This is a genomic window from Sphingopyxis sp. GC21, assembly GCF_025727575.1.
In the GTDB taxonomy this organism is placed as follows: Bacteria; Pseudomonadota; Alphaproteobacteria; order Sphingomonadales; family Sphingomonadaceae; genus Sphingopyxis; species Sphingopyxis terrae_A.
Map to the genome: position 1 here is coordinate 2,496,884 of NZ_CP095845.1, position 56,527 is coordinate 2,553,410.

Consider the following 56,527-nt stretch of genomic DNA (forward strand, 5'->3'; position numbering starts at 1 on the left):
AAAGCATCCTTTTCCTCTTTCGCAACCGCGCCGACCCGCCTAAATCCTGATTCATGTCAAAGACGCGCCCCGGCGGGACCGGCATGGCGCGCCACAGCACCAACAAATGGACACACCCCTTATGACCGCAGCCGTTCCCGTTATTTCCATGTCGCTGCCCGACGATCGCTTCGCCCAGGATTTCGGCGGATCGTTCGAACGCTTCGGGTTCGCGATGATTACCGACCACGGCATCGACCCGGCGCTGATCGACGATGCCTGGGCGAAGGCGAAGGAATTTTTCGCGCTGCCCGAGGCGGTGAAGCGGGCCTATCATATCGCGGGCGGCGGCGGCGCGCGCGGCTACACCCCCTTCGGCACCGAAATCGCGAAGGGTGCGAAGGAAGTCGACCTCAAGGAATTCTGGCACGTGGGCCGCGACCTGCCCGCCGGCCACCCGCTCGCCGCGCAACAGCCGAACAATGTCTGGCCGGCCGAAGTCGCGGGCTTTCGCGAAACCTATGACCGGCTGTTCGCCGAATTCGACCGCATCGGCGGCAAGCTGCTCTCCGGGATCGCGCGCTACCTTGGCCTCGCACCCGATTTCTTCGACGACACGGTGAAGGACGGCAACAGCGTGATGCGCCTGCTGCATTACCCGCCCGTCGAAGGCCCGGCGAAGGGCATCCGCGCCGAGGCGCACGAAGATATCAATACGATTACCCTGCTGCTCGGTGCCGAAGAAGCGGGCCTCGAAATCCTCGACAAGGATGGGAGTTGGCTTCCGGTATCGCCGCCTGCGGGCGCCATGGCGGTCAATGTCGGCGACATGTTGCAACGGCTGACCAACAACCGCCTGCCCTCGACCACGCACCGCGTGCGCAATCCCGACTCCGGCCGCGCCAGCGTTGCGCGCTATTCGATGCCCTTCTTCCTGCACTTCCGTTCGGACTATCCGATCGTGACGCTGGATAATTGCATCGATGCCGAGCATCCGAACCTGTATCCGACGCCGATCACCGCCGACGAATATCTGCAGGAACGGCTCCGCGAAATCGGGCTCAAGAAATAGAACCGGGCCGCGGCCGCCCCGTCGGGCCGGCCGCGCGTCCCGCTATTTTCCGGCCTTGTCGCTGATCGCCCGGATCACCAGCGCCTTGTCGTCGACAAGATAGCGCTTGGCGAGCGCTTCAAGCTCGGCCGGCGTCGCAGCCTCGACTGCCGCGATGCCGTTGCGGCTGCGGTCGAGCCGGTCGGCGCGGCTCGTCGCCTCGGCGACATAGGCCAGCCAATAGGCATTTTCGCGCCGCGCCTTGGTCATCGCCTCGACCAGCGGCTTGCGCGCGCGGTCGAGCGTGTCGGCATCGACGGGTTTGTCGCGCAATTCCTTGGCGATCGCGAAGATCGCGGCGCGCGTCGTCGCCAAATCCTTGTAGTCGACATTGCTTGCGGCGACGAGCCAGCCATAGCCCGGATATTCGTCCGACAGGCTGGCTCCCGCCGACGGGCTGTAGGTTTCGCCCAGCTTTTCGCGCAGTTCGTCGGTGAGCATGAGCTGCATCACGCGCGACAGCAGGTTGAGGCGCATCGCCTCGGTCAGGTCGCTGTCGTCGCGCGCCGGCCAATAGACGCGCAGTTCGGCCTGGTCGGCCGGCCCCTTGTGGATCAGCGTGCGCTCGCTGTGGTCGACCGGATAGTCGCGCTTGCGCGCGTCGCTGTGCGGATCGAACGCCGCGCGGCGTTCGGGCAGAGCGCCGAAGGTTGCCGCGATCGCGTCGATCGCCGCCTGTTCGTCGATATCGCCGACGACGCCGATCTCGATCGCGCCATGCTCGAAACTGTCGGCGACCGCCGCTTTCAATTTGCTCCAGTCGAGTGCCATCATCGTCGCAAGCGGCGGCGTTTCCTCGCGCGGGTCACCGTTGGCAAGGATGCCGCCGCTGTCGCGCGCCATCACCGCGCCCGGCGTCGCATCGTTGGCGGCATATTGCTGCGGCAGATAGCGACGGATCAGCGCGAGCCCGTCGGCGCGGTAGCCGGGGTGCGTCAGATAAGCCGCCATCAGTTCGGCCTGCGCCGCGAAATCGTCGGGCGAGGTGACCGCTTTGCCCCCAAAGGCATCGGTATCGACGCCGAAGCTGGGGCTGACCGTCTTGCCCGCAAAAATGGTGCGCAGATCGTCGAGGCTATGCGCCTCGAGCCCGCCGAGGCTGATCGATCCCGCAAGCGCGACCTTGGTCGGGTCGTCGCGCGTCGCGAGCAGCGTCCCCCCGTCGACGCGCACCGACAGATAGACCTTGTCCTTCTGGAAATCGGTCTTCTTGATGTTGAGCATCACATTGTTGGCGAAGCGGATGCGCCGGATGCCGAGGTCGTCGATGCGATCATCGCTGACGACCGTGCCGGGCGTGCCGAAATTGTCATAGGCAAAGGCCGCGCTCCGTGCCTGCGCCGGGGGCGTCACCGCGACCGCGCGCGCCGTGTCGAGCGCGGCAAGGATCGCCTTGTCGCCGCCCTCGACGGGCGTCTTGGCAGTGACGCGCGCGAGCGGCGGGCTGAAGCCCTCCATCCGATTGCGGAAGGCCGCACTCACCGCATCGGCCGACAGCTGCGGCGCGACGGCATCGAACAGCGCCTGCGAGGTTTCGGGACGCACGACGACATAATCGCCGTCGGACGCGTCGACCAGCACATCGGCGAGCGCGTCGCTCCGCCGGGTCGTCACGCCGGCGACGGCATTCTTGAGCGCGGTGCGCCGATTGGCGATCTGTTCGTTGACCTCGGCCTGGGTGAAGCCGAACTGGACGGCGCGGCGCAGCTCGCGCTCGATCAGGCCGAGTGCCTCCGTCCACGCCCCTTCCTTGGCGATCGCCCCGACCGTAACCTGATCGAAGACCTTCCACCCGTCGGCTTCACTGAAATAGCCCGCGAGGATCGGAGAATTCTCGTCGAGCGCAATCTTGGCTAGCCGGCGGCTCAGGATCGCTTCGCCGATATCTTCGGCTAGCTTGCGCGCGCGCTTCGCCTTGGTGTCGGCTTGCTGCACCCAGGGTTTGAAGCTGGCGATCGTCACCGAATCCTGGATCGCCGGATCGACGAAAGATTCGGCGGCGGCGGGGCGCTTGAAATCGAGCGTGCCGATGTCGGGATCGGCACCAGCCGGTCCGCGGCCCTGCCAATCGGCGAAGCGCGCCTTGATCTTCGCCTCGACCGCGGCGGGATCGAAATCGCCGACCATCACCAGCGTCGCCCGTTCGGGCCGGTAATAGCGATCGTAAAGGTCGCGCAGGCGCGATGCGGGGGCGGTACGGATCACCTCTTCGGTACCGATCGGCATCCGGTTCGCGACCGTCATCCCCTTCATCTGGAAACCGAGCTGATCGACGATGTTGCGCAGCTGATAGGTATCCCGCGCGCGGCGCTCCGACAGGATGACACCGCGTTCGCGGTCGACCGCGGCGGGGTCGATCGTCAGTTCGCTCGCGGTTTCCCGCATCAGCATCAGCCCGGTGTCGATCAGATCGTCCGACGCGTTGGGCAGATCGAGCTGGTAGACCGTCTGATCGAAGCCGGTCGAGGCGTTGGTATCGGCCCCAAAGGCCAGCCCCTTCCTTTCGAGCAGCTTGATCATCTCACCCTCGGGCACATGGGTCGAGCCGTTGAACGCCATATGCTCGATGAAATGCGCCAGCCCGCGCTGATCCTCGGCTTCGGCAAAGCTGCCGACGTCGAAACGCATGCGCAGGACGACGCTGTCCTTCGGGGTGCTGTTCTTCAACAGCGCATATTTCATCCCGTTGGGAAGAACGCCGAAGACGATATTTGAATCGACGGGCACATCGCTGGCCGCGAAATTCCAGGCCTTGGCCGCGGCGGTCTGCGGATTGACCGGAACGACCTGCGCTGCGGCGGGGGCGGCGGCGGGTTTCGCGAGAACCGGCGATATGCTGACGGCGATAAGGGCAAGGGGCGAGAGCGCGGTCGAGATGCGCCAGAAAATGGTCCGCTTCATGGCGACCGGTCTGACCGCCCCATATGGGGCGGTCAAGCCCGCATCAGCTTGCGATGCCGATGCTTTCGACCGGCGACATGTCGGGTCGACCAGCCGCCTTTGCTGCATAGAGGGCGCGGTCGGCGGTGTCGAAAAGCCGGCGCGCGCTGCCACCGTCGCCGGGCCAGTTGGCGACGCCGACGCTCGCGCCGACGCGCAATGGCTGGCCGCCAATGCGGTAGGGCGCGACGAGCGCGGCGAGCAGATGATCGGCAAGCGCGGTGGCAAGCAGCGGTGAACGGCGCGGCACCAGAATGGCGAATTCGTCACCCCCCTGCCGCGCGACCAGCGCATGATCGCCGCACGCCCGGCGCAGCCGCGCCGCGACTTCGCACAGCAATTGATCGCCGGCGGCATGGCCGTGCCGGTCGTTCACCGGCTTGAAGCCGTCGAGATCGAGCAGCGCGATCGCGAATATCTCGCCATCCGCCGCGCGCGCGATTTCTTCCTCCAGCCTCAGGTCGAACGCACGCCGGTTGGGCAGCCCGGTCAGCGCGTCGCTATGCGCCAGATCGCGCATCTGCCGCTGCAATTCCAGCAGGTCGACAAGCTGGCCATGCTGCTGAAGGATCATGCGCACCAGGAACATCGTCGCGACGACCAGGCTGGTGCCCGCCGCAATCTCGGGCGCGTGGCCGGAGGTCAGCATCAGATAGGCGATCGGCACCATCCCGATGCCCAGATTGAGCAGCGCTGCAAAGCGCGTCGATGACAGGCAATAGGCGGTCGCCAGCGACCCCATCGCCATGATCATCGCATAATAGCTGTGATTTTCGGGCGGCGCGGCGAGCCAGTTGACCACCGTCCAGCTGCTGCACATCGCGCCCATCGTGCCCGACACCCACGCTGCCTCGACGATCACCCGCCGCGCGCGCCGCGGGCTCATGCGCCGGCCACGATAATGCATCTGCGCAGCGAAGCCGAGCAGGCACACCGCCGCCAGAACGACCGGAAAGCCGATCCGGATGATCGGATGGACGCTCGGCATGCCGCCATAGATGGCGGTCGGCGTCGTCGCCGCGAGCATCAGAAAAAGCATCGGGGTCAGCGTCTCGATACGATTGGCGCGCAGAATCGCGACATCGTCCCGGATCGCGTCCGGCAATGGCGGAAAAAAGCGCCGCCGCATCCATGCTATAACCCCCGTCATTCCGGCTGGGTATCAAGCGGGAGTAAAGCATGCGTTAAACAAAGGAAGGATTGTTTTTCATCGCCCTAACCGGGCCGCCCCCTCCCTGCGGCATGCCAAAAATTAACCATGTTCTGCGATCCCTCGCGCCGCGTTCATGTCGCAGGAGCTTTCGCATGTCCTTCCCTTCGCCCGATTTCACCGCCCCCAGCCAGATCGACGGCGCAATCCTTCCGCCCGCCGCACCCAGTCTGCCGCAGCAGGACACGCCGGCGGAGCAGGCCGCGCGCGCCGCGCAACTCGCTGCGACGCGGCAGGTCTATATGTGGACGACCGACGAGCCGTCGCTTCCCGGCGTTCCGCTCGCGACCGATGTGCCCAAACAGGATATGCCGACGATCGCCTGGTTCGCGATCCTGATCGGCGTCGGGCTGGCGATCGTGCGCAATGCACTCGCGGGGAAGCTGGACGGCGTCGACAAGGGCGAACTCGATACGCCGCGCAGCACCTATGAAGCCGCGCTGGCCGAATGCGACGCGATCGAGCTGTCGACCGCGCGCATCGCGGCGGGCCATGCGATGAAGGATGGCACGTCGCTCCTCGGCCATTTCGTCGACGAGGTCGAACATGTCGTGGCCGCGGTCGAGGCCGACACGCAGCTTGCGAAGCTGGAGGCGCATCGCCAGCGGATCGAAGCGCTGATCAAAGTCAGCGCGGCCGAAGTGGCGGGCCTCGGCAGCAGCGCGCCGCGCAGCCTCGACGCTTATCGCGCCCTGTTCCGGACGCTGCCCGTTCCCGGTGTCGCCTATGATTTTCAGGACGATGCCTGTTTCGCGCGGCTGCGCGTTCAGGGACCGAACAATATGCTGATCGCCGCGGCGGGCGACGCGCTCCCGACCAATTTCCCGCTCAGCCCCGCGCGCTATGCCGCGGTGGTCAATGGCGACACGCTGGACGCCGCGCTTGCCGAGCGCCGGCTGTTCCTGCTCGACTATGCCGAACTCGCAGTGCTGACGCCGGGCACCTACGGCAGCCTTGCCAAATATGTCTGGCAGCCGATTGCGCTGTTCGCGGTGCCGCCGGGCGGATCGGCACTCGTTCCGGTCGCGATCCAGTGCGGGCAGGATCCCGCGCTGCATCCGATCTTCACGCCCTCGGCCGCCGCCGATGCGCAATGGGGCTGGGAGATGGCGAAGCTGGTCGTTCAGGTCGCCGACGGCAATTATCACGAACTCTTCACGCATCTGGCGCGCACTCATCTGGTGATCGAGGCTTTCGCGGTCGCCACGCACCGCCATCTGGCCCAGGCGCATCCGCTATGGGCGCTGCTCGTTCCGCATTTCGAAGGGACGCTGTTCATCAACGATCAGGCCGCGACCTCGCTGATCGCCGCGAACGGGCCGATCGACCATATTTTCGCAGGCACCATCGCATCGAGCCAGGCCGCGGCGGCCGACGACCGACTGGCCTTCGACTTTTACGGCAAGATGCTGCCAGCCGATCTGGCCGCACGCGGCGTCGGGACCGGATCGACGCTCGCCGACTATCCTTATCGCGACGACGCGCTGCTGGTGTGGAATGCGATCCGCGAATGGGCGCGCCAATATGTCTGGCTCTATTATACCGACGATAACGCGGTTGTCGGCGACACCGAACTCGCCGCCTGGGCCGACAGCCTGGCCGGCGAAGCGCGGATCAGCGGCTTCGGCCCGATCGCAACGCGCGACCAGCTTGCCGATGTCTGCACGATGGTGATGTTCACCGCGAGCGCGCAGCATGCCGCGGTGAATTTCCCGCAAAAGGACATCATGGCCTTTGCGCCCGCCGTCACCGGTGCGGCGTGGCAGGCGGCACCCGACCGCGAGCGCGGACTGGACAAGCCGGGCTGGCTCGCGATGATGCCACCGATGGCGCTGGCGCTCGAACAGCTCAACGTGCTCGAACTCCTGGGTTCGGTGCATTACCGCCCGCTCGGCGACTATCGCAGCAACAGCTTCCCCTACCCGCCCTGGTTCCAGGACCCGCGCGTCACCGCGCCCGAGGGGCCGCTCGCGTGGTTCAAGGGGGCGCTGGCCAATGTCGAAACCGCGATCGCCGCGCGGAACGCGCAGCGGCGGCAGCCCTATCCCTATCTGCAACCCAGCCTAATTCCGACGAGCATCAATATCTGAGGCAGCGTCAACGACAAAACTTCGTCATGGCGAGCCCGGCAAGGCCGGGTGAAGCAATCCAGAGCGGTTTACGCGCGCTCTGGATTGCCGCGTCGCCCTCGGCTTTTCGCTATGGTGCCGCTGTAAACGCTCAGGCGCGCGCGGAGTCGGGGCGGCCTTAGCTGCCCTTCTTCTTGCGGTGCGTTTCGAGGTCGAGCACCGCATTGTCGCCGCCTTCGGGCATCAGGCCAAGGCGCCGCGCAACTTCCTGATAGGCTTCGACTTCGCCGCCGAGGTCGCGGCGGAAGCGATCCTTGTCGAGCTTTTCATTGGTGTTCATGTCCCACAGGCGGCAGCCGTCGGGGCTGATTTCGTCGGCCAGGATGATGCGGCTGTAATCGCCGTCGTAGAGCCGTCCGAATTCGAGCTTGAAGTCGACGAGGCGGATGCCGACCGCCGCGAACATGCCGCTCATGAAATCATTGATGCGGATCGCCATGTCCTGAATGTCGTGCAGTTCGTCCTGGCTGCACCAGTTGAAGCAGGCGATATGTTCTTCGGCGACCAGCGGATCGCCAAGCGCATCGTCCTTGTAGCAATATTCGATCAGCGTGCGCGGCAGCGGTGTTCCTTCCTCCAGCCCGAGGCGCTTCGACAGCGTGCCCGCCGCGACATTGCGCACGATCACCTCGATCGGGACGATCTCGACTTGACGGATCAGTTGTTCGCGCATGTTGAGGCGGCGGATGAAGTGCGTCGGCACGCCGATATTGCCGAGCAGCGTGAAGACATGCTCCGAAATCCGGTTGTTGAGCACGCCCTTGCCGTTGATCGTGCCGCGCTTTTGCGCGTTGAACGCGGTCGCATCATCCTTGAAATACTGGATCAGCGTGCCCGGTTCGGGGCCTTCGTAAAGGATTTTCGCTTTGCCTTCGTAGATCTGGCGGCGACGGGCCATGGCGCAAACACTTTCTGCCGGAACCAAAAGAATGACCCCGGCGAAAGCGACTCAGACAGAGCCGCGGCGCCGGGGCGATGGCGGCCCTATAGCGGCAAAGTGACGGCGCGTCACCCGTCCGTGTCGCGGGCCGGCCAAGCCTAAAACCGCATCTTTACGCTTACGTCCACGTAAACTTATGCTTGCACTCGCACGCCGCGCTTGCGACGCTGGGGCGAAGCAAGGGAGAGAGCCATGGGTTTCGAACAGATTCGTCTCGACAAGCATGAGGGTATCGCGCTGCTGACCCTCTATCGCCCCGACCGCATGAACGCCTTCACCGGCGAGATGATGCAGGAAATCATTACCGCGCTCGACGAATGCGATGCCGATGATGGCGTCCGCGCGGTGATCTTCACCGGTCACGGCGAAAAGGCCTATTGCGCAGGCGCCGATCTGGGCGCGGGCGCCGCGACCTTCGATTATGACAAGCGCGCCGACAAGCAGGCGCTGCTGCCCGACGGCACCCCGGCCAGCCCGATCGGCGAAGACGGCACGATCAACTGGTCGCACCCGCTGATCCGAGATGGCGGCGGCCGCGTGTCGATGCGCATATTCGAAGCGAAAAAGCCCGTCCTCGGCGCCATCAATGGCGCCGCAGTCGGCATCGGCGCGACGATGACGCTGTCGATGGATGCCCGGCTGGCGAGCGACAATGCCCGCTACGGCTTCGTCTTCGCGCGCCGCGGCATCGTCCCCGAAGCGGCATCGAGCTGGTTCCTGCCGCGCCTCGTCGGCATCCAGACCGCGCTCGACTGGTGCTATTCGGGCCGGCTGATCCCCGCCGCCGAAGCGCATGAAAAGGGGCTGGTCCAGTCGGTCCATACGCAAGGCGAGCTGGTCGACGCTGCGATCGCCAAGGCGCGCGAGCTGACCGGCGACAGCGCTCCGGTATCGGTCGCGCTGACGCGGCACATGATGTGGCGGATGCTCGGCGCCCCGCACCCGATGAGCGCCCACCGCTGGGACAGCCGCGTGATCTTCGCCCGCGGCCGCAGCCCCGATGCAGCGGAAGGCGTGACCAGCTTCCTCGAAAAGCGCGCGCCCAACTTCACCGCCAGCGTCTCCAATGACTATCCAGCGTTCGGGGAGTTCGAGGACGCACCGCCCTATAGCTGAGGCGACAGGCACGTCGTGTCAGGGCCGTTCGGGCTCTGACCCCGGCGTTCCGGCGCTAGCCCCAGCACGCGTACCATCGCCATTTGATGCCGCCGACCGGCTGCAGAATGTCGGTGAGATTCATGCAAATTCTCCCACCGCGGCGCGGGATCGAACTCAGCCGATGGGGGTTGGTATAGCAGCGCGGGCACCGAGGGGGAGCGGTTCATTCTCCTGTCATCCACCCGCCGCATAAATGAGTCTGGCGCGCTTCGTCCGAAGCGCCGGACCAAAGTGGGAGCATGAACATGAGCATTTTCAGCAAGATAAAAGACGCGATCTTCGGAAAGAAGGCCGAAGTCGCTACCCCCGCTCCAGCGACACCGGCAGCCCCCGCCGAGGTACCCGCTGGCCCGGCCGCGGCCGCGGCGCCCACTGCCCCGATCAGCGAAGTCGATGTCGAGGCGATCCTCGCCACCGAAGCCGCCAAAGTGGCACAGCCGCTCAACTGGCGCACTTCGATCGTCGACCTGATGAAGCTGCTCGACATCGATTCGAGCCTCGCCAATCGCAAGGAGCTGGCGCAGGAACTGGGCTATACCGGCGAACTCAACGGCAGCGCCGAAATGAATATCTGGTTGCACAAGGCCGTGATGCGCGAACTTGCGGCGAACGGCGGCAAGGTTCCAGCCGACCTGACCGACTGACAAAGCGCCGATAATTTTCGACCGGGGCCGGGCGCACGGGGTGCGTTTCCGGCCCCTTTCGATTGACCCGGGGCCGCAGCGGCTCCAAATGATTTCTTCAGAAACGAGAATATCCAGGGGAGCCGCCGAATGCCCGAAGCCTTTGCCACGCCCGTCAGCCGCCGTCAGACGATTGCTACCCTAGGCGCCGGGGCCGCGGGGCTGGCCTTGGCTGCTCCGGCCCGCGCCTTCGCGTCCGCGGTCAGCGGCGATGGCGCGGCGGGCGCCGACGCACTGCTGACCTCGATCGCCGACAATCTCCTCGCCCATTCGCCCGAAGGTGCTACCTCGCTCGGCATCGATACCGGCGCGCGCGCCGCGATGCGGGCGCAGCTCGGCGATCGATCGGCGGCGGGGCAGCAGGCTCTGGCGGCGACGCTGAAGGCCGATCTGGCGCGCGTTCGCGCCTTCGACACGGCAGGGCTCGACCATGCGACACGGACCAGCCTTGCGGTCGTCGACAGCGCCTATGACGTCGCGCTCGCCGGCTTCGCGCAGCCCTATGGCGATGTCGCGGTGGGCGGTTGGCGCAACACGCCCTATGTCGTCATCCAGAATGTCGGCGCCTATCTCGACGTGCCGAAATTTCTCGACAGCGACCATCCGGTCAAGACCAGCGCCGACGCCGAGGCCTATCTTGCCCGCCTCGCCGCCTATCCCGCCGCGCTCGACGGCGAAACCGAACGGCTCAAGGCTGCCGCCGCCCAAGGCCTCATCGCCCCGGTCTTCCTGATCGACAAGGCGGTCAAGCAGTTGGAGGCGAGCCTTGCCGACGCCCGCGAAGGCGGCGGGCTGGTCGAGAGCCTCGCGTCCCGGACGCGCGAACAGAATATTGCGGGGAACTGGGGTCCGCGCGCCGAGACGATCACGCGCGAGACGGTGGTACCGGCGCTCGAACGCCAGCTTGCCGAACTCAAGGCGCAGCAGCCAAAGGCGACGATGGACGCGGGCATGTGGGCGCGTCCGCACGGCGACGAATTCTATGCCTGGGCGCTGCGCGCATCGACCACGACGCGGATGACCCCCGATGAGGTTCACAAAATGGGTCTGGAGCAGCTCGAAGAGCTGCACGGGCGGATGGACCCGATCCTTCAGAAGCTCGGTTATACGCAAGGGTCCGTCGGCGACCGGATGAACGCTCTGGCGAAAGACCCGCGCTTCAAATTCCCCGACAATGACCAGGGCCGGGCCGAGATCGTCGCCTATATCCAGAGCTGGCTGAACAAGATTCGCGCCCAGCTGCCGCGCGCCTTCCGCACGATGATGAAGGGCAATGTCGAGGTGAAGCGCCTGCCGCTCGCCGAAGAACCTGGCGCGCCCGCGGCCTATGGCGGTGCCGGATCGATCGACGGATCGATCCCCGGCCGCTTCTGGATCAACCTGCGCACGACCGATCTGCACAGCAAATATTCGCTCCCCGACCTCGCGATGCACGAGGCGATCCCGGGCCATGCCTGGCAGGGCGAATATGCCAACAAGATGCCGCTGATCCGCTCGATGCTCGCCTTCAACGCCTATTCCGAGGGCTGGGCGCTCTATGCCGAGCAGCTTGCCGACGAGCTGGGGCTTTACGACGATTTCGAGGTCGGACGGCTCGGCTATCTTCAGTCGATCGCCTTTCGCGCCTGCCGCCTCGTCGTCGATACGGGGATCCACGCGAAGCGCTGGACGCGCGAGGAGGGCGTGCGCTTCTTCGTCGAACGCAATGGATCGAACCCGCTGGAGGTCGCGAGCGAAGTCGATCGCTATTGCAGCTGGGTCGGGCAGGCCTGCGGCTACAAAGTCGGCCACAGCGAAATCGTCCGCCAGCGCGGCCGCGCACAGACCGCGCTCGGTGCGAAGTATGACCTGCGCGATTTCGACGACACCGTCGTGCTCGGCGGTAATGTGCCGCTCGACGTTCTCGCGAAAAATGTCGACGAATATATCGCGGAAACGAAGGGATAGTGCCCGGAAAAAGGCAAGGCGATCCTTCGCTGACGCTATCGCCGACGGTAGGCGGACCTGACGGGTTCGCCTATTTCTTCCCGAACAGCGAGCCTGCGATGCCGCCCAGGTCGTTGAGCGGGTTGCCGTCGCGATCGCGGTCGAGCGCACCGAGAATGCCGGCGCCGCCGTCCTGCTGGACCATCTGCGCAAAGCGACCGAGCGAGCCTTCTCCGCCAATCTGGCCGATGATCTCCTGCAACTTGTCGAGCGGCAGGCCGGTGGTCGCGGCAGCGCCTTCGGCGGTGTCACCCTGCATCGGGTGATGCTTGGCGAGCGCGGCAATCGCCGTTTCGACATGCTCGGGCGACAGACCGACCTTGGCGGCAAGGTTGGCCACCGTGTCGTTTCCGGAAATCTGTCCGAGAATATTGTCCAAGATGCTCATGGCTGCGCTCCTTCGCTTCGAGTCGGAACCGACGCTATCACGGCGCAGGCAGCGGCGCGAGGTCCGGCGGGACGAACCCGCGCCGCGCCGGCACCGAAAAGAGCAGGTCGCGGCTGTAGAAGCGCAGCGGCCAGTCGCGCGCGCCCATGGGCGATCGCAGCAACGCATTGACGCGGCTGGTCAGGCCCGTCTCCGCCGTTTCAGCGAGGAACAGCCGCACCCCCGCGACATAGGCGCGGGTGATGCTGTCGTGATAGCCCTGCGTGTCGTCGTTCACGCCGCCCACGCTTTCGTTGAAGCGGCGGATGATCGGCGCAATTTCGGCATCGACGTCGATGTCGGGGCGCTCGCTCAGCAACCAGAGGCACGCCGCCAGATGCGCCTCGTGCGTCCACGCCTCGCGCGGCAGGGTGCAGGCGAGCAGGCCTGCACCGATCGCGCGAATATCGGCATCGCGCTCGAACAGGCGCGGGGTAAAGTCGGTGGCCATGGGTCCAGTCCTTCCGGGTGAATGAGCACCCGGAAGTTTCCGGGTCAATCAGGCCGCGACGGCGGCCTGCGGTGCGGCGTTACGGACGCCCTCGTCGACATGGTCCGCAAATTGCGCGAAATTGTCGATGAATTGCTGCACCAGCGTTTGCGCCGTGCGGTCATAAGCCGCCTTGTCGGCCCAGGCTTCGCGCGGATCGAGCAGGCCCGAATCGACGCCGGGCACCGCAACCGGAACCATGAAGCCGAAATTCGGATCCTTGCGGAATTCCGCATTGTTCAGGCTGCCGTCGAGCGCCGCGTTGAGCAGTGCGCGGGTCGCCTTGATCGGCATGCGGCTGATCCCGTCCATCGTCGCCATGCCGCCGGTCCAGCCGGTGTTGACGAGCCAGCATTCGACGCCGCCCTTGGCGATGCGCTCCTTGAGGAGATTGCCGTAGACCGACGGATGACGCGGCATGAAGGGCGCGCCGAAGCAGGTCGAGAAGGTCGCCTCGGGCTCGGTCACGCCGATTTCGGTGCCCGCAACGCGCGCGGTATAGCCCGACAGGAAGTGATACATCGCCTGATCGGGGGTAAGCTTCGCGATCGGCGGCAGCACGCCATAGGCATCTGCGGTGAGCATGATGATATTCTTGGGCACCGGGCCCATATTCTTTTCCGACGCATTCGGGATGAAGTCGATCGGATAGGAGCCGCGGCTGTTTTCGGCGAGGCTGTTGTCGTCGAGGTCGAGTTCGCGCGTCGCGGGGTCGATCACCACATTTTCGAGCACCGTGCCGAAACGCTTCGTCGTCGCGTAGATTTCGGGTTCGGCCTCCGCCGACAGGCGGATCATCTTGGCGTAGCAGCCGCCTTCGAAGTTGAAGACCGCGGTGTCCGACCAGCCATGTTCATCGTCGCCGATCAGCGTGCGCGAGGCGTCGGCCGACAGCGTCGTCTTGCCGGTGCCCGACAGGCCGAAGAAAACCGCCGTATCGCCGTCGGCGCCGATGTTCGCCGAGCAATGCATCGGCATCACACCCTGCACCGGGAGGAGATAGTTGAGGATGCCGAACACCGACTTCTTCATCTCGCCGGCATATTGCGTGCCGCCGATCAGGATCAGCTTTTCGGAGAAATTGACCGCGATCACCGTTTCAGTGCGCGAACCATGCTTCGCCGGATCGGCGCGGAAGCTCGGCAGGTCGATGATAGTGTATTCGGTCGCGAAGGACGCCAACTCCTCGGCCGTCGGACGGCAGAGCAGCGTGCGGATAAACTGGCTGTGCCAGGCGAATTCGGTGATGACCTGCACCCCGACGCGATATTCGGGCTGCGAGCCGCCGAACAGCTGCTGGCGATAGACGCGGTCGCGCGACGCGAGATGGGCAAAGAAATCGGCCTTGAGGGCAGCGAAATGATCGGGCGTCATCGGCACATTGGTCTTGCCCCACCAAATGGTGTCTGCCGTTTCGGCGTCCTGGACGATGAACTTGTCCTTGGCGCTGCGCCCGGTGTGCTTGCCGGTTGCGACGACGAGCGGGCCGTCCTTGGCGAGCAGGCCCTCGCCATTGCGTACGGCATCCTCGACGAGCTGCGCGGTGCCCCAGTTTTCGGCCACATTCGCTTTGGTTTCGACGGTGTCGGTGCCGATCACAACCTTGGTCATTTGCTTCGCCTTTCCTCTGCGCCGCGCGCACCTTTGCATAGGTATGCAGGACATGCCATGCGAAAGCGATGGGCCCGCATGAACATGGGGTGCCGACGTCACGCCGATTCCGAAATCCCGGCCGCGTTAGCGATAGCCGAGGCCGAGGTCAAAAGATTAAAAGGTGAATCGTGGGCGGGACGTGCGCAGTTGTCGCTGGCCGGCAGATCGGCTAGTCCGGCGCCGGGTCCGCCCAATGGAAAGAGCATGACGGCAACCATCGCGCTGGTCGACGACGACCGCAACATCCTGCAATCCTTGTCGATCGCGCTTCAGGCCGAAGGCTTCGTCACGCGCGTCTATTCGGACGGCGAAGCCGCGCTGAAGCCGCTCATCGACAATCCGCCCGATCTGGCCGTCTTCGACGTCAAGATGCCGCGCATGGACGGGCTCGAGCTCCTGCGCCGCCTGCGCGAGAAAAGCCAGCTTCCGGTGATCTTCCTGACCAGCAAGGACGACGAGATCGACGAGGCGCTGGGGCTCGCGATGGGTGCCGACGACTATATCTCCAAACCCTTTTCGCAGCGGCTGCTGATCGCCCGCATCCGCGCGATCCTGCGCCGCGTCGACCTCAACCGCAATGCGGCGGCGGCGGACGACGAGCCTGCGGCCGAACCGATCGTGCGGGGCCGGCTCGCGATGGACCCGGCCCGGCACAAGGTGAGCTGGGGCGGCAAGGATGTGACGCTGACCGTCACCGAATTCCTGATTCTGGAGACGCTCGCCAGCCGCCCGGGCATCGTGCGCAGCCGCAACCAGCTTCTCGACGCGGCCTATCAGGATGATGTCTATATCGACGATCGCACCATCGACAGCCACATCAAGCGCCTGCGCCGCAAGTTCCGCGAGGTCGATTCGGACTTCGACGCGATCGAGACGCTCTATGGCGCGGGGTATCGCTTCTCCGATGATGGCTGACGCGTCGATTGCCGAACAGGAAGAAGCGCCGCTCGTCTGGTCGGCGCGCTGGTCGCTCACGACGCGCATCCTGGCCGTCAACATCCTAGCGATCGCGCTGCTGGCGGGCGGATTCTTCTATCTCGATACCTATCGCACCCGTCTCGTCGATACGCGCATTTCCGAAATGCAGGACCAGCTCGGCCTGCTCGACAGCGCGCTCGAGGCGGCGCGCCCCGACCAGCGTGCGCGGCTGATCGGCGAATTTACGCGCACAACCGAATCGCGGCTGCGCTTCTATGCTGCCGATGGCCGCAAGCTGTCCGACAGTTTCGATCATGGGCCGCCGACCTATACGCTGCGCGATCCCGATTTGCAGGCGTGGCAGCGCGATGCGGCGCGCGCGATGGACCGCGGCATCGACTGGATCGTCGGCGCGCCGAGCTACCCCGAATATACCGAACCGGCGCACGACACGCTCGCTGCCTGGCCCGAGGCCGAAGCGACATTGCGCAGCGGCGAAGCGCAGGCGCGATTCCGCTATGCCCCCGAACGCACCCCGCTGCTCAGTGCCACCCGCGTCGTCGATCTGGAGACGCCCGAGGTGATGCTGATGACGCTCAACGCGCGCGACATCACACGCACGGTGCGAGCCGAGCGCTTCCGCCTCGCGATCGTCATCGCGATGGTCGTGATCGCATCGGTCCTACTGTCGCTGTTTCTGGCGCGCACGATCGTCCGCCCGCTGCGCCGGCTGGCACGCGCGGCCGTTCGCGTCCGGCTGGGCCGCGCGCGCGAGGTGGTCGTCCCCCGCCTTCCGAGCCGCCGCGACGAGATCGGCACGCTGGCGCGCGCGCTGAGCGACATGACGCAGGCGCTGCGCGAGCGCATCGACGCGGGGGAACATTTCGCCGCCGATGTGACGCACGAGCTCAAAAATCCCATCGCATCGGTGCGATCAGCGATCGAAGGGCTGGGGCGCGTCACGTCCGACGCGCAGCGCACTCAGTTGCTCGCCATCGCGGACGAGGATGTCCGCCGGCTCGACCGCCTCGTCACCGACATCAGCGACGCAAGCCGGATCGACGCGCAATTGTCGCGCGCGTCTTTTGAACCCGTCGATGTCGGGCTGATGATCGAATCGATGCTCGCCGCGCGCTGCGCCCGCAACAGCCAAAGCGAAGATCGACCTCGCATCGCCTTTGCGCGGCCGCGCAAGGGGACGACTGCGGTGATGGGCGACGGCCATCGGATCGAGCGGGCGATCGACAATGTCATCGACAATGCGATCAGCTTCTCGCCCGCTGGCGGCCTCGTCTGTATCGCCGCCACCCGCCTGGGCGACGAGGTCCATGTGCGGGTCGATGACGACGGGCCGGGGATCGAACCGTCGCAGCGTGAAGCAATTTTCCGCCGTTTCCACAGCGAACGGCCGTCGGGGGAAGCGTTCGGCAAGCATAGCGGGCTGGGCCTCGCCATCGCGCGAACGATCATCGAGGGGCATGGCGGCACCATCTCGGCGCGCGACCGCGACGACGGCCGGCCCGGCGCCAGCCTGCTGATCACCCTGCCCGCGCGCGAAGGCTCCGATCCCACGGGCTGAATTTGCCGCGGGCGCCTATCGCCTTGCAGCCCCGCTTCGTCGCCGGTAAGCCTGCACCCATGTTCCCGAGCAGGACCAGGGCCGAGATCCACAATATCCATGCGAGCTGCGTGGCAGCAGGCAATGGCGGCGTCCTGATTCTCGGCAATTCGGGCCAAGGCAAGTCGGACCTTGCACTCCGCCTGCTCGACCGGGGCGCGCGGCTTGTCGCCGACGACCGCTGCGACATCTGGTACGAGCGCGGACGCCTGTGGTGCCGCCCGCCCGAAAATCTGGCTGGAAAGCTGGAAGTGCGCGGCATCGGCATCATCGAGCGACCGTGGACCGCTCCGGTGCCGCTGGCTCTCGCGGTCCGGCTTACAGACCATTATGATCGCATGCCCGCGGTGAATCAGGTCGAAATGGTCGTCGGCCATCCCCTGCCCGCGCTGCTGCTTTCGGCCTTCGAAGTATCGGCCCCGATCAAGATATTGCTCGCGCTCGAACGACTGGCGCCGGCTGCATGAGCGATCCCGCCGCGCCGCGTCTGCTGCTCGTCACCGGCCTTTCGGGCGCCGGCAAGTCGACCGTGCTCAAGGTGCTGGAAGATCTGGGGTGGGAGGTTGTCGACAATCTGCCGCTCGCGCTGCTCGACGCACTGATCGACGCGCCGGTGCAGCGCAGCGCGGCGAACCGGCCGATCGCGGTGGGCATCGACAGTCGCAGCCGTGGTTTCAAGCCGGCGCTGCTCGTCAAACGCATGAAGGAACTGCGCGAAGCGGGCGGGCGCGACATGCAGACGCTGTTTCTCGATTGCGCAGGCGCCGAACTCGAACGGCGCTTTTCGGAGACGCGCCGCCGCCACCCGATGGCGGAGGACCGCCCCGCCGCGGACGGCATCGCGCGCGAACGCGAGATGATGGAGCCGCTCCGCCGCTGGGCCGAGCATGTCATCGACACGACCAACTATACGAGCAACGATCTGCAGCAGGAGGTGCGCCAGCGCTTCGGCGGCGGCGGCGACGATGCACCGGTGCTCAACATATTGAGCTTCGGCTTCGCGCGCGGGTTGCCGCGCCACGCCGATCTGGTGTTCGACATGCGCTATCTGCGCAATCCGCACTGGGACGCGGCGCTGCGCCCGCACACCGGGCTCGACCCCGACGTCGCCGCCTATATTCGCACCGATCCCGCTTATGAAGCGACGGTGACGCAGATCGAAACCCTGCTCCTCACCCTGCTGCCGCGCTACCGCGCCGAAGGGAAAAGCTATGTCACCATCGCCTTCGGCTGCACCGGCGGACGCCACCGTTCGGTCCATGTCGCCGATCGGGTTGCCCGAACGCTACGCGCCGCGGGCCATGAGCCCACGGTGACCCACCGCAACCTTGACTCGGCCCCGCAAGATGGGCTTGAGGGCAAGCCCCCGCCCGCATCTCCCGCACCCGGCGGACAAACATAAGGGTCTCGCTTTTCATGCCCACCGATAAAGCCCTGCCGCTGCTCGGAATGGTTCTCGTCACGCACGGCCGCCTCGCCGAGGAAATGGTGACGGCGATGGAACATGTGGTGGGACCGCAGCGCGCGGTGGCGACTGTGTGCATCGGCCCCAATGACAATATGGAAGTGCGCCGCGGCGAAATTGCCGAGGCGATCCAGCGCGTCGACGAAGGGCGCGGGGTCGTCATGCTGACCGACCTGTTCGGCGGCACGCCGTCGAACCTTGCCATCAGCCTGCTGGAAAGCGGACGAACCGAAGTCATTGCCGGCGTCAACCTGCCGATGCTCATCCGGCTGGAAAGCGCGCGCAAGACGATGGACCTGCGTGCCGCGGTGATCGCGGCCAAGGAAGCAGGCCAGAAATATATTTCCGTCGCATCGGAAATGTTGGGGGTGGGGCCATGAACCAGATCAGCGAAACCGTAGAAATCACCAACCAGCGCGGCCTGCACGCCCGCGCCAGCGCCAAGTTCGTTACCTTCGTCAGCCGCCTGCCCGAAACCGTGTCGGTCGAGGTCGAAAAGGGCGGGTCGCGCGTTTCGGGATCGTCGATCATGGGATTGATGATGCTGGGCGCGGCGAAGGGCGACAGCATCACCATCCACACCAGCGGCGACGGCGCCGAAGCCGCGATGCTCAAGCTCGTCGGGCTGGTCAAGGACAGCTTCGGCGAGGATTGATCCGATGGCCCCGACCGGCCAGCAAAACGCCCGCCGTTCCCGAATCGAAAGCCTGTCGAACCCGCTCGTAAAGCGGATGCGGCTGTTGCGCGAAAAGCGGCATCGCCGCGCCGAAGGGCTGTTCCTGGCCGAAGGGCTGCGCATCGCGACCGAAGCGCGCGAGGCGGGCATATTGCCGCGCTGGCTGTTTCTGGCCGACGAGGGCGCCGCGCATCCGCTCGCGCGGACGCTGATCGACGCGACGCTGGCGAGCGGCGGAGAGGTGATCGACACGACGCCGGCAATCCTCTCCAAATTGTCGGGCAAGGACAATCCGCAGACGATCGTCGGCATCTATGCCGAGCCGCGGACCGCGCTATCCGACCTCGACCGCGACGCGGCGCCGATCTGGCTGGTTGCCGAACGGCTGCGCGATCCCGGCAATCTGGGCACCATGCTGCGCACCGGCGACGCGGTCGGCGCCGGCGGGTTGATCCTGCTCGGCGAATCGACCGATCCCTATGGTGTCGAAGCCGTGCGCGCGAGCATGGGGGCGATCTTCACCCAGCGGCTGGTGCAGGCCGAATGGGACGAGTTTCTGCCCTGGCTGCGCAGCGGGCGCGGCGAACTGGTCGCAACCTGGCTCGGCGACGACACCAAGGATTATCAGGCGGTGCGTTATGCCGCCCCCACCTTCATCCTGATCGGCAATGAATCGCAGGGCCTGCCGCAAGCCTATGCCGAAGCCGCCGACGTGCGCGTAAAAATGCCGATGATGGGCAAGGCCGACAGCCTGAACGCGGCCGTTGCGGCCGCGGTCATGGCCTATGAAGTGCTGAACCAGCAGCGAAGCTGAACGCCGGCCATGCAACCTGTTCAGCGGCCGGCCATTGGACCCGAGGTAACCGCCGCCGCGAAAGGATTTGTCATGAAGATGCTGCTTGTCCCCGCCCTCGCCGCCGCAGCGACGCTTGTCGGCTGCGCTGCCACCGGCACCGGACCCGCGACGCCCGCTCCGCCGGCCGAGGCCTATATGGCACTAGGGACCGAGCCGGGCTGGACGCTGGAAATCACGCCCGCGCGCCTTGCCTATAATGGCGATTATGGCGCGACGCGCATCGCGGTCGCCAACCCCGGCGCGCGGCCGAGTTTCAACGGCGAGCGCTATGTGACCGGCCGGCTGACCGTCGATGTGACGCACAGCGCGTGCAGCGACGGGATGAGCGACCGCCGGTATCGCGACACGGTGACCGTCACCGCCGACGGCAAGACGGTGAATGGCTGCGGCGGCGCGATCTTGCCGCCCGCCGACCTTACCGGCACCAGCTGGACCTTCGTGTCGATTGGTGGCACGCCGGTCGCCGCCGATCGCCCCACCGAGCTGTTCTTTGAGGGAGGACGGATGAGCGGCAGCGCGGGCTGCAATCGCTTCGGGGGCAGCTATGCCGTCAAGGACGGCATGCTGACCGCAGGACAGCTTGCGGCGACGCTGATGGCCTGCCCCGGCGCCGGCATGGCGCAGGAACGCGCCTTCTTCGACCTGATGAAAACGCCGGTGCGGCTGAGCTTCCCGTCCGACGGCACGATGGTGCTGACCGGCGAAAGCGGCCAGACGGCGGTGCTGAAGCGCGTAATCTGACGCGCCATATCGCTTCCGCCCGCGCGGGGGCGACAGGTCATTCGCTCGCGTCGTTTACCGCAGCCGGTGCCGCCGCAAGCTTCGCCAGCGGCCGCGCCGCCTGTTCGGCAACGGGCAGCACGGGAATTTCCTTGCCGCCCGTCTCGACGTCGAGCGCCTCGAAACGCTTCGCCTGCGTCAGCACCTGGCTTTCGAAGCTGCCCACAAAGGCGTTGTAGGCGCCGGTCGCCTGATCCAGATTCTTGCCGACGCGGGCGATATGCCCGCCCATCGTCGCCATGCGCGCATAAAGCTCCTTGCCGAGCGCGGCGATCTCGCGCGCCTGCCCCGCCAGCTTTTCCTGCCGCCAGACCGCCGCGACGGTGCGCGCAATCGCGATCAGGTTGGTCGGCGTGGCGAGCAGCACCTTGCGGTCGAAGGCATAATCCCAAAGCTCGGCGTCATGATCGAGCGCGGCGGCGAGGAAATGTTCGCCGGGAACGAACATCACCACATAGTCGGGCGTGTCGTCGAACTGGTTCCAATAGGCTTTGGCGCTCAGCGTGTTGACGTGCGCCTTCATCGCCGCGGCATGTGCGGCGAGATGCGCGGTCTTTTCGGCTTCGTCGACCGCGCCGAACGCGTCCTGATAGGCGTTGAGCGACACTTTGGCGTCGATGACCAGGCTTTGCCCGCCCGGCACCTTGACCACGACGTCGGGACGCAGCCGCCCGCCTTCGCCATCGGCGACGCTTACTTCGGTCTGGAAATCGGCATGTTCGGACAGGCCGCAGCTTTCGAGCACATTGCGCAGCTGTTGCTCGCCCCAGCGGCCGCGCGCCTTGGGCGCGTTGCGCAGCGCGTTGACCAGCTTCGCCGCCTCGCTCGACACGCGCTCGGTCCCTTCGCGCATGGCGGCGATCTGGCCGTGCAGCAGCCCGAAGGCGTCGCGACGTTCGGCCTCGACCTTGCCGACCGCCTCTTCATATTTGGCCAGCCGTTCGTGAACCGGCTGGAGCAGCGCCTTCAGATTCTGCCCCGCGCTTTCCTCACTCTGGCGGAACCGCTGATCGGCACGTTCGAGGAAGTTTTTCTGCGCCTCGCCCAGCATCGCCTGTCCGACCTCGCGGAATTGCGCGGTGAGCGCCGCCTGTGCCTCCTTGAGCTGCGCGATCTGCGCGTCGTGGGCCGCGTCGCGCGCCTTTTGTTCGGCGAGCAGCGACGCGAGCTGGATATCGGCGGCCTTGCGTGCCTCCGCTTCGGCGGCGAGATCGGTGACGGCGACCCTGAACCGTTCGGCGAGCCCGTCGCGTTCGGCCTTGAGCCCGCCCGCCTGCCGTCCAGCGAACAGCCAGCCGATCACGGCACCGACGACAAGGGCGGCAACGACGGCTAGGAGCAGGGGCAAGGTCATCTGCGGAACATAGGACGAACGCAGCGCGCTTGGCTAGCCGCTAATTTAGCGACCCGATCTGCCGGAGGCTCCCTCGCCCGGCGCGTCAGCCCTTGTCATAGGCATTGCGGCCGCGCGTCGCGGTCATCCGGTGCGACGAGGCGAGCGCGAGGTCGTGGCTGCGCACCGAGCTGACGAAATGCCAGTCGGCAGTGACACGCTCGGGCGTCAGCGCCACCGTCGCATAGCCGCGATCGCGCGTGTTCGCCCAGCGCAGCTGCGGCGACGTGGCGCGCAGGGCGGCGACCCGTATGTCGTCGGGGATGGCCGGCGTGTAGCTTTCGAACCCCGGCGAGGTAACGCTGTGTCCGCCGACCTCGATCCCCGCCGGTCGGCCGCCATGCGTCAGGTCGAAGGCCCAGGCATTGTGGCTGTCGCCCGACAGGGTGACGAGATTGGCGCCGGCGCGCTGCGCCGCGGCGAGCAGGCGGTCGCGCGCGGCGGGATAGCCGTCCCAACTGTCCATATTGAGCGGCAGCCCGGCCTTGGCGGCGAGCTGACCGATCTCGACCCGGCGCTGCACATAGTCGGGCAGGTTGGCGCCGAACCAGTTTTTCGATTCGGGCGGCGTGAACAGGCTGCCCATGACAATCTGCTGCGCGCAGACCTGCCAACGCGTGCCAGATTTCGCCGATGCCGCGAAGCCGTCGAACAGCCATTTTTCCTGCTCACTGCCCAGCAACTGCCGCGCTGGGTCGCGATAACCGGTTTCGGCAAATTGCTTGAGCGCGGCGGCCGCGTCGCCCTTGTCGGCAAGGATGTCGCCGATCTCGAACTGCTTGTCGCGCGCGGTGATGCGCGTTTCGGGCAGGAAGATCGTCGCCAGATCGCCGACCTGATAGCTGCGCCAGCGCGCGCCGCCGACCGGCATCCATTCGTCATAGGCGCGCATGGCGGCGGCTTCGCGCGCGCTCCAGTCGCCCTCGTCGGGTTGGTGGTTTTCGGCCCCGCCCTTCCAGGTGTCATTGGCAAATTCATGATCGTCCCACTGCGCGACGATCGGGAACAGCTGGTGAAGGCGCTGCAAATCGGCGTCGCTGCGATAGGCGGCATAGCGCAGCCGGTAATCGGCGAGCGCGATCAGCTCGTTCGAAGGCTGGATCAGGCGGCCGGGCACCGCCTCTTTCGCCGACGGATAGGTGCCGACCTTATATTCGTAGAGATAATCGCCGACGTGAACGACCAGATCGATGTCCGAACGGGCGGCCGCATGGCCATAGGCGTTGAACCAGCCGAAGGGCAGATTCGCGCAGGAGAACAGCGCCAGGGTGAAGGCGCCCGCTGCCCCTTCCGGCAAGGTGCGCGTACGCCCCGTCACCGACATCGTGCCGTCGGGCGCGACAAAGCGATAGAAATACCAGCGGCCGGGCTCGAGACCGTCGACGCGCAGCTTGGCGGTGTGATCCGCGTCGCCGGCGGCGGTGACGCTGCCGCCACCGACGATGCGCACGAAGTCGGCCGTGTCCGACACCTCGGCCGTCAGCGCGGTGTCGGCCGCAGCGGCATAGCGCGTCCATAGCAGCACCGACCGCGGACCGGGCTCGCCACTCGCGACCCCGTGGGTGAAGCCCTGTGCCGCCATCGCCTGCGCCGCGCCAGGCAAGGCCATGGCGGCAAGCCCTGCCGTGCCGAGCTTCATCAGCAGGCGGCGATCCATTTCGGCCCAAAGCTGGTGCATCGATTTTCCTCCCGTCTCGCCGGGTCTGTGCCCGGCTTTCATGACAATTATGCGCTCACCCGCTCATACCGAGCGCGAGCAACAGCAGCATGAAAGCGATGACCGCGAACAGGCTGAAGAAAAGCAGCAGGGTCGTCCGTGCAAGCGCACCGACGCGCGACGAGCGATAGGCGCCGCGAAGCTGGCGATACATGTGGAACGGAACATAGAGCATCGCGAAGAAGGTCGCGAGATCGCCCAGCAACGTCAGATTGAGCAGCCGCACCACGACGAAGAGTAGCAGCATGAAGCTGATCGAATAGGTGACGAAGACGAAATGGTCATAGGTGTGGAAACGCCGGCTGAACGGATAGAGCAGCCACATGAAGGGCAGCGACAACGGGATCAGCGCCCAGGCGAATTTATAGGCGTTGGCCTGCAATTTGTAGAGAATCAGCGCCGGGTTCGCGAACGCCTTTTGCAGACCATGGTCGATGAAGGGCACCCCCGTATCGACCTTGTTGCGCGTGACGAAATCGGCGCTGGTCTTCACCTGATCGACGGGGTTTTCGAGAACCGGCGGCCCCGCGGCGCGGTCGGCCGTGCGCTCATCCTTGCTGCGGCTGCGCGAAATGCCTAGATAGTCGGCACTTTTCTGAAGAGTGGCGCGCTCGTCCTGCAATTCCTGGCGCTGCGCCGCGGGGAGATCCTTTTTCGCAAGTTCGGTATCGATACGGTCGACCTCGACCTGCATGCTGTCCTTGATCGCGGCCGATCGCGTCTGTTCGGCCGCGGCCTTGTTCAGTTCCTCCCCGACACCGCCGCCCGCGCCGACCATCGCCAGCACCGCATAGGTCAGGAACACCGCAAACAGGAACAGCGCCAGCGGCGAAATGAAGCTCGCCCGCTCGCCGTGAATGTAGCGGCGCGTCAGATCGCCAGGCCGCCATGTCAGGAGCGGCAGCGTGTTCCACAGCTTGCCCTCGAAATGAAAGATGGCGTGAACCAGATCATGTCCGATCGCGCCGAAGCTGCGATGGACATCGGCCTTCTGCCCGCAGCGGTGGCAGTGCGACCCGCGCAACACCGTCCCGCAATTGAGGCAGCGGGCGCCCGCGTGCGCGCTGCCTTCGCCATGCCCCGGCTCGATCGCGCGGCCTGCAAGCCCTGCCGTGATCGCCGCCCCGAATGCTTCGATGTCCCCGCTCATGCGCCCTGACTAGTGGGCCGAATGACCTCGTGCAACGGGGCTTTCGGGAATCACGCCAAAAGTGATATTGGCCCGTCGCATGAACGCTGAAACCTCCACAGCCCTCGGCGCCGCGCTGCACCATAACGACGCGGATACGCTGATCGCCGACATGGGCGCACGCGCACGCTTGGCAGCGAAGGCGCTCGCGGTGGCGACGACAGCCGAAAAGGCCAAGGCGCTGCGCACGGCTGCGGCCGAGCTGCGCGCGCGCGCCGCGACGATCCTGGATGCCAATGCGCGCGATATGGAGGCGGGGCGCGAAGGCGGCCTGTCGTCGGCGATGATCGACCGGCTGCGCCTCGACGAGAATCGGCTCGCCGCGATTGCCGACGCGGTCGAGGGTATTGCCGGCCTGCCCGACCCGGTCGGCGCCGAAATCGACCGGACCGAGCGCCCCAACGGCATGACGCTGGCCCGCGTGCGCGTTCCGCTGGGCGTCGTCGGCATCATCTATGAAAGCCGCCCGAACGTCACCGCCGATGCTGCGGCGCTGGGGCTGATGTCGGGCAATGCGGTAATCCTGCGCGGCGGCAGCGAGGCGGTTCACTCGAACCGAGCGATCCACGCCGCACTCGCCGCGGGTCTCGCCCAGACCGGCCTCCCCACCGATGCCGTGCAACTGGTGCCGACGCAGGACCGCGCCGCGGTGGGAGCGCTGCTCCGCGCGCAGGGCCTGATCGACATCATCATCCCGCGCGGCGGCAAGGGGCTGGTCGCCCGCGTGCAAGACGAGGCGCGCGTACCCGTGCTCGCCCATCTCGACGGGATCAATCATCTCTATATCGACGGCGCCGCCGATCCCGCCAAGGCGGTGGATCTTGCGGTCAACGCCAAGATGCGCCGCACCGGCGTCTGCGGCGCGACCGAAACGATCCTGATCGACCGGGCCTATCCCGCGCCGCTTGCCATCGTCGACGCGCTGATCGCCGCGAGCTGCGAAGTGCGCGGCGATGCCGCCATCGCGGCGCTCAGCTCCCATGTCACGCGCGCGAGCGCGACTGATTGGGACTGCGAATATCTCGACGCGATCGTCTCGATCGCCGCGGTCGACGGGATCGAGGGCGCGCTGTCGCATATCGACGCCCACTCCAGCCACCACACCGACGCGATCGTCACCGAGGATGTCGCGACCGCCGAGCGGTTCCTGTCCGAAGTCGACAGTGCGATCGTCATGCACAACGCCTCGACGCAATTCGCCGACGGCGGCGAGTTCGGCCTTGGCGCCGAGATCGGAATCGCGACGGGACGCCTCCACGCACGCGGCCCCGTCGCACTCGAAGGGCTCACCACCTATAAATGGCTGGTGCGCGGGAGCGGGCAGGTTCGACCCTGACCCGTCCGCTTACCACCGGCCTCCTCGGCGGCAGCTTTAATCCCGCGCATAGCGGGCACCGCGCGATCAGTCTTGACGCGATCGATGCGCTGAGGCTCGACGAGCTGTGGTGGCTCGTTTCGCCCGGCAATCCGCTCAAGGCGCAGGCGGGCATGGCGCCGCTTGCCGCCCGGTTGGCCTCGGCACAGCGCATGGCGCGGCGCTCGCCGATCCGCGCCACCGCGATCGAGGCCGAGCTGGGTACGCGCTATACGGTCGACACGCTGCGCGCGCTCATCCATCGCTATCCGAATCGGCGCTTCATCTGGATCATGGGCGCCGACAATCTGGTTCAATTGCCCCGCTGGCGCGACTGGCGGGAGATTGCGCGATTGATGCCGATTGCGGTTATCGCGCGTCCGGGCTATAATGGCCGCACCCATGCTGCAGAGGCGATGGGTTGGCTGCGGCGCTTTGTCCGGCCCGCGGACCAGAAACGTCTTTGGACAGACTGGAGACCGCCTGCCCTCGTGTTCCTGCGTTTTTCGCCCGATGTGCGATCCGCAACTGCAATACGGCAGGCCAACCCCCGCTGGTTCGAAAGCTATGCAGGCCGCGCGCTGCGCGACCCTGTCACGCATTCGCGGCTGGCCATGGATGAAAGGAATGAAACCGCTTGATAGCCGCCAGTAAGGATGCCGCGCCCGGCGCCGCGTCCGCACCCAAGTCTTCGGACGCCAGCGTGGAAAGCCTCCACGCGCTGATCCTTCACCAGCTGGACGAGGATCAGGCCCAGGAAACCATTTCCATCCCGCTTGCCGGCAAGAGCAGCATCGCCGACCATATGGTGATCGCGAGCGGTCGGTCGACGCGCCATGTGTCGGCAATCGCCGACAAGCTGGCGCAGCGGATCAAGCAGGAAACGGGCCGGCCGGTCCGCGTCGAGGGGCTGCCCAATGCTGATTGGGTGCTGATCGACGCCGGCGACGTGATCGTCCACTTGTTCCGTCCGGAAGTTCGCAGCTTCTATAATCTCGAACGCATGTGGTCGTTCGGCGATGCACCGCCGGTTGCCGCGGTAAATTGACGCCTTTGCCTCGCTAACGTAGGCGAGGCGTCATGTTGCTGCACATCATCGCGCGCGGGCGCATCGGGCGCGGGCCCGAGGCCGAACTGGTCGAGCGCTATATGAAGCGCGTGACCTGGGCGCAGAAGATTTCGGAGCTTCCCGACACCGGCGGCCGCGTGCCCGCCGCACCCGTCGGCAGTCGCACCGTGCTGCTCGACGAAGGCGGCGAACAGATGTCGTCGCTCGAATTCGCCAAACTGCTGGAAAAATGGCGCGACGGCGGCGTACGCGAGGCACGATTCTGTCTTGGTGCCGCCGACGGCTTCACCCCCGACGAGCGCGAAGGGGCCGACAAGGTCATCGCCTTCGGCCGCGCGACCTGGCCGCATCTGATGGCGCGCGCGATGCTCGCCGAGCAATTGTGGCGCGCCACCAGCATCGTTGCGGGCCACCCCTATCACCGCGAAGGCCGCCAATGAGGGCCGCCTTGCTTGTCGTCGCCGCCTTTGCGGCGATCGCCGGCGGCGCGCTGGCGTTGGCGCAGAGCGACGTTTTCGATCCCGCCGCGATTGCGGCGCGCGAGCGCCAGCAGCTGCTCACCGCCAAGGCCCAGTCGGCCGCGGCAATGCGGCGCAGCGCGGTGCTTGAAGCGCAGGCAGGTGCCGCGCGCGACGAGGCCGACAGGCTGAAGAAACGCAGCGCCGCCCTCGCCGCGCGGATCCAGTCGGCCGAGGCCGACATCGACGCGGCGGAGGCGCGCGTCGCACTGGTCAGCCGCCGCCTTGCCGATCAACAGACGCGGCTCGCCGAACAACAGCAGCCCCTGCTCGCGCTCACCGCATCGCTCCAGCAATTGAGCCGCCGCCCGCCGGTGAGCGTGCTCGCGCAGCCGGGCTCGCTGCGCGACATGGTCCACGCGCGCGCCGTACTCGACGCGGTGATGCCGGTGATTCAAGAGCGCACCGCGGGAGTCCGGCAGGAACTCGCGCGGCTGCGCACTACGCAGCAGCAGCAACGCGTCGCGCTGCAGGCGCTTTCGGCAAGCAAGGCACAGCTTGCCGAGCGGCGCGACGCGCTGACGCGGCTCGAGAATGAAGGCCGGCTGCGCTCGCGCGACCTGATGAGCAGCGCGCAGCTCGAGGCCGACCGCGCGCTTGGTCTCGGCGAAAAGGCGCGCGACATCGTCGATCTGATGGACGCGCTGGAGGCCGACGCAGCGGTGCGCGGCGAACTCGCCGATCTGTCCGGGCCGCTTCCGCGCCCCGCCGACCCCGCCAGCGCGGCCCCGCAGGCCGCGCCCGTCGCGCCGGCCGCAAGCCGCGGCGCGGACCTCGGCGCGGGCGCCTATCGCCTGCCGGTCGTCGGGCGCATCGTTGCGGGGCTCGGCGAAGTGAATGACAGCGGCGTCCGCTCGCGCGGCATCACCGTCGCGACGCAGCCCGGCGGTCAGGTGGTCGCCCCCGCCGCGGGCCGCGTGAGCTTTGCCGGCGATTATCGCGGCTATGGCAAGATCGTCATCATAGACCATGGCGGCGGCTGGACATCGCTGATCACGGGAATGATCGCGCTGTCGGTTTCGGTCGGCGACACGCTGGACGCCGGGGCGCCGGTGGGCCGCGCGGGGTCGGACGACAGCCGCATCACGGTCGAACTGCGCCGCGCCGGGCGCCCCGTCGATCTGGTCGCGATGCTTGGCTGACGCCGCCGCCGTTAACGCGCCGTTCGGGCGACCTTTGCTAGGGCAATCGCGCGCTTGACGCCGATGCAAAGGCATTGGACGATGGCTTGCCGGGGATTATAGTGCGGCCTGTTCCGCGTGACTGAAAGACATCCATGACCGAATCGACCAAGACTCCCACCTCCCCGAAGCGCCGCTTCGCCTTCTGGCAGGGGGCTGCCGCGCTCAGCACGCTCGCGCTCGTGCCGCTCGCAACCGGCGCGATGGCGACGGTCGATTCGAAGACCACCGAGGAAATCCAGCGCTTCATGGACGTGTTCCTGGAAGTGAAGGCCAATTATGTCGAACCGGTCAGCGACGACAAGCTGATCGAAGGCGCGATCAACGGCATGCTCGCCAGCCTCGATCCCCATTCGGGCTATCTCGACGCGCGCGACTATTCGACGCTGCGGACGCAGACCGATGGCGAATATGGCGGCCTGGGCCTGTCGGTGACGATGGAGGACGGCGTGGTCAAGGTGATCGCGCCGACCGCCGACACACCGGCCGACCGCGCGGGCATCAAGGCCGGCGACTATATCACCCATATCAACAAGCAGCTCATCTTCGGCATGACGCTCGACGAAGCGGTCGAACAGATGCGGGGCCGCCCCGGCACCGAGGTCGAGATTACGGTCGTGCGCGAGGGCCAGGACAAGCCGATGGAGCTGACCCTGAAGCGCGAGATCATCGACGTGAAGCCAGTGAAGTGGGAGGTCAAGGACGATGTCGGCGTGCTGACCATCGCCAGCTTCTCCGCCGACGCGGGCCGCGACCTGCGCGCCGCGATGGTCGCGGTCGAAAAGTCGCTCGGCCACAAGCCGCGCGGCTGGATCGTCGACCTGCGCTCGAACCCCGGCGGCCTGCTCGATGAGGCAGTGAGCGTCAGCGACGTCTTCCTCGACCGCGGCGAAATCGTCTCGCAGCGCGGGCGCCGCAAGAATGATATCGAACGCTTCTTCGCCGAACCCGGCGACCTTGCGCAAGGCGCGCCGCTGATCGTGCTGATCGACGCCGGATCGGCTTCGGCGTCCGAAATCGTCGCCGGCGCGCTGCAGGACCAGCACCGGGCGCTGATCATGGGCGAACGCAGTTTCGGCAAGGGATCGGTGCAGACCGTGCTGCCGCTGACCGATACCACGGCGCTGCGGCTGACGACGGCGCGCTATTACACCCCGTCGGGTCGCAGCGTGCAGGAAGGCGGGATCGAGCCCGATATCCGCGTGCCGCAGCTGTCCGACCCCGACTATAAGGACCGTCCGCGCTTTCGCGAAAGCGACCTGCGCCGCCATCTGATCAACGAGAAAAAGGTCGACAACAGCCTGCTCGAAAAGGACGAGAAGGACGATCCGCGCTTCACCGCCACCGCCGAGGAGCTGAAGGCCAAGGGCATCGAGGATTATCAGCTCTATTATGCGCTGCAGACGATCGGTCGCATCGGCCCGTCGACTTCGCGTATGGCGCAGGCGACCAAGCCCGCCGCCAAGCCGACGACGCGCAACTAAGAGGGGCTGACCGACGATGCGAACTTCGCGTTACGCCGCGCCGCTTGCCGCGCTTGCCATCCCGCTGGCGCTCTATGGCGGTGCGCTGGTGTCGCAATTCGGCTTCGGACTCCACCCGTGCGAGATGTGCTACTGGCAGCGCTGGCCGCATCAGGCGGCGATCGTGCTGGCGGCGCTGGCACTGCTGCTCTCCCGCAATACGGCGGCGATGCGCGGGCTGACTCTGCTCGCCGCAATCGCCATCGCGATCAGCGGCGTCATCGGCGTCTTTCACGCCGGGGTCGAATATGGCTTCTGGGAAGGGCTGACGACGTGCAGCACCGGCGTCAGCGGACCGGTATCGCTCAGCGACATCATGGCGGCGCCCATCACCCGCTGCGACGTCCCGCAATGGACGCTGCTCGGTGTTTCGCTCGCCGGTTTCAACGCTATCTTCTCGCTCGCCGGCGCGGCGTTCGTCTTGACCTTGCTGCGCCGCCGTCCCACATCGGCGGCACGATGACAGCTGACCGCAAAACGGCCTCGATGATCCGCGTCGATCAGGCGGGCGAATATGGCGCGACGCGCATTTATGCGGGTCAGCTCGCGGTGATGGGCGACCGCCATCCGATGGCGCGCGAGATCGCGCATATGGCCGAACAGGAAGAGCGGCACCGCAAATTTTTCGACGCGATGGTCGCGCGCCGCGGCGTGCGCCCCACCGCGCTTCAGCCGTTCTGGAACGTCGCGGGCTTCGCGCTCGGCGCCGTCACCGCCGCGATGGGGCCGCGCGCCGCCATGGCCTGCACCGCCGCCGTCGAGACCGAGATCGATCGCCACTATCGCGAACAGCTCGATACGCTGGGCGACAGCGACCCCGAACTGAGCGCAGCGGTTGCCGATTTCCGCGCCGAAGAGCTGGAGCATAAGGAAGCGGCGATTGCCGCGGGGGCCGAAAGCGCGCCCGCCTATCCGCTGCTCAGCCTCGCGATCCGCGCGGGCTGCCGCGCAGCCATCGCGCTGTCAAAGCGTATCTGATAGGGTTCCACGGGGAAAGCCTGACCGTTCAGCGCGGATGCAGGCAGCGGGTGGCAAGCCGCCCGAAACGAAAAGGAAATGACGATGACCCGCCTGCCGCTTGCCATGCTGATCCTCGCCGGGGCAGCGATCGCCCAGCCCGCCGCCGCGCAAGATACGGGGCCGGTGGGCCCCGCGAATGAGAAGATCAATCAGGTCATCGTCTATGGCAACGACAAATGCCCCGAGGCGAATGGCGATGAAATTCTGGTCTGCGCCGTGTTGCCCGAAGGCGACCGTTACCGCGTCCCGCAGATTTTCCGTGGCGGCGACCCGCTCGACCCGCGCAACGAAGCCTGGGTGAACCGGGTCGTATCGCTCCAGCGCGTCGGCCGCTTCGGCACCGACAGCTGTTCGCCGGTCGGACTCGGCGGCTTCACGGGCTGCACCCAGCAATTGCTCGCCGGCGCCAAGGCCGAACGGCAGGCCGCCGACAAGACCGACTGGCAGGCGATGATTGCTGACGAGCGCGCCAAGCGCCTCGCCGGGATCGATGCGGCCGCCGACACGGTCGAAGCAGCCGTCGTCGCCGAGGAAAAGGCGCTGGCCGACCGGCAGAAGCAGGCCGAAGAGACCGCGCCCGCAACCGACGCACCGGCAACCGACAATCCCGACGCCGAACCGCTGCCGGTCCCCCCGCCGCGCTGATTTGCGGCACGGCGCGCGGCGCGCGCCCCTCTCTACCGCTATTTTCGACTCGGGCAGAGTTCGGCCTCGCGACCGGGGCTGATGGCGCGCGCCTTCGCGCCCGGCTCCCGGTGAAACAACCGAATCTGCCGCAATATCAGCCGTCGGACCCGATTTTGTTGCGATTCTGCGGTGAATCGAACCCGAAAATTAACGAATCGCTGGCAACCTGTCTTGACTTGGGAATTTTCGGCTGAAAACTTCGCATTTATGGGAATCGCCAGCCGGGGAGGCTGAAAAACAACATGGCATCGACCTTCGAACCGCGCCTTTGGCGCCGCGCTACCGCCAGCGTTCCACCGGCACGCAGTCTAGGTCGTCGCATGACCTGGCACGCCGCCGCCGCGCTGATCGTTTTTGCGGCCCTCCAGGTCTGGCTGGTCATGAGCGCGGTTTCCGCCGGCGCCCCGTCGATGCTGGCGGTCGTGTCGCTGATCGTCGTCCTTGCGCTCGCGCTTCCCGTCGCGCGCTCGACCGAGCGGCGCTGGTATCATCTGAGCCGCCAGGCGCTGGCAAGTTGGGGGCTGCACGCCCGCTTCCGCCGCGATGTGCGCCGCCTGTGGGTTGCCGCGATCACCCTGCCCTTCCTGTGGGTCAGCGGTGCGATGGCGGCCACCGATGCCATCGCCGCCATCGCGCGCTGAAGCGCACGTCATCCGACTTTGATTTTGACGCCCCGCCGCGCGCCGTATAGGGCGCGGCCATGCTGAGTGTTTCCGAAGCCCTCGACCGCGCGCAAATGCTTTGCGCCGCCGCGACCAAGGCGGGCGCCGACGCCGCCGACGCGCTTTACTATTGCAATGCCGCGACCTCGGTCTCGATGCGGCTGGGCGCGCTCGAGGATGTCGAGCGGTCCGAGGGGCAGGATATCAGCCTGCGCGTTTTCGTCGGGCAGCGCAGCGCCAGCGTCTCGACCGCCGACATGGATGCCGCCGAACTGGCGAAGCTCGTCGAGCGCTGCGTTGCCATGGCACGCGAGGCGCCCGAAGATCCCTATGCGGGCCTCGCCCCCGCCGACCGCCTGTTCACCGGCCCGGTCCCCGATTTCGATCTCGACGACGGCAGCGAAGCCGATCCCCAGGCGCTGCGCGAGGCCGCGCTGGCGGTCGAGGAGGCTGCGCGCGCCGTCGCCGGCGTCACCAACAGCGAAGGCGGCAGCGCGAGCCACAGCCGCACGCGCTTCGCGCTCGCGACGAGCCATGGCTTCGCCGGCGGCTATGGGTCGAGCGGGCACAGCCTGTCGGCGAGCGTCATCGCCGGCGAAGGCGCGGCGATGCAGCGCGATTATGGCTGGCACAGCGCGCATCATCTGTCCGACCTCGAAAGCGCCGCCGAAATCGGCGCGCGCGCCGGAACCCGCGCCGTCGCGCGGCTGAACCCCGGCAAGGCGCCCGTCGGCAAGGTGCCGGTCGTCCTCGATCCGCGCATCGGCAGCAGTATCGTCGGCCATCTGCTCGGCGCGATCGCCGGCCCCGCGATCGCCCGCGGCACCAGCTTCCTGCTCGGCAAGGAAGAGCGGGCGCTGTTCGACAGCGCAATCGTCGTGCGCGACGAACCGCATCGTCCGCGCGGGCTGCGCAGCCGGGCCTTCGACGGAGAGGGCCTGCCGACCGCCGCGCGCGATATCGTCGCCGATGGCCGCATTACGGGGTGGCTGCTCGACACCGCGTCGGCGAAGCAGCTCGGGCTCGAACCGACCGGCCATGCGAGCCGCGGCGGCGGCGCGTCGGGGGTCTCTGCCAGCAATCTGCATCTCGCGGCCGGGTCGATTGCGCCCGACGCGCTGATCGCCGACATCGACCGCGGCGTCTATATCACCGAACTGATCGGCCAAGGCGTCAACCCCGTGACCGGCGATTATAGCCGCGGCGCATCGGGTTTCCTGATCGAGGGCGGGCGGATCGCCGGCCCGATCGCCGAATTCACGATCGCGGGCAATCTGATCGACATGTTCGCCGCGCTGGTCCCCGCCGACGATCTGGTCTTCCGCCACGGCACCAACGTGCCGACGCTGCGCATCGACGGCATGACCGTCGCCAGCAGCTAGGCCGGCCGCCCGATGCCCGCGCGCAACCTGGAAGCCGTGATCGCCGCGACGCGCGAGGTCGGCGACATGGCGATGGCGCGCTGGCGCGGCGAGGGCAAGGCAGTCAATGTCTGGCACAAGTCGGAAAATAATCCGGTCAGCGACGTCGATCTGGCGGTCGATGCCCGGTTGAAGGCGGTTCTCGGCGCGATGGTGCCGGAGGCCGGATGGCTTTCGGAGGAAACCGCGGACAACAGCGACCGGCTGTCGCGCCGTTTCATGTGGTGCGTCGACCCCATCGACGGCACCCGCGACTTCATCCGCGGCCGTCCGGGCTGGGCGGTGTCGGTCGCGCTGGTCGTCGACGGCGCCCCCGAAATCGGCGTGCTCTACGCGCCCGCGCTCGACGAACTGTGGGTCGCCCGCAAGGGTCAGGGTGCGACGCTCAACGGCGAAACGCTGCGCGCCAGCCGCCGGATGATCTTCAACGGATCGCGCGTTCCCGCCGACAGCCTGCCCAAGATCGACCGCGACCTCATCATGGTGACAAAGCCCAACAGCATCGCGCTGCGCATGGCGCTGGTCGCCGACGATCGCGCCGATCTGGTCGCGACGCTGCGCTGGGGTTTCGAATGGGACGTCGCCGCCGCGGCGCTGATCGCGACCGAGGCCGGCGCGACCGTCACCGACGCCTTTGGTGAGCCGCTCGTCTTCAACACGCCGCGCGCGCAGGCCTTCGGTGTCATCGCGAGCGCGCCGGGCATTCATGGCGCGGTCGTCAACCGGCTGCACGACCGGGCGGTGGCGCTGACCGCCGATGATTGAGGCGCGCCCCGGCAGGCTGCAAAAGCCGCCGCTTCGCTTGACAATTCGCCCGACTCACCTTAATTGCGCATCCATTCCAACACCCTGACCGGACGGCGAAACGCTCAGCGCGTCTTCGTGGTCCGTTTTTTGCGTTGGAAAACAGACGCTTTGAGATAGGGCTCGTTTGCCAGCGAACCCTGTGGAGCAGGAGAAAGAACAGATGGCACGTATCGCGGGCGTAAACCTGCCCACCAACAAGCGCGTAATCATCGCGCTCACCTACATCCACGGCATCGGCCGCAAGACCGCCGTCGACATCGCCGACAAGCTCGGCATCGACCACACCCGCCGCATCCAGGACCTGTCGGACGCCGAAGTCCTGCAGATCCGCGAAACGATCGACGCCGACCTCACGGTCGAGGGTGATCTTCGCCGCAACACGGCGATGAACATCAAGCGCCTCATGGACCTCGCCTGCTATCGCGGCCTGCGTCATCGCAAGGGCCTTCCGGTCCGCGGCCAGCGCACGCACACCAATGCGCGCACCCGCAAGGGCAAGGCCAAGCCGATCGCCGGTAAGAAGAAGTAAGAGCAGAGATTCGTCCGGGGGACGGATTTCCTTATTTCTCCGCCGGAGGTCGCCATCGCACTGGCACCACCGGTCGTTTTCAGGATTTAGGGTTTAGGAATTCAAAATGGCTCGTGAACCGCAGCGCCTTCGTCGGCGCGAACGCAAGAATATCTCGTCGGGCGTCGCCCACGTCAACGCGACCTTCAACAACACGATGATCACCATCACCGACGCGCAGGGCAATGCGATTGCCTGGTCGAGTGCCGGCATGATGGGCTTCAAGGGCAGCCGCAAGTCGACGCCCTATGCAGCGCAGGTTTGCGCCGAGGACGCCGGCAAGAAGGCCGCCGAACATGGCGTCCGCACGCTGGAAGTCGAAGTGAAAGGCCCCGGCGCCGGTCGTGAATCGGCCCTGCGCGCGTTGCAGGCGGTCGGTTTCCACATCACGTCGATCCGCGACGTGACGCCGATCCCGCACAACGGCGTACGTCCGGCCAAGCGCCGCCGCGTCTGACGTTTCCGGACTGGCGGTCTTCGGGCCGCTCTGCCGTCACCATATCTAACGCAGGACAGGCTCGACCCGCCCCGCCCGTCCCGCCCAAAGCAAAGGGAAGTCCATGACTGTCAATATCCGGAACTGGCAGGAATTGAAGAAGCCCAGCAACCTGGAAATCAAGGCTGGCAGCGACAGCAAGCGCAAGGCCACCTTCGTCGCCGAACCGCTCGAACGCGGCTTTGGCCTGACGCTTGGCAACGCGCTGCGCCGCGTGCTCCTGTCGTCGCTCCAGGGTGCGGCCATCACGTCGATCAAGATCGAGAACGTCCTGCACGAATTCTCGAGCCTGGCCGGCGTGCGCGAGGACGTGACCGACATCGTTCTCAACGTGAAGCAGATCGCGCTCAAGATGGAAGGCGAAGGCCCGAAGCGGCTGCAGCTTTCGGCGACCGGTCCCGCGACCGTCAAGGCCGGCGACATCATGGTGTCGGGTGACATCAAGGTGATGAACCCCGATCACGTGATCTGCCACCTCGACGACGGGGCGACGCTGAACATGGAACTCGTTGCCGACACCGGCAAGGGCTATGTTCCCGCGACGGCCAACCGTCCGGCCGACGCGCCGATCGGCCTGATCCCGGTCGATTCGCTCTACTCGCCGGTGCGTCAGGTCGCCTACAAGGTCGACAATGCCCGCATCGGTCAGGAACTGGACTATGACAAGCTGTCGCTGACCGTCGATACCGACGGCACCGTGACCCCGGAAGATGCCGTCGCCTATGCTGCGCGCATCCTCCAGGACCAGCTTCAGGTCTTCGTCCACTTCGAAGAAGCGATGAACGACAGCGGCCTCATCGGCATGGCGGCTCCGTCGGCTTCGACCGAGGAATCGGACGTCAACCAGCTCAACCGCTTCCTTCTCAAGAAGGTCGACGAGCTCGAACTGTCGGTTCGTTCGGCCAACTGCCTCAAGAACGACAACATCATCTACATCGGCGACCTGGTCCAGAAGACCGAGGCCGAGATGCTCCGCACGCCGAACTTCGGCCGCAAGTCGCTCAACGAGATCAAGGAAGTGCTCTCGTCGATGGGTCTGCGCCTCGGCATGGACATCCCCGGCTGGCCGCCGGAAAACATCGAGGAAATGGCCAAGAAGCTCGAACAGGAGCTACTGGGTTAAGTCCCGAACTGTTCCCCGGCGAAGGCCGGGGCACAGGTGCAACGCTGAATCTGGACCCCGGCCTTCGCCGGGGAACACAAAGGGAAAAGGGCTCCCCCGCAAGCGGGCCTGGCTTGGGGTTCCGTAAAACGGCCCCTCTGACAAACGAAGGAATGGATTATGCGTCATAAATCGGGTGGCCGGAAGCTTCAGCGCACCGGCGCGCATCGCATCGCGATGTTCCGCAACATGTCGGCTTCGCTCATCAAGCATGAGCAGATCACGACGACCGTCGCCAAGGCGAAGGAACTGCGTCCCTATGTCGAAAAGCTGATCACGCTCGCGAAGCGTGGCGGCCTTGCCAATCGCCGTCTGGCGATGAGCCGTCTGATGGACGAAGCGCAGCTTCAGAAGCTGTTCGACGTCCTCGCCGAACGCTACAAGGACCGCAACGGCGGCTACACCCGCATCATCAAGGCCGGCATCCGCGCTTCGGACGCCGCGCCGATCGCGATCATCGAATTCGTCGACCGCGACGTCGATGCCAAGGGCCAGGATTCGGGCCCGGTGCTGACCGACGAGGAACTGGAAGACGCGGCCTGAGCCGAACTTTCCATCGACACAAGGTCAAGGGCGGCGTCCAACCGGACGACCGCCCTTTTTCTTGGCCAGCCGCCGGGGACCAGCGCGCAGCAAGCGATTATCCGATCTTGAGGACGATCTTTCCGACGTGCGCGCCCGCCTGCATCCGCGCGTGCGCAGCGGCGGCATCGGCAAGCGGAAAGGATTGATCCATCGCGGGCTTCCAGGCCCCGCTGGAAAGGCGCGGCCACAACGTCTTGTGAATCTCGTCGGCCAGCGCGGCCTTGAAGTCGGCGCTGCGCGCCCGCAGCGTCGATCCGGTCATCGTCAGGCGGCGGCGCATGAGCTGCGACATGTCGATTTCGGCTTTCGCGCCCCGCTGGAAGGCGATGGTGACGTGCCGCCCGTCGTCGGCCAGACACGCAAGATTGCGCGGCACATAATCGCCGCCGACCATATCCAGCACGACATCGACCCCCGCCCCGCCGGTAAAGCCCTTTACCGCCTCCACATAATCCTCGGCCGAATAATCGATCGCGAGGTCGGCGCCGAGCGCCCGCGCCGCGTCGCATTTGTCGGCGCTGCCGCAGGTGACGATGATGCGGATATCGAATAGCTTGCACAGGCCGATCGCCGTCGTTCCGATACCGCTGGTCCCCCCGTGGACGAGCGCCGTCTCCCCTTCCTTGATCCAGCCGCGCTCGAACAGATTATGCCATACGGTGAACACCGTTTCGGGCAGTGCCGCCGCTTCGGCCATGGTGAATCCTGCGGGAGCGGGCAGCACGCTGCCCACGGGCGCGACGCAATATTCGGCATAGCCCCCGCCCCCGACCAGCGCGCACACCGCCTGCCCCAGCATTTCGGGATCGCCGCCCGGTCCGGTCGCGACCACTGTCCCGGCGATTTCGAGGCCGGGAAGGTCCGACGCGCCGGGCGGCGGCGGATAGAAGCCCATGCGCTGGAGCACGTCGGGACGGTTCACCCCCGCCGCGGCGACCCGGATCAGCAACTCGCCCGGCCCCGGCCGCGGCACGGGTCGCTGCTCGGCAACGAGCACTTCGGGGCCGCCGGGTTCGCGGATCGCGACGGCGGTCATGCTCTCGGGCAGGCTGGTCACGCTAAATCCCCCACTTTGTTCGATTTCCCACTCGTCCCGCCTTATTGACAGCCGCGGCGCGGGGGTCAACAGTTCGCGCCCCACAAGGCCGCAATTCGTCAGGGAGGATGGCCATGGACGACGACGACCTTCCCCGCCGCCGCGACGATGTGCTGACGGCGCTCGCCAAACAGTCGCTCGACCCCTTGTCGGTCGCCGAACTCGACGATCGGCTTGCGGTGCTGGAAGCCGAGATAGCACGCACAAAGGCGCACAAGGCGGCAGCGGGCAGCTTCAAGGCAAATGCGGAGGCACTGTTCCGCAAGGGATGACGGGGCGGCTATCGCAGCAGCGCCATGAATCTGCAGGCAAAAGCGGCCGATTTGGCGGGGTCGACTCTTGCCCGCCGCATGGGCTCTGCCTAGCCTGTAGCCGAAATTTTCCCCCGAAATCAGGAACGGGACGAGCCCATGCCCCTTATTGCCGCGCTTTCGATTGCCGCCCTGGCCAGCACGCCGCCACCCCCTCCGCCCATTGTCATTCCGGCTCCTGTCGACAAGTCGCCCCTTCCGCTGCTTGAGTCTGCCGACGGTTGGCCGGCGCTGCTTTCCTGGGATATCGCCGATGCGCGCTGCAGCGACGGCGCCCTCGACACTGCGGGCGTAAAGGCCGTCCTGCGCGCGATGTCGAACCGGCCGATGCGCACCGCCGCCCAGATAATTTATCGTTTCGACATCGACGCCGACGGACGGCCGATTTCGATCGAGAGCGACGGGTCGCCTGGCGCTCTTGGTCAGGATCTACCGGCCTCGCTGGCGGCAAGCCGTTTCCCGGTCGGGCAAGCCCGCACCCGATGCACGATACGCTATCGCATCAGCGCGCAGGCGGTCGGCGCCGCTGCACCCCCGGATCTGCTCGCTTATACGATGACGCCGATTTCGGGACCGTTGCCCAAAGAGGGATGGGCGCGCATCCGCGACATCGGCACTTGCGCCGCACCGCCGCGCCCCCGGCCGCTCCTTCGCGCATTTCCGGACTTTTCGAAAATCCCGGCGACGCGGGGACGAAAAGACTGGTCCTTTGTCCTTTACGACACCGATGCGAAAGGGCGCCCCGTCAACCTGAAGACATTTGCGACGTCGGGCAATCGGGAGCTCGATGCGGCGGCGCGCGACGCCGTGGCACGATCGCGCTTCACCGGAGGCGTTCGCACGCAATGCCTCTACCCTTATCGGCGGGCGCCAGAGACGGTATCACCGCCGCCGATTCCCGATGCCGACGCATTCAGGCCGCAGGGCGCGACCTGCGGCGACGATCGCGCGTGGGACCGCAAGCCGGCCCTGATCTACCCCGCCGCTTATCGCCGGCGCGCAGTCGAAGGCTGGGCGGTGCTGACGTATGACATCGCCCCTTGGGGTGAAATCGGCAACGTCAAGGTTGCCGCGGCGCAGCCTGCTGCCGACTTCGGCACCCAGGCGCAGCGAATGCTCCTGTCCGCCCGGGCCGCGGCTTCGCCGCAAGGATGGACGGGCTGCGTCGAGCGGGTCCGTTTCCAGATGGGAACGGCGCAGGACGACGATGACAAACCCGACTCCGACGACGCGACCTAGCGCAGGCCCTGTGATTGAGCGGCGTCGCGCCCGCCAAATCGCAACGCTGCGTTAACCATAAGACAAGCCTGTCATCGTAATTTCACACGAGCTTCCGCTTTTCCCTTGCGGAGAGACGGGAGCATCGCCACGTTGTGTTCCTAGGGGCGGCCTCTCCCCGGCACGTCCCCGCAAGGAGATGAAGACCATGCCGTCCTTTTCGGAGTCCCTCGAAAAGACCCTGCACAACGCGCTGAAGGCCGCGTCGGAGCGCCACCACGAATATGCGACGCTGGAGCATCTGCTCTACGCGCTGATCGACGACGAACATGCTGCCGAAGTGATGCGCGCGTGCGGCGTCGCGCTGGGCGAGTTGCAGTCGGCGGTGGTCCATTATCTCGACACCGAACTCGACAGCCTGAAGGTCGAGGGGCACAGCGACCCCTCCCCAACCAGCGGTTTCCAGCGCGTCGTCCAGCGCGCGATCCTGCACGTCCAGTCGTCGGGCAAGGATGAGGTGACGGGCGCGAATGTCCTCGTCGCGCTGTTTTCGGAGCGCGAGAGCTATGCGGTCTACTTCTTGCAGCAGCAGGATCTGACGCGGCTCGACGCCGTTTCCTACCTCAGCCACGGGGTCGGCAAGGGCGGCAAGCCGTCGCCCACCGCCGAGCCCGAGGAAAAGGAAGAAGCGAAGGACAAGAGCGAAGGCAAGAACAAGAAGGAAACCGCGCTCGACCAGTTCACGGTCAACCTCAACGAAAAGGCGAAGGGCGGCAAGGTCGACCCGCTGATCGGCCGCAGCGCCGAGGTCGACCGCACGATCCAGATCCTTTGCCGCCGCAGCAAGAACAACCCGCTCTATGTGGGCGACCCCGGCGTCGGCAAGACCGCGATCGCCGAGGGCCTCGCGCGCAAGATCATCGAGGGCGACGTGCCCGAGGTGCTGAAGGAAGCGGTGATCTATTCGCTTGATATGGGCGCGCTGCTCGCCGGCACGCGCTATCGCGGCGATTTCGAGGAGCGGCTGAAACAGGTCGTCTCCGAACTCGAAGGCATGCCGCACGCGATCCTGTTCATCGACGAGATCCACACGGTGATCGGCGCCGGCGCGACGAGCGGCGGCGCGATGGATGCGTCGAACCTCCTGAAGCCCGCATTGTCGGGCGGTGTGATCCGCTGCATCGGTTCGACCACCTACAAGGAGTTCCGCAATCATTTCGAGAAGGACCGCGCGCTGCTGCGCCGGTTCCAGAAGATCGACGTGATCGAACCGAGCATCGAGGACACGAAGAAGATCCTCGCCGGCCTGCGCGACGCGTTCGAGAGCCATCATAATGTGAAATACACCGCCGACGCGATCAACGCGGCGGTCGAGCTGTCATCGCGTTACATCAACGACCGCAAGCTGCCCGACAAGGCGATCGACGTGATCGACGAAGTCGGCGCGATGCAGATGCTGGTGCCGCCGTCGAAGCGCCGCAAGACGATCACCGCGAAGGAGATCGAGGCGGTGATCGCGACGATGGCGCGTATCCCGCCGAAATCGGTGTCGAGCGACGACAAGAAGGTTCTCGAAACGCTCGAGACCGACCTCAAGCGCGTCGTCTTCGGTCAGAATACCGCGATCGAGGTGCTGTCGTCGGCGATCAAGCTCAGCCGCGCCGGGCTGCGCGATCCCGAAAAGCCGATCGGCAATTATCTGTTCAGCGGCCCCACCGGCGTCGGCAAGACCGAGGTCGCGAAACAGCTCGCGCATCTGCTCGGCATTCCGCTCCAGCGGTTCGACATGTCCGAATATATGGAACGCCACTCGGTGAGCCGCCTGATCGGCGCGCCGCCGGGCTATGTCGGCTATGACCAGGGCGGCCTGCTGACCGACGCGATCGACCAGAACCCGCACTGCGTGCTGCTGCTCGACGAGATCGAGAAGGCGCATCCCGACCTGTTCAACATCCTGCTCCAGGTGATGGACAATGGCCGGCTGACCGACCACCACGGCAAGACGGTCGACTTCCGCAACGTGATCCTGATCATGACGACCAATGCGGGCGCGAGCGACATGACGCGCGAGTCGATCGGTTTCGGCACCCAGACGCGCGAGGATGCGCAGGAAGAGGCGGTGAAGCGCATGTTCACCCCCGAATTCCGCAACCGCCTCGATGCGATCGTCCCCTTCGGCTATCTGCCGCCGGAAGTCGTGGCGCGCGTTGTCGACAAGTTCATCCTGCAACTCGAACTGCAGCTTGCCGACCGCAACGTCCACATCCAGCTCGACGACAAGGCGCGCGAATGGTTGACCGCCAAGGGCTATGACAAGCTCTATGGCGCACGCCCGATGGGCCGCCTGATCCAGGAAAAGATCAAGCAGCCGCTCGCCGAAGAACTGCTCTTCGGCAAGCTCGTCCACGGCGGCGAGGTCAAGGTGAAGCTGAAAACCGGCGAGGATGCCAAGGTCGGCAATCCGCTGAGCTTCGAAATCACCCCGGCGGCGCCCAAGGCGAGCAAGGGCAAGGGCAAGGCCAAAGCTGAGAAGGCGGCAGAGTAGAAACCGCTTCAACCCCTCCCGCTTGCGGGAGGGGTTTTGTTTGACCCCCTCGCTTTTTGGGGCTGCGGCGCCTATATCACCGGCATGTACAACTACATCTCCGTAACCGCCGACGAAGCGGCCACCCCCGCCCCCGTCCGCGACGGCACGATCAAGCTTCACGACGAATCCGGCTTTGCCGGAATGCGCAAGGCCGGCCGGCTGTCGGCCGAGATTCTCGACGCGCTCGTTCCTTTCATCCAGCCCGGCGTGACCACCGGGGCGATCGACGATCTGGTGCGCGAGATGATGCTTGCGGGCGGCGGCATTCCCGCGACGCTGGGCTATCGCGGCTTCACGCATAGCTGCTGTACCAGCATCAACCATGTCGTGTGCCACGGGATTCCCGACGACAAGCCGCTGCGCGAAGGCGATATCGTCAATGTCGACGTCACCAGCATCATCGACGGCTGGCATGGCGACACCAGCCGCATGTATCTGGTCGGCGAAGTTCCGATCAAGGCGCGGCGGCTGGTGGACGTGACCTATGAATGCCTGATGCTGGGCATCGAACAGGCGAAGCCCGGCAATACGATGGGCGACGTCGCGCACGCGATCCAGAGCCACGCCGAACGCCACCGTTATTCGGTGGTGCGCGATTTTTGCGGTCACGGGCTCGGCCAGATGTTCCACGATGCGCCCGAAGTGGTCCACGCCGGGCGCCCCGGCACCGGCCCCGAGCTGAGGCCCGGCATGTTCTTCACCATCGAACCGATGATAAACACCGGCAAATATGCCGTGAAGATGCTTGCCGACGGCTGGACCGCGGTGACGCGCGACCGGTCGCTTTCGGCGCAGTTCGAACACAGCATCGGCATCACCGAGGACGGCTGCGAAATCTTTACCGCAAGCCCCAAGGGACTCAACACCCCGCCCTGGGCCTGAAACCTGCCAGACTTTAGGTAGAACACCCTAAATTCCCGCTTGCGAATCCGCTTCGCCCGGCGCAGTCTTGACGTGAACGTCAAGCATAGGACGTCGAGGGAGAGCGAATATGGCGAAACGGGTCATGGCGACCGCGCTGCTTTGTGGTGCGGCCTTGGTTCTGGCGGGTTGCAACGCGTCGAAGTCGGGCGGCACGGGCAGGTCGCTCGACGATGCCGAGAGGGCGAGCGAAGCACTGCTCAAGACCGGCGGCAACGGCGACAACTGGGCCGGCATCGGCTATGGCTATGACGAGCAGCGCTTCAGCCCGCTCACCGACATAAACGACAAGAATGTGGGCGAGCTTGGCATTGCCTGGTTCGCCGATCTTGAGGACGCGCGCGGACAGGAAGCCACCCCGGTCGTCGTCGATGGCACCCTTTATGTCAGCCACGCCTGGTCGAAGGTCGACGCGTGGGACGCCGGGACCGGCAAGAAGCTCTGGTCCTTCGATCCCAAGGTGTCGGGCGACCGCGCGGTCAACGCCTGCTGCGACGTCGTCAACCGCGGCGTCGCGGTATGGGGCGACAAGCTCTTCGTCGGCGCACTCGACGGGCGGCTGATCGCGCTCGATCGCAAGACCGGCAAGGAATTGTGGTCGACGCAGACCTTCGATCCCCAAAAGCCCTACACAATCACCGGCGCGCCGCGCGTCGTGAAGGACATGGTGCTCATCGGCAGCGGCGGCGCCGAATTCGGGGTGCGCGGCTATGTCACCGCCTATGATGCCGATACCGGCAAGGAACGCTGGCGCTTCTACACCGCGCCGAACCCCGAAAAGAAGAAGGACGGCGCCGCAAGCGACGACATCTTCGCGTCGAAAGGCAATGCAACCTGGTCAGACCAAGGGGAATGGAAGACGTCGGGCGGCGGCGGCACGGTGTGGGACGCGATCGTCTATGACAAGGATCTCGACCAGATCTATCTCGGCGTCGGCAACGGCAATCCGTGGAACCATGGCACGCGTTCGAACGGCGAAGGCGACAACTGGTTCCTCTCGTCCGTGGTGGCGCTCGATGCGTCGACCGGCAAATATAAATGGCATTATCAGGAAACGCCCGGCGAGAGCTGGGACTATACCGCGACGCAGCCGATCATCCTTGCCGAGCAGGCGGTGAACGGCACGCCAACCAAAGTGCTGTATCATGCACCGAAGAACGGCTTTTTCTTCACGATCGACCGGACCACCGGCAAGCTGATCGACGCCAAGCCTTTCGTCGACGGGATCAACTGGGCGACCGGCTATGACATGGCCACTGGCCGGCCGATCGAAAATCCCGACGCGCGCTTCTACAAGACCGGCAAGCCCTTCATCGCGATCCCGGGCGCGCTTGGCGCGCACAACTGGCATCCGATGAGCTACAACCCTGCTACCGGCCTCGTCTATATTCCGGCGCAGCAGATTCCGCAGGGCTATATCCAGGATATGGATGAGCTGGACCGGCGCAAGGTACTCGGCTTCAACATCGGCGCCTCGCTGACCGCAGCGATGCTCCCCGACGACAAGGCTGCCTTCCGCGCGGCCGTCGCCGCGACCACCGGCCGTCTCGTTGCCTTCGACCCGCGCACCGGCAAGGTCGCCTGGGGCGTCGACTATCCCGCCGCATGGAACGGCGGCACGATGACGACCGCCGGCAATCTAGTTTTCCAGGGAACGAGCACCGGGCGCTTCCGCGCCTATGCCGCCGACACCGGCAAGCAGCTGCTCGACCTCGACATGCAGTCGGGGATCGTCAGCGCGCCATCGACCTTCCGCGTGGGCGGAGTGCAATATGTCGCTTTCCAGACCAGCAAGGGCGGCGCCTTTCCACTTGTCGCCGGGGTCGCGGGCGGAGTGACGCGCAAGGTGCCCAATATTCCGCGCCTCGTGGTGCTCAAGCTCGGCGGTACGGTGCAGCTCCCCGCCCCGCCCGCGACCACGACGCTGGCGTGGAATCCGCCCGCGCAGTTCGGCACGCCGCAGCAGATCGCATCGGGCAAGGCGCATTTCGGGCGCTATTGCCAAGTCTGTCACGGCGACAGCGCGATCGGCAACGGCTTCACCCCCGACCTGCGCGTTTCGGGTGCGCTGACCAGTGCCGATGCATGGAAGGGCGTGATCCTCGACGGCGCGCTGAAGGACCGCGGCATGGTGAGCTTTGCCAAGGTGCTCTCCCCCGCCGATGTCGAGGCGATTCGCGCCTATGTCATCGACCGGTCGAACTGGACCAAGGCGAACCTGCCCGACGCGTCGGCGCCCGTCGGGCGCTGATTGCACAAAATTTAATCACCTAAATCACGCCGCTGCCCAAAGGACGGGCAGCGGCGTAATTTCGTGCCAAATTTCTTACCGAAAGCTTGCGATTCGCCAATTGGCACGGGTCTTGATTGGTGCAAGATGGCCGCACACCGCACCGACTCACGGGGGAAACCGGTTCAGGCGTACCTGACCCGGCTTCGTCCACAGGCAAAGGTGGAAGGCCCAAAGGGGGACATGAAGCGTGAAGAAGATTGAGGCGATCATCAAACCGTTCAAGCTCGACGAGGTGAAGGAGGCGCTGCACGAAGTGGGTGTCAGCGGCATCACCGTCACCGAGGCGAAGGGCTTCGGTCGCCAGAAGGGTCACACCGAACTGTATCGCGGCGCTGAATATGTCGTCGACTTCCTGCCGAAGGTGAAGCTGGAGGTTATCGTCGATGACAATATGGCCGAACGCGTGGTCGAGGCGATTGCCGCGGCGGCGCAGACGGGCCGCATCGGCGACGGCAAGATTTTCGTGATCCCCGTGGAAACCGCGCTGCGCATCCGCACCGGCGAGCGCAATGAGGACGCGCTCTAAGCTTCCATCGCTCCATCCCGTTCAACAGACGCCGGTCCAGCCGGTACTATTCGCAAAAAGGAAGAAGTGACCATGGCCACCAAGCCGAAGGATATCATCGCCCGGATCAAGGATAATGACATCGAGTGGGTCGATCTGCGTTTCACCGATCCCAAGGGCAAATGGCAGCATCTGACCATGTGCGCCGGCGTGATCGACGAAGACGCCCTCGAAGACGGCCTGATGTTCGACGGTTCGTCGATCGAAGGCTGGAAGGCGATCAACGAAAGCGACATGATCCTGAAGCCCGATCTCGAAGCGGTCTATGACGATCCCTTCTCGGCAACCCCGATGCTGGTGATGTTCTGCGACATCGTCGAACCTTCGACCGGCGAAGGCTATGCCCGCGACCCGCGCACCACCGCGAAGCGCGCCGAAGCCTATGTCGCCTCGACCGGCATCGGCGACACCGTCTATGTCGGCCCCGAAGCCGAATTCTTCATGTTCGACGACGTCCGCTTCGAAACCGGCTATAACAAGTCGGGTTTCGAAATCGACGATATCGAACTGCCGACCAACACCGGCCGCGCCTATGAAGGCGGCAACCTTGGACATCGTCCGCGCGCCAAGGGCGGCTATTTCCCTGTCGCGCCGGTCGACAGCGCCGTCGACATCCGCGCCGAAATGGTCTCGACCATGCTCGAAATGGGCCTGCCCTGCGACAAGCATCACCATGAAGTCGCCGCCGCGCAGCACGAGCTGGGCCTGACCTTCGGCACGCTGACGCAGACCGCCGACCGCATGCAGATCTACAAATATGTCGTGCATCAGGTCGCCCATGCCTATGGCAAGACTGCGACCTTCATGCCCAAGCCGATCAAGGACGATAACGGATCGGGCATGCACACCCACATCTCGATCTGGGAAAAGGGCAAGCCGCTCTTTGCGGGCAACGGCTATGCCGGCCTTTCGGACATGTGCCTCTATTTCATCGGCGGCGTCATCAAGCATGCGAAGGCACTCAATGCCTTCACCAACCCGACGACGAACAGCTACAAGCGCCTCGTCCCGGGCTTCGAGGCGCCGGTGCTGCTCGCCTATTCGAGCCGCAACCGTTCGGCTTCGTGCCGCATCCCCTATGGCGCGGGCGCCAAGGCGAAGCGCGTCGAATTCCGTTTCCCCGACGCGATGGCGAACCCCTATCTCTGCTATTCGGCGCTGCTGATGGCGGGGCTCGACGGCATCCAGAACAAGATCCACCCCGGCGACGCGATGGACAAGAATCTCTATGATCTGCCGCCCGAAGAACTCGCCGAAGTCCCGACCGTCTGTGGCAGCCTGCGCGAAGCGCTCGACAGCCTCGCGGCCGATCACGACTTCCTCTTGAAGGGCGACGTCTTCTCGAAGGATCAGATCGAAGCCTATATCGAACTCAAATGGGCCGAAGTTTACAACTTCGAACAGACCCCGAGCCCGGTCGAATTCGACATGTATTACAGCGCCTGATCTGCAGCGATCAGTCACGCTCGAAGGGCGTCCGGCTTGGGGGAGCTCGGACGCCCTTCCCTTATCTGCTACCTGCGCTCAGCGCATCATCAGGCCGCGGCGACCGATCGCCACAAAGGCCCCGACAAGCATCATCGCCGCCAGCGTCGTCACCACGTCGATCGCGGTGAGCGCCGGTCCGAGCCCCAGAAAATCGGCGGCGCCCCAGAGGGTGAGCCCGATCCAGCTCAGGCCGAAGGCCCAATAGCCGCCTTCGATGCCCAATTGGCGGTTAAGCTCGTCATATTGCCACCGCCACGCCCAGCTCGCCGCGACACCGCCCGCAATCACGAGGGCCAGCACCCCCGCGGCCGCCTGCGCCGGAACGGGTCCGGTCGGAAAGGAGGGCGTGCGTGCGAGCGCGAGCGCAAGCAGTGCGGCCCCGATTGCGCCCATGACGATGACCGATCGCCCCATGCCCGCGCGCTCCTCGCGCAGTTCGTCGGCATCGGCGACGTTGAGCAGCCTGGCGCCGGTGCGCGGCACCGCCAGCCCGAAGCCGACAAAGGCCGCCATCAGGAGATAGAGGATGGCGACCCCGGCCAGCGCAACGCGCGATCCGCCCATCGCATCGATGAAATCGGTCCCGGCGACATGCATCAGCCCGGCGACCGTGCCCGCACCGACGATCGCGCCGACCAGCGCCCCGATCCCGCTCTTCTTCCACGCCGCAGCGCTATGTCCGGCCACCATCTTGTCCATCACTCGTCCTCCGGCATCCAATGATCGATAAACAGCTCGCGCACCTCCAGCCCGAACAGCCGGGCCATGCGCAGCGCGAGCGGCAGGCTGGGATCATATTTGTCGGTTTCGACGGCATTGATCGTCTGCCGCGAGACGCCGAGCCGGCGGGCCAGTTCGCCCTGGCTCCACCCCGCCTGCTCGCGGCAATCCCGAACGCGGTTTTGCAATGACCATCCTTTCAGCCTGTCAAACACTCTTTACAGACGCGAAACATATGCTGTCAAACACTCTTTACAGGTCGTGCTCGAGATGGGGATCGGCAAGCGAGCGAATATTGCCGGGCGCGATGGCTTGCGGCGGCGGCCTTCAAGCGGCACAAGGGCGCCGACAAAGGAGATTGTGCAGATGAAATCAGCCCGCTTCGCCGCGTTCGCCGCCCTTGCCGCGCTCGCGCTCGCCCCGGCCGCGCATGCCAAGCTGAGCCCGACCGAAAGCCGGATGGCCGAAACGGTAAAGGCCGAGCAGGAACGGTCGATCGCGCTGCTCGAAAGGCTGGTGAATCAGAACAGTGGTACGTTGAACCTCGCCGGGGTCGAAAAGGTAGCCGAGATGATGCGCTCCGAGCTCGAGCCGCTGGGCTTTACGGTCACCTGGAAACCCACGCCCGAGACGAAGCGCGCCGGCCATCTGATCGCGGTGCACAAGGGGCGTGCCGACGGCAAGAAGATGCTGCTGATCGCGCATCTCGACACGGTGTTCGAACCCGACTCGCCCTTCCAGACCTTCACGCGCAAGGACGGCTGGGGCGAAGGCCCCGGCGCGGGCGACGACAAGGGCGGCATGGTGGTGATCGTCGCGGCGCTGCGCGCGATGAAGGCTGCGGGCACGCTGAAAGACGCCAATATCGAAATCCATATGACCGGCGACGAGGAAGACGCGGGCGATCCGATCGAAAAATCGCGCGCCGACCTGATCACCGCGGGCAAGCGCAGCGACATCGCGCTCGATTTCGAAGGACTTGTCCGCGACAATGGCGCCGATATGGGATCGATCGCCCGCCGCAGTTCGGAAAGCTGGACCGTCACCGCGACGGGCATGAGCGCCCACAGTTCGGGCATCTTCAGCGCCGAGGTCGGCGACGGCGCGATCAACGAGCTGGCACGCATCATCCGCGATTTCCGCACCCAACTGCCCGAACCCAATCTGACCTTCAACGTCGGGCTAATCGCCGGCGGACAGGAAGCGACGCTCGACACCGGCGGTATCCGCGCGACCGCAAACGGCAAGACCAACATCGTCGCCCCGATTGCGGTGGCGCGCGGCGACCTGCGCACCCTGTCGCCCGAACAGTCGGCGCGGGTGAAGGACAAGATGGCGGCGATCGTTGCGCGCCATCTGCCCGGCACCGATGCGAAGCTTGCCTTCGACCCCGGCGCCTATCCGCCGATGGCGCCGACGGCGGGCAACAAGGCGCTGCTCGACCGGCTCAACGGCGTGAACCGCGACATGGGGCTCCCCGAAATGGCCGCGCTCGATCCGCTTAAACGCGGCGCCGGCGACATCAGCTTCGTCGCCGCCGATGTCGATGGCCTTGCCGGGCTCGGCACCTATTCGACCGGCGATCATGCGCCCGGCGAAAGGGTCGAATTGTCCAGCATCGCACGCCAGGCGACGCGCGCTGCGATACTCATGTCACGCATCGCCGCTGAAAAGCGCTGAGCTGGAAGAAATCGCAGCCGACCGCGCTTGATTCGCGCGGCACAGTGATTAGGTAGCAATCCGAGACGGAAGTTTCCGCCGATGGGAGAAAGATGATGAGCGATACCGAAACGCACCTGAAACAGAATTACATCGGCGGCAAATGGGTCGACAGCAAGGGCGGCAAGCTGCACGACGTCATCAACCCGGCGACCGAGGAAGCGGCATCGACCGTCGTGCTCGGCACCGCGGCCGACGTCGACGATGCCGTTGCCGCCGCCAAGGAAGCCTATAAGACCTATTCGCAGACGACGCGGGAGGAGCGCTTGGCGCTGCTCGGCCGTATCGTCGAGGAATATAAGAAGCGCGGCGCCGATCTCGCCAAGTCGATGGCGGCCGAAATGGGCGCACCGGTCAGCTTCGCGGGCACCGCGCAAGTCGGCGCCGGCATCGGCGGCTTCCTCGGCACGATCGAAGCGCTGAAGAATTTCGAGTTCAGCGAACAGCATGGCGCAAACAAGGTCGTCTATGAACCGATCGGCGTCGTCGGGATGATCACCCCTTGGAACTGGCCGCTCAACCAGATTGCGCTCAAGGTCGCGCCCGCGCTCGCCGCCGGCAACACGATGGTGCTGAAGCCGTCGGAAGAATGCCCCGGCAATGCCGTTATTTTCGCCGAAATCCTCGATGCGGCAGGCGTTCCGCCGGGCGTGTTCAACCTGGTTCAGGGTGACGGCCCGACCGTCGGCAATGCGATCAGCGCGCATCCGGGGATCGAAATGGTGAGCTTCACCGGATCGACCCGCGCTGGCATCCTCGTCGCCAAGGCGGCGGCCGACACGGTCAAGCGCGTCCATCAGGAACTGGGCGGCAAGTCGCCGAACATCGTCCTGCCCGACGCCGATCTGGCCCAGGTCCTGCCCCCGACGGTGCAGGGCGTGCTCGTCAACACTGGTCAGAGCTGTATCGCCCCGACGCGTATTCTGGTCCACAAGGACCGCAAGGAAGAGGCCGTCGGCGTCATCAAGGCGATGTTCGACGGAACGCAGGTTGGCGATCCGGCGCAGGAAGGGGGGCATATCGGCCCCGTCGTCAACAAGGCGCAGTTCGAAAAGATCCAGGGCCTGATCCAGTCGGCGATCGACGAGGGCGCAACGCTCGAAACCGGCGGCACCGGCCTGCCCGCGAACGTCAACCGCGGCTATTTCATCAAGCCGACCGTCTTCTCGGGCGTCACGCCCGACATGCGGATCGCCAAGGAAGAAGTGTTCGGCCCCGTTGCGACGATCATGGAATATTCCAGCCTCGACGAAGCGGTCGATATCGCTAACGACACCGAATATGGCTTGTCGGCCGTGGTATCGGGCGATCCGTCCAAGGCCGCCGAGGTGGCACCGAAGCTGCGCGCCGGCATGGTCGCTGTCAACGCCTGGGGCCCCGGACCGGGCGCGCCCTTCGGCGGTTACAAGGCGTCGGGCAATGGCCGCGAAGGCGGTCTGTTCGGCCTCAAGGACTTCATGGAAGTCAAGGCGATCAGCGGCATCCCGGCGTAAGCCGGACGATCCTCCTTGTGGCGACGCCGCGGGGAGGACGACCGCCGGGAAGCGCTCGTCGCTGAACTCCGGCAGCAAAGCCCCTTCCGTTCGCGGGAGGGGTTTTTCTTTGCCCCCCCAACGGCTATGCGCGCGCCATGACTGATCGCTCGCCGCTCGCGCCCGCTGCCTTCCCCGCCCTGCCCGAAATCGCCGGGGTGACGCGCCGTATCGCGCGCGCGCACTACAAAAATTGGGACCGCTGCGACCTCACCTATGTCGAACTGGCGCCGGGTACCGTCGTCGCGGGCGTGACGACGCAGAATGTCTGCTGTTCGACCGAGGTCGAAATGTGCCGCGAGGGCATCGCGCACGGCCGCGCCCGCGCGCTGATCGTCAATGCGGGCAATTCGAACGCCTTCACCGGCTATCGCGGACGCGAGGCGGTCGAGCAGATCGTCGATCAGGTCGCTGCGCATCTGGCGTGCGATCCGAGGGAAGTCTTCGTCTGTTCGACGGGCGTGATCGGCGTGCCGCTGCCCAAGGACAAGGCGCACGCCGGCGTCGCCAAGGTCATCGGCTTCGACACGCCGAGCGCAAGCTGGGAAGAAGCGGCGCAGACGATCACCACCACCGACACCTTCCCGAAGGGCGCGGCGGCAAGCGCGGTCGTCGGCGGCGCCACGGTGCAAGTCGCGGGGATCGTCAAGGGATCGGGGATGATCGCGCCCGACATGGCGACGATGCTCGGCTATATTTTCACCGATGCCGCGGTGGCGCCCGATCTGTTGCAAGCGATGCTGAGCGACGCGACCGCCGGGAGTTTCAACGCGATCACGGTCGACAGCGACACGTCGACCAGCGACACGGTGCTGTTGTTCGCGACCGGGCGGGCGGGCAATCCGGTGCTGACGACGCGCGACGATCCGGGCGCCGACGCGCTTTATGCGGCAATCCAAAGCGTTGCGCTCGACCTTGCGCAGCTTGTCGTGCGCGACGGCGAAGGTGCGTCGAAATTCATCGAAATTACGGTGACCGGCGCGGTCAGCGATGCCAGCGCCAAGCGCGTCGCGCTGTCGATCGCCAATTCGCCGCTGGTCAAGACCGCGATCGCGGGCGAGGATGCCAATTGGGGCCGCGTCGTGATGGCGGTGGGCAAGGCAGGCGAACCTGCCGACCGCGACCGGCTGGCAATCCGCTTCGGCGACCATTGGGTCGCGAAGGACGGGCTACCCGTCGACGGCTATGACGAGGGCCCCGTTGCGGCGCATCTGAAGGGCCAGGACATTCGCGTCGGCGCCGACCTCGGCCTCGGCGACGGGCGCGCGACCGTTTGGACCTGCGACCTGACCCACGGCTATATCAGCATCAACGCCGACTACCGGAGTTGACCGCGATCTTTTAGATCCGCCCACTGCGCGCAATCAGGTGCGCCGACCACAGGAGGCCGTCATGGTACGGCAAAAAGACTTCGCCGACCTGCCTTGCTTTCGAGACACCTCGAAGCGGCGTAAGGGTTACCCGTCCGAAACGCAGGTCAAGCGTGGTCATCGCTTCGTCCGCGGCGATATCGAACTTATCGAAAAACTCGGCCGAAAAGACCCGTGCCCATGCGGATCAGGCCAGAGGTTTCCGCAATTTCTGCCTCGCTTCGGGCCGGTTTCGATGGCTCCGAACGACACGACTATTGGCGTGACTGACCGATAGAAGGCTCCCCCCGACACCGATCACTCGGCGTCGGGGGGCTAGCTAAAATCAAAGCGCGCCTTCGAGCCAGCCCTTAAGCGCGCTCTTCGGTGCGGCGCCGACCTTGGTGTCGGCGATCTGGCCATTCTTGAACAGGATCATCGTCGGGATGCCGCGCACGCCATATTTGCTCGGCGCGTCGGGATGGTCGTCGATGTTCAGCTTGGCGATCACCACCTTGCCGGCGAGTTCGTTCGAAATTTCTTCGAGCGACGGGCCGATCATCTTGCACGGACCGCACCATTCGGCCCAGAAATCGACGAGCACGGGGGTGTCGCTGTCGAGGACATCGGCCTGAAAGCTGGCGTCGGTGATTGCCTTGGTTGCCATCGTCTGAACTCCTGAAATTCTGAAAAATCGTTGATGCCAAGCTAGGACGTCGGGGCGCCCGGCTCAAGAGGCGGCGGCGGCAAATTCGCCTTGGCGGCAAGCAAGCCGGGCTTGTGCGGTGCCAGCACGGCATCGTCGAGCGCGATGAGGCGCGGCTCCGCCGTATAGAGCAGCGCCGTTTCGACGCGCCGGCCCGGAAAGATGACCGCCAGCGCATCGCGATAGGCCGCCATCTGGCGCAGATAGGCGGGCGCGACATCGGCCGCGCTCCCGGGTATCCGCCGCCCGGTCTTGTAATCGATCACTGTCACCGCGTCGTCTGTCACGCGCAGCCGGTCGACGATCCCCGCCACGACCATGCCGTCGACCACCGCCGAGAGCGGCACTTCGGCCAGACTGTCGGGGCCGAAGAGTGCGGCGTGCGCCGGATCATCGAGGATGGCGAGCACCTCGTCCGCCATCGCCATACGCGCCGCATCGTCGAGCGTCGGTGCCTGCACCGCGAGCCAGCGCAGCGCCGCCGCGCGCCGCCTATCGGTCGCGACCGGCGGCAGGCGTTCGAACAGCGCGTGGAGCAGCAGGCCGCGCGTCACCGCCGCGACGCGCGCTGCCCCCTGCGGCGGCACCGCGACATCGTCTTCGCCCAGCGCCGAGGGCGCGAGCGGACGCGGCGGGCGCGCCTCCTCGGGCGCCGGGGCGTGGGTCCAAGCGGGCAGCGCGAGCGGCGGCGGTGCGGCGCGCACAGCCGCATCCCTGCGCGCCCATTTGCCGTCATTGATGCGGTGGACACGGCGGCGGCCCCACAGCGGCCCCGCATCCTCCCAATCGCAACCAAGCCCCTCCAGCGCCATCGCGGCCGCGCTGTGCCAGCTTGTCTCGGGCACCGACAGGTCGGGCTTTTTGGTAACGCCCGCGACGATCAGCATCTCTTCGGCGCGGGTCATCGCGACGTAGAACAGCCGCCAATGCTCCTGCGCCGCGGCATCGGCCGCGTCCTGATAGGCCTGCGCCAGCGCACCCTGCCGCTCGTCGGCGGGCATCGCGAAGACGGGCAGCTTTTCCCAGGCGGCGACATCGACGGTGAAGGGACGATGACCGATCGCGGCATCGTCGGTCGCATCGGCGAGAATGACGATCGGCGCCTGCAAGCCCTTCGATCCGTGCACCGTCATCACGCGCACGACGTCGCTGCGCGCTTCGGTCTGCCGCTTGATATCGGCGCTGCTGCCCGCGATCCGGGTCAGAAAGCCGAGTAGCGACACGGTTTCGCGCGCCTCGAACGCCAGCGCCTGGCTCAGCAGTTCGTCGATCGGGTCGCGCGCCTCGCGCCCCAGCCGCGCGTACAGCTTGCGCCGTCCGTCGATCGGCCCTGAGAGGATCGTTTCGAGAAAGCGGAAAGGGGTCGTGAAATCGGCCATGCCGAGCAGTGCGCGCAGCGCCGCCATCGTTGCGGGCGGCATAGTCTCCTCATGGGAGCGCAGATGTTCCCAGATGGCGGCGCGGCCGCGCTTTGCCGTACGCGCGTAAAGCTCGTCCTGCGTCCAGCCGAGCAGCGGCGACACGAGCAGCGCGGCGAGGTTGAGATCGTCGAGCGGCTGCACCGCGAAGCGCATAGCGGCGATCAGATCCTGAACCGCTAGCGGCTGGGTCAGCGCGAAGCGGTCGACCCCCGCGACGGGGACGTGCAGCG

Annotated in this window: 54 protein-coding genes (1 of these 54 only partly in view); 40 read left to right on the forward strand and 14 right to left on the reverse strand. The window is 65.9% G+C overall.

Translation table 11 applies throughout. The annotated features are described in order from the left end of the window. Window positions 1–121: 121 nt before the first annotated feature. Window positions 122–1,051, forward strand: coding sequence for an isopenicillin N synthase family dioxygenase (locus MU856_RS12050; RefSeq protein ID WP_186402629.1), 930 nt, complete (start codon window positions 122–124; stop codon window positions 1,049–1,051). A 42-nt stretch (window positions 1,052–1,093) separates the two neighbouring features. On the opposite strand, the gene MU856_RS12055 is transcribed toward MU856_RS12050, so the two are convergent. Together MU856_RS12055 and MU856_RS12060 are read right to left on the reverse strand one after the other, a co-directional pair. Next, entirely contained in the window at window positions 1,094–3,991 is a 2,898-nt protein-coding gene (locus MU856_RS12055; protein ID WP_263587671.1) for a M16 family metallopeptidase, read from the reverse strand. Window positions 3,992–4,034: 43 nt separating this feature from the next. Continuing rightward, on the reverse strand, window positions 4,035–5,180 hold the full coding sequence (locus MU856_RS12060) for a GGDEF domain-containing protein (RefSeq protein ID WP_260834059.1): 1,146 nt from the start codon (window positions 5,178–5,180) through the stop codon (window positions 4,035–4,037). A gap of 155 nt (window positions 5,181–5,335) precedes the next feature. Between MU856_RS12060 and MU856_RS12065 the strand changes: the two genes are divergently transcribed. Next, window positions 5,336–7,330, forward strand: a complete 1,995-nt coding sequence (locus tag MU856_RS12065; RefSeq protein ID WP_263587672.1) for a lipoxygenase family protein — start codon at window positions 5,336–5,338, stop codon at window positions 7,328–7,330. Between the two features lie 157 nt (window positions 7,331–7,487). Here MU856_RS12065 and purC read toward each other — a convergent pair whose 3' ends face one another. Further along, window positions 7,488–8,267 (reverse strand): phosphoribosylaminoimidazolesuccinocarboxamide synthase, encoded by a 780-nt coding sequence (gene purC, locus MU856_RS12070; RefSeq protein ID WP_003040316.1) that lies wholly within the window; start codon window positions 8,265–8,267, stop codon window positions 7,488–7,490. A gap of 234 nt (window positions 8,268–8,501) precedes the next feature. Between purC and MU856_RS12075 the strand changes: the two genes are divergently transcribed. The 3 genes from MU856_RS12075 (at window position 8,502) to MU856_RS12085 (ending at window position 12,097) form a co-directional block, all read left to right on the forward strand. Continuing rightward, entirely contained in the window at window positions 8,502–9,425 is a 924-nt protein-coding gene (locus MU856_RS12075; RefSeq protein ID WP_062900626.1) for a crotonase/enoyl-CoA hydratase family protein, read from the forward strand. Window positions 9,426–9,712: 287 nt separating this feature from the next. Beyond that, a complete protein-coding gene (locus MU856_RS12080; protein WP_186402625.1) occupies window positions 9,713–10,111 on the forward strand; it encodes a DUF3597 domain-containing protein in 399 nt (132 codons plus the stop codon). Window positions 10,112–10,240: 129 nt separating this feature from the next. Beyond that, a complete protein-coding gene (locus MU856_RS12085) occupies window positions 10,241–12,097 on the forward strand; it encodes a DUF885 domain-containing protein (protein WP_217372639.1) in 1,857 nt (618 codons plus the stop codon). A gap of 70 nt (window positions 12,098–12,167) precedes the next feature. Here MU856_RS12085 and MU856_RS12090 read toward each other — a convergent pair whose 3' ends face one another. Genes MU856_RS12090 through MU856_RS12100 form a run of 3 tightly spaced genes read right to left on the reverse strand, consistent with a single transcriptional unit; the run spans window position 12,168 to window position 14,664 of the window. Continuing rightward, window positions 12,168–12,524: a hypothetical protein gene (locus MU856_RS12090; protein WP_217372640.1), complete on the reverse strand. Its 357-nt coding sequence runs from the start codon at window positions 12,522–12,524 to the stop codon at window positions 12,168–12,170. A gap of 37 nt (window positions 12,525–12,561) precedes the next feature. Beyond that, entirely contained in the window at window positions 12,562–13,014 is a 453-nt protein-coding gene (locus tag MU856_RS12095) for a hypothetical protein (protein ID WP_062900629.1), read from the reverse strand. 48 nt (window positions 13,015–13,062) lie between these two features. After that, window positions 13,063–14,664: a phosphoenolpyruvate carboxykinase gene (locus MU856_RS12100; RefSeq protein ID WP_062900630.1), complete on the reverse strand. Its 1,602-nt coding sequence runs from the start codon at window positions 14,662–14,664 to the stop codon at window positions 13,063–13,065. A 246-nt stretch (window positions 14,665–14,910) separates the two neighbouring features. Between MU856_RS12100 and MU856_RS12105 the strand changes: the two genes are divergently transcribed. The 8 genes from MU856_RS12105 (at window position 14,911) to MU856_RS12140 (ending at window position 20,980) form a co-directional block, all read left to right on the forward strand. Beyond that, the gene (locus tag MU856_RS12105; protein ID WP_062900631.1) at window positions 14,911–15,621 is read left to right on the forward strand and encodes a response regulator transcription factor; all 711 of its coding nucleotides are present in this window, start codon (window positions 14,911–14,913) and stop codon (window positions 15,619–15,621) included. Then, window positions 15,611–17,203 (forward strand): ATP-binding protein, encoded by a 1,593-nt coding sequence (locus MU856_RS12110; RefSeq protein WP_409372276.1) that lies wholly within the window; start codon window positions 15,611–15,613, stop codon window positions 17,201–17,203. The genes MU856_RS12105 and MU856_RS12110 overlap by 11 nt, the downstream gene beginning before the upstream one ends. Window positions 17,204–17,262: 59 nt before the next feature. Next, window positions 17,263–17,709, forward strand: a complete 447-nt coding sequence (locus MU856_RS12115) for an HPr kinase/phosphorylase (protein WP_003040343.1) — start codon at window positions 17,263–17,265, stop codon at window positions 17,707–17,709. Further along, window positions 17,706–18,644 carry an RNase adapter RapZ gene (gene rapZ / locus MU856_RS12120; RefSeq protein WP_062900633.1) on the forward strand — a complete coding sequence of 313 codons (939 nt, stop codon included), beginning with the start codon at window positions 17,706–17,708 and terminating at the stop codon, window positions 18,642–18,644. The genes MU856_RS12115 and rapZ overlap by 4 nt, the downstream gene beginning before the upstream one ends. Window positions 18,645–18,682: 38 nt before the next feature. Further along, window positions 18,683–19,087, forward strand: coding sequence for a PTS sugar transporter subunit IIA (locus MU856_RS12125; RefSeq protein WP_062902970.1), 405 nt, complete (start codon window positions 18,683–18,685; stop codon window positions 19,085–19,087). Next, the gene (locus MU856_RS12130) at window positions 19,084–19,362 is read left to right on the forward strand and encodes an HPr family phosphocarrier protein (protein ID WP_003040349.1); all 279 of its coding nucleotides are present in this window, start codon (window positions 19,084–19,086) and stop codon (window positions 19,360–19,362) included. The genes MU856_RS12125 and MU856_RS12130 overlap by 4 nt, the downstream gene beginning before the upstream one ends. A 4-nt stretch (window positions 19,363–19,366) precedes the next feature. Then, window positions 19,367–20,197, forward strand: a complete 831-nt coding sequence (locus tag MU856_RS12135) for a TrmH family RNA methyltransferase (RefSeq protein WP_062900634.1) — start codon at window positions 19,367–19,369, stop codon at window positions 20,195–20,197. Between the two features lie 72 nt (window positions 20,198–20,269). After that, entirely contained in the window at window positions 20,270–20,980 is a 711-nt protein-coding gene (locus MU856_RS12140; protein WP_217372642.1) for an META domain-containing protein, read from the forward strand. A gap of 37 nt (window positions 20,981–21,017) precedes the next feature. Here MU856_RS12140 and MU856_RS12145 read toward each other — a convergent pair whose 3' ends face one another. The 3 genes from MU856_RS12145 to MU856_RS12155 form a co-directional block, all read right to left on the reverse strand. Next, window positions 21,018–22,373, reverse strand: a complete 1,356-nt coding sequence (locus tag MU856_RS12145; protein ID WP_062900636.1) for a DNA recombination protein RmuC — start codon at window positions 22,371–22,373, stop codon at window positions 21,018–21,020. Between the two features lie 85 nt (window positions 22,374–22,458). Further along, window positions 22,459–24,090 (reverse strand): alkaline phosphatase D family protein, encoded by a 1,632-nt coding sequence (locus MU856_RS12150; protein ID WP_217372643.1) that lies wholly within the window; start codon window positions 24,088–24,090, stop codon window positions 22,459–22,461. 55 nt (window positions 24,091–24,145) lie between these two features. Further along, window positions 24,146–25,279: a DUF3667 domain-containing protein gene (locus tag MU856_RS12155; protein WP_263587673.1), complete on the reverse strand. Its 1,134-nt coding sequence runs from the start codon at window positions 25,277–25,279 to the stop codon at window positions 24,146–24,148. A 79-nt stretch (window positions 25,280–25,358) separates the two neighbouring features. Between MU856_RS12155 and MU856_RS12160 the strand changes: the two genes are divergently transcribed. From MU856_RS12160 to rplQ, 16 genes are all read left to right on the forward strand, one after another. After that, window positions 25,359–26,654, forward strand: coding sequence for a glutamate-5-semialdehyde dehydrogenase (locus tag MU856_RS12160; protein WP_062900639.1), 1,296 nt, complete (start codon window positions 25,359–25,361; stop codon window positions 26,652–26,654). Then, window positions 26,618–27,313 carry a nicotinate-nucleotide adenylyltransferase gene (locus MU856_RS12165; protein ID WP_062900640.1) on the forward strand — a complete coding sequence of 232 codons (696 nt, stop codon included), beginning with the start codon at window positions 26,618–26,620 and terminating at the stop codon, window positions 27,311–27,313. The genes MU856_RS12160 and MU856_RS12165 overlap by 37 nt, the downstream gene beginning before the upstream one ends. Next, entirely contained in the window at window positions 27,313–27,720 is a 408-nt protein-coding gene (gene rsfS / locus MU856_RS12170) for a ribosome silencing factor (RefSeq protein WP_412072831.1), read from the forward strand. Before MU856_RS12165 ends, rsfS begins: the two co-directional genes overlap by 1 nt. Window positions 27,721–27,752: 32 nt before the next feature. Next, window positions 27,753–28,181 carry a 23S rRNA (pseudouridine(1915)-N(3))-methyltransferase RlmH gene (locus MU856_RS12175; RefSeq protein WP_003040374.1) on the forward strand — a complete coding sequence of 143 codons (429 nt, stop codon included), beginning with the start codon at window positions 27,753–27,755 and terminating at the stop codon, window positions 28,179–28,181. Then, window positions 28,178–29,401 (forward strand): murein hydrolase activator EnvC family protein, encoded by a 1,224-nt coding sequence (locus MU856_RS12180; RefSeq protein ID WP_062900641.1) that lies wholly within the window; start codon window positions 28,178–28,180, stop codon window positions 29,399–29,401. Before MU856_RS12175 ends, MU856_RS12180 begins: the two co-directional genes overlap by 4 nt. A 134-nt stretch (window positions 29,402–29,535) precedes the next feature. Beyond that, on the forward strand, window positions 29,536–30,924 hold the full coding sequence (locus MU856_RS12185; protein ID WP_263587675.1) for a S41 family peptidase: 1,389 nt from the start codon (window positions 29,536–29,538) through the stop codon (window positions 30,922–30,924). A gap of 16 nt (window positions 30,925–30,940) precedes the next feature. Beyond that, window positions 30,941–31,426 carry a disulfide bond formation protein B gene (locus MU856_RS12190; protein WP_263587676.1) on the forward strand — a complete coding sequence of 162 codons (486 nt, stop codon included), beginning with the start codon at window positions 30,941–30,943 and terminating at the stop codon, window positions 31,424–31,426. After that, entirely contained in the window at window positions 31,423–31,941 is a 519-nt protein-coding gene (locus tag MU856_RS12195; protein ID WP_051066299.1) for a demethoxyubiquinone hydroxylase family protein, read from the forward strand. Before MU856_RS12190 ends, MU856_RS12195 begins: the two co-directional genes overlap by 4 nt. A gap of 84 nt (window positions 31,942–32,025) precedes the next feature. Continuing rightward, window positions 32,026–32,628: a hypothetical protein gene (locus MU856_RS12200; protein WP_058813104.1), complete on the forward strand. Its 603-nt coding sequence runs from the start codon at window positions 32,026–32,028 to the stop codon at window positions 32,626–32,628. Between the two features lie 362 nt (window positions 32,629–32,990). After that, a complete protein-coding gene (locus MU856_RS12205) occupies window positions 32,991–33,311 on the forward strand; it encodes a hypothetical protein (protein WP_234178554.1) in 321 nt (106 codons plus the stop codon). A 59-nt stretch (window positions 33,312–33,370) separates the two neighbouring features. Then, window positions 33,371–34,714, forward strand: coding sequence for a TldD/PmbA family protein (locus MU856_RS12210; protein ID WP_062900644.1), 1,344 nt, complete (start codon window positions 33,371–33,373; stop codon window positions 34,712–34,714). 12 nt (window positions 34,715–34,726) lie between these two features. Next, window positions 34,727–35,518, forward strand: coding sequence for an inositol monophosphatase family protein (locus MU856_RS12215; RefSeq protein ID WP_062763912.1), 792 nt, complete (start codon window positions 34,727–34,729; stop codon window positions 35,516–35,518). 202 nt (window positions 35,519–35,720) lie between these two features. After that, the gene (rpsM, locus tag MU856_RS12220; protein ID WP_003040400.1) at window positions 35,721–36,089 is read left to right on the forward strand and encodes a 30S ribosomal protein S13; all 369 of its coding nucleotides are present in this window, start codon (window positions 35,721–35,723) and stop codon (window positions 36,087–36,089) included. 106 nt (window positions 36,090–36,195) lie between these two features. After that, window positions 36,196–36,585 carry a 30S ribosomal protein S11 gene (rpsK, locus tag MU856_RS12225; protein WP_003040416.1) on the forward strand — a complete coding sequence of 130 codons (390 nt, stop codon included), beginning with the start codon at window positions 36,196–36,198 and terminating at the stop codon, window positions 36,583–36,585. Between the two features lie 103 nt (window positions 36,586–36,688). Continuing rightward, entirely contained in the window at window positions 36,689–37,747 is a 1,059-nt protein-coding gene (locus MU856_RS12230; protein ID WP_003040418.1) for a DNA-directed RNA polymerase subunit alpha, read from the forward strand. A gap of 159 nt (window positions 37,748–37,906) precedes the next feature. Continuing rightward, complete coding sequence (gene rplQ / locus MU856_RS12235) at window positions 37,907–38,329, forward strand: 50S ribosomal protein L17 (protein ID WP_003040421.1); 423 nt, start codon at window positions 37,907–37,909, stop codon at window positions 38,327–38,329. Between the two features lie 97 nt (window positions 38,330–38,426). Here the strand turns inward: rplQ and MU856_RS12240 are convergent, their stop codons facing one another. Next, entirely contained in the window at window positions 38,427–39,428 is a 1,002-nt protein-coding gene (locus MU856_RS12240) for an NAD(P)H-quinone oxidoreductase (protein WP_263587677.1), read from the reverse strand. Window positions 39,429–39,541: 113 nt separating this feature from the next. Between MU856_RS12240 and MU856_RS12245 the strand changes: the two genes are divergently transcribed. From MU856_RS12245 to glnA, 7 genes are all read left to right on the forward strand, one after another. After that, the gene (locus MU856_RS12245) at window positions 39,542–39,739 is read left to right on the forward strand and encodes a DUF1192 domain-containing protein (protein ID WP_062900646.1); all 198 of its coding nucleotides are present in this window, start codon (window positions 39,542–39,544) and stop codon (window positions 39,737–39,739) included. Window positions 39,740–39,877: 138 nt separating this feature from the next. Continuing rightward, window positions 39,878–41,017 carry an energy transducer TonB gene (locus tag MU856_RS12250; RefSeq protein ID WP_186402615.1) on the forward strand — a complete coding sequence of 380 codons (1,140 nt, stop codon included), beginning with the start codon at window positions 39,878–39,880 and terminating at the stop codon, window positions 41,015–41,017. Between the two features lie 187 nt (window positions 41,018–41,204). After that, entirely contained in the window at window positions 41,205–43,541 is a 2,337-nt protein-coding gene (gene clpA, locus MU856_RS12255) for an ATP-dependent Clp protease ATP-binding subunit ClpA (protein ID WP_058813119.1), read from the forward strand. A gap of 84 nt (window positions 43,542–43,625) precedes the next feature. Then, window positions 43,626–44,465 (forward strand): type I methionyl aminopeptidase, encoded by an 840-nt coding sequence (gene map, locus MU856_RS12260; protein ID WP_062900648.1) that lies wholly within the window; start codon window positions 43,626–43,628, stop codon window positions 44,463–44,465. A 109-nt stretch (window positions 44,466–44,574) separates the two neighbouring features. Next, entirely contained in the window at window positions 44,575–46,755 is a 2,181-nt protein-coding gene (locus MU856_RS12265) for a PQQ-dependent dehydrogenase, methanol/ethanol family (RefSeq protein ID WP_062900649.1), read from the forward strand. Window positions 46,756–46,984: 229 nt separating this feature from the next. Further along, entirely contained in the window at window positions 46,985–47,323 is a 339-nt protein-coding gene (locus MU856_RS12270) for a P-II family nitrogen regulator (RefSeq protein ID WP_003040441.1), read from the forward strand. Window positions 47,324–47,395: 72 nt separating this feature from the next. Then, window positions 47,396–48,808 carry a type I glutamate--ammonia ligase gene (gene glnA, locus MU856_RS12275; RefSeq protein WP_058813096.1) on the forward strand — a complete coding sequence of 471 codons (1,413 nt, stop codon included), beginning with the start codon at window positions 47,396–47,398 and terminating at the stop codon, window positions 48,806–48,808. A 78-nt stretch (window positions 48,809–48,886) separates the two neighbouring features. Here the strand turns inward: glnA and MU856_RS12280 are convergent, their stop codons facing one another. Next, window positions 48,887–49,549, reverse strand: a complete 663-nt coding sequence (locus MU856_RS12280; RefSeq protein ID WP_263587678.1) for a hypothetical protein — start codon at window positions 49,547–49,549, stop codon at window positions 48,887–48,889. Continuing rightward, on the reverse strand, window positions 49,549–49,758 hold the full coding sequence (locus tag MU856_RS12285) for a helix-turn-helix transcriptional regulator (RefSeq protein WP_003040449.1): 210 nt from the start codon (window positions 49,756–49,758) through the stop codon (window positions 49,549–49,551). Before MU856_RS12285 ends, MU856_RS12280 begins: the two co-directional genes overlap by 1 nt. Window positions 49,759–49,936: 178 nt before the next feature. Here MU856_RS12285 and MU856_RS12290 point away from each other — a divergent pair, with 178 nt between their 5' ends. From MU856_RS12290 to MU856_RS18770, 4 genes are all read left to right on the forward strand, one after another. Then, window positions 49,937–51,250, forward strand: coding sequence for a M20/M25/M40 family metallo-hydrolase (locus tag MU856_RS12290; protein ID WP_186402613.1), 1,314 nt, complete (start codon window positions 49,937–49,939; stop codon window positions 51,248–51,250). A gap of 92 nt (window positions 51,251–51,342) precedes the next feature. Beyond that, a complete protein-coding gene (locus tag MU856_RS12295) occupies window positions 51,343–52,782 on the forward strand; it encodes an aldehyde dehydrogenase family protein (RefSeq protein WP_058813093.1) in 1,440 nt (479 codons plus the stop codon). A 137-nt stretch (window positions 52,783–52,919) separates the two neighbouring features. Continuing rightward, window positions 52,920–54,152, forward strand: a complete 1,233-nt coding sequence (gene argJ / locus MU856_RS12300; protein ID WP_062900652.1) for a bifunctional glutamate N-acetyltransferase/amino-acid acetyltransferase ArgJ — start codon at window positions 52,920–52,922, stop codon at window positions 54,150–54,152. A gap of 61 nt (window positions 54,153–54,213) precedes the next feature. Beyond that, window positions 54,214–54,468, forward strand: a complete 255-nt coding sequence (locus MU856_RS18770; RefSeq protein WP_186402612.1) for an SEC-C metal-binding domain-containing protein — start codon at window positions 54,214–54,216, stop codon at window positions 54,466–54,468. Window positions 54,469–54,516: 48 nt separating this feature from the next. Here the strand turns inward: MU856_RS18770 and trxA are convergent, their stop codons facing one another. Both trxA and addA read right to left on the reverse strand, forming a co-directional pair. Then, window positions 54,517–54,837, reverse strand: coding sequence for a thioredoxin TrxA (gene trxA / locus MU856_RS12305; protein WP_003040459.1), 321 nt, complete (start codon window positions 54,835–54,837; stop codon window positions 54,517–54,519). A 41-nt stretch (window positions 54,838–54,878) separates the two neighbouring features. Then, window positions 54,879–56,527, reverse strand: the end of a protein-coding gene (gene addA, locus MU856_RS12310; RefSeq protein WP_263587679.1) for a double-strand break repair helicase AddA. Its footprint extends 1,819 nt past the window's final position; the window shows 1,649 of its 3,468 coding nt (coding positions 1,820–3,468); its start codon lies beyond the right edge, outside the window; it ends in the stop codon at window positions 54,879–54,881.

What these genes read in the sequence shown, in the direction of transcription:
- MU856_RS12060 (WP_260834059.1), bottom strand. Translation starts at nt 5,180, where the DNA reads ATGACGGGGGTTATAGCATGGATGCGGCGGCGCTTTTTTCCGCCATTG.
- MU856_RS12215 (WP_062763912.1), top strand. Translation starts at nt 34,727, where the DNA reads ATGCCCGCGCGCAACCTGGAAGCCGTGATCGCCGCGACGCGCGAGGTC.
- clpA (WP_058813119.1), top strand. Translation starts at nt 41,205, where the DNA reads ATGCCGTCCTTTTCGGAGTCCCTCGAAAAGACCCTGCACAACGCGCTG.
- MU856_RS12100 (WP_062900630.1), bottom strand. Translation starts at nt 14,664, where the DNA reads ATGACCAAGGTTGTGATCGGCACCGACACCGTCGAAACCAAAGCGAAT.
- glnA (WP_058813096.1), top strand. Translation starts at nt 47,396, where the DNA reads ATGGCCACCAAGCCGAAGGATATCATCGCCCGGATCAAGGATAATGAC.
- MU856_RS12090 (WP_217372640.1), bottom strand. Translation starts at nt 12,524, where the DNA reads ATGAGCATCTTGGACAATATTCTCGGACAGATTTCCGGAAACGACACG.
- MU856_RS12175 (WP_003040374.1), top strand. Translation starts at nt 27,753, where the DNA reads ATGTTGCTGCACATCATCGCGCGCGGGCGCATCGGGCGCGGGCCCGAG.
- MU856_RS12295 (WP_058813093.1), top strand. Translation starts at nt 51,343, where the DNA reads ATGATGAGCGATACCGAAACGCACCTGAAACAGAATTACATCGGCGGC.
- MU856_RS12250 (WP_186402615.1), top strand. Translation starts at nt 39,878, where the DNA reads ATGCCCCTTATTGCCGCGCTTTCGATTGCCGCCCTGGCCAGCACGCCG.
- trxA (WP_003040459.1), bottom strand. Translation starts at nt 54,837, where the DNA reads ATGGCAACCAAGGCAATCACCGACGCCAGCTTTCAGGCCGATGTCCTC.
- MU856_RS12180 (WP_062900641.1), top strand. Translation starts at nt 28,178, where the DNA reads ATGAGGGCCGCCTTGCTTGTCGTCGCCGCCTTTGCGGCGATCGCCGGC.
- MU856_RS12205 (WP_234178554.1), top strand. Translation starts at nt 32,991, where the DNA reads ATGACCTGGCACGCCGCCGCCGCGCTGATCGTTTTTGCGGCCCTCCAG.
- MU856_RS12145 (WP_062900636.1), bottom strand. Translation starts at nt 22,373, where the DNA reads ATGACCTTGCCCCTGCTCCTAGCCGTCGTTGCCGCCCTTGTCGTCGGT.
- MU856_RS12195 (WP_051066299.1), top strand. Translation starts at nt 31,423, where the DNA reads ATGACAGCTGACCGCAAAACGGCCTCGATGATCCGCGTCGATCAGGCG.
- MU856_RS12130 (WP_003040349.1), top strand. Translation starts at nt 19,084, where the DNA reads ATGAACCAGATCAGCGAAACCGTAGAAATCACCAACCAGCGCGGCCTG.
- MU856_RS12190 (WP_263587676.1), top strand. Translation starts at nt 30,941, where the DNA reads ATGCGAACTTCGCGTTACGCCGCGCCGCTTGCCGCGCTTGCCATCCCG.
- MU856_RS12105 (WP_062900631.1), top strand. Translation starts at nt 14,911, where the DNA reads ATGACGGCAACCATCGCGCTGGTCGACGACGACCGCAACATCCTGCAA.
- MU856_RS12055 (WP_263587671.1), bottom strand. Translation starts at nt 3,991, where the DNA reads ATGAAGCGGACCATTTTCTGGCGCATCTCGACCGCGCTCTCGCCCCTT.
- MU856_RS12050 (WP_186402629.1), top strand. Translation starts at nt 122, where the DNA reads ATGACCGCAGCCGTTCCCGTTATTTCCATGTCGCTGCCCGACGATCGC.
- MU856_RS12230 (WP_003040418.1), top strand. Translation starts at nt 36,689, where the DNA reads ATGACTGTCAATATCCGGAACTGGCAGGAATTGAAGAAGCCCAGCAAC.
- map (WP_062900648.1), top strand. Translation starts at nt 43,626, where the DNA reads ATGTACAACTACATCTCCGTAACCGCCGACGAAGCGGCCACCCCCGCC.
- MU856_RS12265 (WP_062900649.1), top strand. Translation starts at nt 44,575, where the DNA reads ATGGCGAAACGGGTCATGGCGACCGCGCTGCTTTGTGGTGCGGCCTTG.
- MU856_RS12200 (WP_058813104.1), top strand. Translation starts at nt 32,026, where the DNA reads ATGACCCGCCTGCCGCTTGCCATGCTGATCCTCGCCGGGGCAGCGATC.
- MU856_RS12185 (WP_263587675.1), top strand. Translation starts at nt 29,536, where the DNA reads ATGACCGAATCGACCAAGACTCCCACCTCCCCGAAGCGCCGCTTCGCC.
- MU856_RS12290 (WP_186402613.1), top strand. Translation starts at nt 49,937, where the DNA reads ATGAAATCAGCCCGCTTCGCCGCGTTCGCCGCCCTTGCCGCGCTCGCG.
- MU856_RS12280 (WP_263587678.1), bottom strand. Translation starts at nt 49,549, where the DNA reads ATGGACAAGATGGTGGCCGGACATAGCGCTGCGGCGTGGAAGAAGAGC.
- MU856_RS12165 (WP_062900640.1), top strand. Translation starts at nt 26,618, where the DNA reads ATGGCTGGTGCGCGGGAGCGGGCAGGTTCGACCCTGACCCGTCCGCTT.
- MU856_RS12115 (WP_003040343.1), top strand. Translation starts at nt 17,263, where the DNA reads ATGTTCCCGAGCAGGACCAGGGCCGAGATCCACAATATCCATGCGAGC.
- rplQ (WP_003040421.1), top strand. Translation starts at nt 37,907, where the DNA reads ATGCGTCATAAATCGGGTGGCCGGAAGCTTCAGCGCACCGGCGCGCAT.
- MU856_RS12245 (WP_062900646.1), top strand. Translation starts at nt 39,542, where the DNA reads ATGGACGACGACGACCTTCCCCGCCGCCGCGACGATGTGCTGACGGCG.
- MU856_RS12160 (WP_062900639.1), top strand. Translation starts at nt 25,359, where the DNA reads ATGAACGCTGAAACCTCCACAGCCCTCGGCGCCGCGCTGCACCATAAC.
- MU856_RS18770 (WP_186402612.1), top strand. Translation starts at nt 54,214, where the DNA reads ATGGTACGGCAAAAAGACTTCGCCGACCTGCCTTGCTTTCGAGACACC.
- MU856_RS12095 (WP_062900629.1), bottom strand. Translation starts at nt 13,014, where the DNA reads ATGGCCACCGACTTTACCCCGCGCCTGTTCGAGCGCGATGCCGATATT.
- MU856_RS12135 (WP_062900634.1), top strand. Translation starts at nt 19,367, where the DNA reads ATGGCCCCGACCGGCCAGCAAAACGCCCGCCGTTCCCGAATCGAAAGC.
- MU856_RS12065 (WP_263587672.1), top strand. Translation starts at nt 5,336, where the DNA reads ATGTCCTTCCCTTCGCCCGATTTCACCGCCCCCAGCCAGATCGACGGC.
- MU856_RS12085 (WP_217372639.1), top strand. Translation starts at nt 10,241, where the DNA reads ATGCCCGAAGCCTTTGCCACGCCCGTCAGCCGCCGTCAGACGATTGCT.
- MU856_RS12110 (WP_409372276.1), top strand. Translation starts at nt 15,611, where the DNA reads ATGATGGCTGACGCGTCGATTGCCGAACAGGAAGAAGCGCCGCTCGTC.
- MU856_RS12155 (WP_263587673.1), bottom strand. Translation starts at nt 25,279, where the DNA reads ATGAGCGGGGACATCGAAGCATTCGGGGCGGCGATCACGGCAGGGCTT.
- MU856_RS12080 (WP_186402625.1), top strand. Translation starts at nt 9,713, where the DNA reads ATGAGCATTTTCAGCAAGATAAAAGACGCGATCTTCGGAAAGAAGGCC.
- MU856_RS12075 (WP_062900626.1), top strand. Translation starts at nt 8,502, where the DNA reads ATGGGTTTCGAACAGATTCGTCTCGACAAGCATGAGGGTATCGCGCTG.
- MU856_RS12140 (WP_217372642.1), top strand. Translation starts at nt 20,270, where the DNA reads ATGAAGATGCTGCTTGTCCCCGCCCTCGCCGCCGCAGCGACGCTTGTC.
- MU856_RS12150 (WP_217372643.1), bottom strand. Translation starts at nt 24,090, where the DNA reads ATGCACCAGCTTTGGGCCGAAATGGATCGCCGCCTGCTGATGAAGCTC.
- argJ (WP_062900652.1), top strand. Translation starts at nt 52,920, where the DNA reads ATGACTGATCGCTCGCCGCTCGCGCCCGCTGCCTTCCCCGCCCTGCCC.
- rpsM (WP_003040400.1), top strand. Translation starts at nt 35,721, where the DNA reads ATGGCACGTATCGCGGGCGTAAACCTGCCCACCAACAAGCGCGTAATC.
- rapZ (WP_062900633.1), top strand. Translation starts at nt 17,706, where the DNA reads ATGAGCGATCCCGCCGCGCCGCGTCTGCTGCTCGTCACCGGCCTTTCG.
- rpsK (WP_003040416.1), top strand. Translation starts at nt 36,196, where the DNA reads ATGGCTCGTGAACCGCAGCGCCTTCGTCGGCGCGAACGCAAGAATATC.
- MU856_RS12210 (WP_062900644.1), top strand. Translation starts at nt 33,371, where the DNA reads ATGCTGAGTGTTTCCGAAGCCCTCGACCGCGCGCAAATGCTTTGCGCC.
- purC (WP_003040316.1), bottom strand. Translation starts at nt 8,267, where the DNA reads ATGGCCCGTCGCCGCCAGATCTACGAAGGCAAAGCGAAAATCCTTTAC.